Source organism: Exiguobacterium sp. s91, assembly GCF_018618915.1.
GTDB lineage: Bacteria > Bacillota > Bacilli > Exiguobacteriales > Exiguobacteriaceae > Exiguobacterium_A > Exiguobacterium_A abrahamii.
The window spans coordinates 56,090-113,430 of record NZ_JACSMZ010000003.1 but is presented as its reverse complement, the minus strand read 5'-3'; the positions used below and the strand labels follow the sequence as shown (position 1 = coordinate 113,430).

Genomic DNA, 57,341 nt, shown 5'->3' with positions numbered 1-57,341 from the left:
AATACTTGAATTCGTCCATCCTCGATATTGAGCAATCCTTTCATAACGGATCCGGACAGTTGTGCCGACAGCAGTAGCATGTAGACACCGATGACTTGCGGTGTAAAAAGAGGGACTAAGCGCCGTAATACACCCGTCATCGTCAAGACGATACAGATGATACCGCTGAGTAGGAGTAAGAATCCAAGCGACTGTAAAGTGTTTGAATAACTGCCGTACAATGTGACACCAATCGACGAATAGAGGGCAAATACACCCCACCAAATTCCAGCAGGACCTTCCATGATCGGTAGACGGTGTCCGAGCAGGACTTGAAAGAGACTTAAGATGGCAAATACGAATAGACAACGAGATAAGAAGGAAAGCGTCTCGGCACCCGAGAGTTCAAACGATGCTGCGATGGCAAGGGGCGGGGCAATGTTAGTACAGATGATGAATAAAAACCATTGAATCGTAGACACAAGGGTACGCGGCAAAACGTGAATCTCCTTTCGAAAAAACAATATTGGTTTCATCTTAAACCAATTCATGAAAAAGCGATAGGGATGCTTACAATGACTGAAAATTCTAATATTTGTTTTCATATGTGATTTAACACATAATGTGGGGTATAACGGTAACGGGAGGGAATGAAATGAAAAAATGGAGTATACGAATCATTGGAACGATTGCTGCGCTGTTGGCACTGCTCGTATTTGTATTCATGATCTGGGCGCAGTTCGATTATGATGCATCTCCCCAAGCGATATCTTACGTGGAGACAGCTACACCACGTGAAGTGACATTTGGAAAGAAGACGAGTGACGTCGGATTCATCTTTTATCAAGGGGCAAAAGTCGATGCAGCGGCCTACAGTTATTACGGCAAGCAACTAGCGAAAGACGGGCACTTCGTCGTCATCCCGAAGCTACCGTTTCGGATTGCGTTGCTTGACTCAAGCGAAGGACTCGATGTCATCGAGGAGTATCCACAGGTCAAAAAGTGGTATCTGATCGGGCATTCGCTCGGTGGAAGCGCAGCTTCGACGATCGTCGAACAACATCCGAAAATTAAAGGAATCGTTTTCCTCGCGTCCTATCCGATTGATTCGATTGATGTGCCCTCGTTGACGATTTATGGTGGACGAGATGGTGTCTTACCAGTCGCTGATATCGAAAAAAGTAAACAGGACGTTCGAAAAGATGCCGTATTCCATGAAATCAAGCAAGGGAACCATGCGAACTTTGGTATGTACGGTCGACAAAAAGGGGATAACAGCAGCCCATTAACGCCAAAAGAACAACAGGACGAGTCGTTAGATGAAATCAAACGATTTATCGATACACCTTAATCAATTCTCTAGTGAATAAACGACTCATCAATCAAATGAAAAGGATGGAGAGATTCTGGCACTGGGTCCGGAATCTCTCCATCCTTATTTCTACTGAGTCATCGATTCAATTCAAGCGATGAGCGACTTCGTCGAGCGTTGGCAAAGCAGCCATCGCTCCTTTGACGGAAGCAGCAAGTCCGCCTGAAATCGCTGCGAATCGACCGATGTCGCGAAGTTCATCTTCAGACCAATCAAACGAAAAATCGCGTAACGCGCACTGGTAGAGTAAACCGGACATGAAGGCATCTCCAGCTCCTGTCGTATCGATTGCGTCGACCGTAATCGCATCGATGACAGCCATCGCACGATCCGTATAGAGAATCGATCCTTCACTTCCTCGCGTGATGGCAAGAAGACGAATCGGATATTCAGCTAACAATTCAGCAGCCCCGTCATCAAGATTCGTTTGTCCAGTTAGAAACGTCAATTCTTCCTCAGCAAGTTTGACGATTTGTGCATCCGGTAGGACAGACCGGATCGTCGTCCGCGCTTCGTCAAGATTCGGCCATAGCGACTCTCGTAAGTTCGGATCGTAAGAGACTGGTACTTGGTGCGCTTTTGCACGTGCGATGGCTTTTCGTGTCGCGTTGACGGATTCTCCAGTGATCAAAGAGATCGAACCGATGTGTAATAAATCGACGGACGTGAAATCCTCCGGTACATGTGTTTCGTGGAATTGCATATCAGCGCGCTCCGCGTTGATGAACTCGAACGACCGCTCTCCATCCTGACCGTTCGTAACGAGCACAAGTCCTGTTTTTTGCGTCGAATCGTGGGCGAGATGATCGGTACGAACACCATAATGATGTAACGTATCTTTCAAGAAGTGTCCCATCGAATCATCACCGACAGCTCCAAGAAAATAACTATCAGCGCCTAATCGAGCGAGTCCGACAGAGACATTGGCAGGAGCACCTCCAGGATTTTTTTGAAACGTCATGTTTTCAGCATCAAGAGGAATCAAATCAATCAATGCTTCCCCTAAACTAAAGATTTTCATACGTAGAACTCCTTTCAAGATCCGGACGAATCCGTTCGATGTGTAAAGCCATATAGCCGATTTCTGATTCAGGTACACGTGTATCGAGTTCGACAGTCAACCAATTGCCCATTTGACTCGCACAGGCATAAGCCTCAGCATAACGTGTTTTGACGGCAGATAAAATCACATCATCCATGTCGTGTAAGGTTTCTCCTTGTTCAATCCGGGCGAGGACCAATTTCATGTGCGTAAAGAAACGATAATACGTCATCGATGAGGTCTCGATCGTTTGTCCAAAAAAGACTTCGATCTGTTCACGTAGTTCATTGAGTAACGTAACCGTCTGCAACGCAGTGGCCATATTCGGATGCGTTTGGCGTGCATTGTATAAGTGAAGCGCGATGTTCGCAGCTTCTTCTTTCGGTAGCGTGACCTGTAAGGCACGCTCGATCTCAAGAACTGCCCATTCTCCAATCGCATACTCCGGTCCATACAAAAGGCGAATCTCTTCTGCCAATCGATTATGCACGACGAGTTGTTCACGTGCTAATCGTACGGCATGAGCAAGGTGGTCCGTCAGACTGACGTGAATATAGTCATGAAACGGCGTTTGGAGCTCACCTTCTGCATGTGAGATGATGCGTTCCGATAAATCAATGATCTCAAGTGGTGTCGTTGTCAGAATCTCTTTGAACTGTTCTGCATTTTCAAATGAAGGGATGAACATTTTTTCGATCTTCGTCGCTTGAATCGGATCTTTTTTCTTTTTTCCAAAAGCAATGCCTGGTCCCATGACGATGCGTTCCTGTCCATTTTCTTTGACGACAACAGCGTTGTTATTGAGGATCTTATGAATAATCAGCCTGACGTCCTCCTTTCCGATCTTTTCTTTTATTATAAAGCGAACTTCAGCGCTTTGCGAACCGACAAATGCGACCACCGAGCCCGAGGACTCGGTTTGGTCGCATGAAGGATTAAGCAGCAACGTCCGTTTCTTTTTGTTTCCGTGCATCGAGACGCATCAAGACGACAGTCGAGATGAAAGCAGTGACGACTGCAATGGCGAACCCGACGAGATAGTTGATCAAGTTTGACGCACCGAGTGGCGCGACGATCGCAATCATCGGAATTCCAGTTAATCCATAAGCGTTCGCAGCGACTTGTGTCAAGACGACATAACCGCCACCGATCGCACCACCAATGGCACCACCGATGAATGGTTTTCCAAGACGTAAGTTGACACCGTAGATGACGGGTTCTGTGATTCCGAGAAATGCTGAGAACGCAGACGGTAGGGCGAGTGCTTTGAGTTTAACGTTCTTCGTCAAGAAGTAAACGGCAAGTCCGGCACCACCTTGAGCGACATTCGCCATCGACCAAATCGGTAAGAGGAAGTTCTTTCCGATACTCTTATCTGCAAGTAATCCTGCTTCAATCGCATGGAAACTATGGTGCATCCCTGTGATGACGATTGTCGAATAAAGTCCACCGAAGAGAAGACCGGCGACGACTGAGAACTGTTCATAGAAGAAGACGAGTACGAATGAAATGCCTTTTCCGAGTAACGTTCCGATCGGACCAATGACGATCAATGCCAGGAATCCAGTGACGAGAACCGTAACGAACGGTGTCACGAGTAAGTCAAGCGTTTCGGGTGTCCGTTTCCGGACTTGTTGTTCAATCTTTGCCATGACCCAAACGGTTAAGAGAACCGGGAAGACCGTTCCTTGATAACCGATCAACTCGATGTTCATTCCGAGGAACTTCATGACTTCCGGATCACTATTACCGAGCGTCCAAGGGTTTAAGAGGGACGGGTGTGTCATGATCCCCCCGATGACGGCACCGAGGTACGGGTTCGCACCGAATTCACGGGCTGCCGAGAAACCGATCAGGATCGGTAGGATGATGAAGGCAGAAGACGAGAACATATCCAGTAGTTGGACGATCGGTGAATCACCGTCAACCCAACCGAAGGCCTTGATCATACCGAGTAATCCCATCAAGAGACCGGCTGCGACGATTGCTGGAATGAGTGGAACGAAGACGTTCGAGAGCGAGCGGGCAAGACGGGCGAACGGATTTAATTTTTGCGATGCAGCCTTTTTAACGTCGAGTGGTTCTTCTCCATCGACCTTTACACCGGCAAGTGGTGCAAACGCAGCAAATACCTTGTTGACGGTACCGGTTCCAAAGATGATTTGGTATTGACCAGAACTTGAGAAGGCGCCGCTGACACCATCTAAGTCTTCAAGTGCTGCTTGATCGACCTTTGATTCATCATGCAAGACAAGACGTAAACGCGTCGCGCAATGAGCAGCAGTGATGATGTTCTCGCGTCCACCGACGAGTTCGAGCACACGTTTAGCAGTTTGTTGATAATCCATCGGAAAAGTCCTCCTTTTTCATGAAACGTGCTGAATGAGACAAAAAAAGGCAAGACCGAACAACACCTCTCCTAACGAGGTGTCATTTCGGTCTTGCCAGCCGTACTGTCACAATCCGCACTATTGATTTGATTTCATCTTAAAGGAGAAAAGAAAGCGTTGTCAATACTTAATGTTCATTTTTTTGAATCTGAATATCGACCTCAACACCGTAGTGATCGGAAACGACGGGACCGTGAATCCCATCGAATACGACCCCGACGCGTTCGACGTCAATTTTCCGATTCGATAAGACGAGATCGATCCGCAATCCTTGTTGATTGTCTTCCCATCCATCGATGTTGCCATTGATCGTCTCAATTCCGACCGTTTCCTTAGCTAGCAGGAAGACGTCGTGTAATCCTCGTTGCATCATATAGTCATAACCTGTATTTCGTTCTAAGGCATCGTTGTTGAAATCACCGAGGAAGAATGTCCATTCGAGTGGATCCATCCGGGCCATCAAATGATTGAATTGTTCCTGGAACGGTTCGACTTCATCTGCCCACCAGCCAAGATGGCATGTATTGAACGTAATCGGTGTACCGTCGACTTGGATCGTCGCACGGACGATTTTTCGCGATTTCCAATCGAATGTATCTTGACTGCGGCTGACATAATAACTGTCCGATTTTAAGATTGGGTGTTTCGTCAAAAGAGCGAGTCCTTCTTCATACTTATCATAGCCGATATGAGCAAAATCCCAGACGAGGGAGTAGGTTTGACCTTGTTCTTTTAACGCTTGCTGGATTAAATAGGCAAAGTTATCGTTGCGCACATCATCATAGACGATGGGTGTATCCATCAATTGACTCACTTCTTGCAGTGCGACGACATCATAATCTTGAGCGAGAATTTGTTGAACGATCTGGTTTAATTTTTCGAGTGGCTGTTCTTCCTGCCACGAATGACAGTTTAGTGTGAGTAGACGCATGAGTGGTCCTCCTGATTTTTCAAATAAGAAAGGTGAAACTCTTATAAAAGAGCTTCACCTTTAGGTAGTTCCCTAATCTCGCAGGTTTATGCGCCGATCCGGTCTTGGATATCTGATTTTAAGATATCGGCTTTTGGACCGTAGATGGCTTGCACGCCATTGTTCTTAAGGATCAGACCAAGTGCACCGTTTGCTTTCCAGTCTGCTTCTTTTGCAACAAGCGCTGGATCTTTGACAGTGACACGAAGACGCGTCATGCAGGCATCGACGTCCTCGATGTTTTGCTGTCCACCAAGCAAATCGATGATTTGTGAAGCTTGCGAACCGTCGGCAGGAGCTGATGTCGCAGCAGCCTCACCTGAAGCTTCAGTTGTAGATACGTTGATATCGTCAAGATAGTTCCCGTTACGACCTGGTGTCGCATAGTTGAACTTCTTGATGACGAAACGGAACGTGAAGAAGTTCAAGAAGAAGAAGAACACACAGACACCGATGAAACGAATTAAATCACCAATTAATCCAGCTTTTGCAATCAATGGAATCCGCGTCAAGAGTTCGATCGCACCGAATGCGTGAATCCGAAGATGCATGACATCTGCTAGTGCGAAAGCAACACCCGTGAGCACAGCATAGATGACGTAAAGAACAGGAGCGATGAACATGAACATGAATTCGATTGGCTCCGTGACACCTGTCAAGAAAACTGCAAGTCCAGCAGATAAGAAGACAGGTTTGTATGCTTTCTTCTTATCTTCATCAACTGACATGTACATTGCGACAGCGATACCGATCAATGAAGCAAGTGATGTGACGACTTGTCCTTCTTTAAAACGAGCAGGAACGACACTGTTGATCAAGTCATTGTATCCTTGTGTGTTACCGGCTTGTTTTAAATTAACGAGGTCAGTGATCCAAGCTAACCAAAGCGGATCTTGACCAGCAACCGTCGATCCTTGAGCAGCACCTGTCAGGATTTTGTACGTTCCACCGAGTTCCGTGTAGTTCATCGGGACAGTCAACATGTGATGAAGACCGAACGGAAGTAATAGACGCTCGAGTGTACCGTATACGAACGGTGCAATGATCGGTGCAGAATCACGTGAAGAGGCAATCCAGCGACCGAAGTCATTCAATAAGCCTTGAACGAACGGCCAAACGAGTGATAAGGCGAATGCTGCAACGACTGATCCACCAATGACGACGAATGGTACAAAACGTTTTCCGTTGAAGAATGCAAGCGCATCTGGCAATTTACTGAAGTTATAAAATTTATTAAAGAGAACGGCACCAAGGAAACCAGAGATGATTCCGACGAATACTCCCATGTTGAGAGCAGGTGCCCCTAAAACTGAAGTGAAATAATCTTTTACGATGAGCTCAGAACCAAGCAATGAATCGACCGTTGCTTTTGGGTCTGCGATCATGTCAGCGTTGACACCGAAGATAGCTCCTGTGACACGGTTGATCAAAATGAAGGCGAGTAACGCTGCGAACGCACCACCAGCACGTTCTTTTGCCCATGACCCACCAATCGCGACGGCGAATAAGACATGAAGGTTCGTAATGATAGCCCAACCTAAATCTTCAACGATTCGAGCAATCGTTTGCATTAACGCAATATCGCCTCCATACATGCCGATCAGTTTCCCGACCGAGATCATGATTCCTGCAGCAGGCATAACCGCGATGACGACCATCAAGGCTTTACCGAGTTTTTGCCAAAAATCGAACGAAATAGCATTTTTCAAGATCATTCACTCCTTTTGTATCTCTTTTTCTCTAATATGTGTGTAAGAACAGTGCAATAATGTAAGCGATTAATGCAACCGTTTGCATATAGAATTGTAAGCGATAACTTTTTAAAAAGCTAGTGTTTTACAAGAAAAATATTTGAAATTTTATTTTGATTAGAAATTGATAGTTCGGAAAGGTATTCAGATTTTAAAAAAGTGGGAATAAGACTACAGTGAACGTTGTTTAGTTTTAAAAGAAGAAAGGATGTTTGAAGCGGATGAAAGAAGGGATTCAACCGATCGGACAGTACGGACAGCGGATTCGTACATTACGAGAACGTCATCAGTTAGATCAAAATACATTAGCAGAGTTAACTGAGACGACACCTGAGATGATCCAGCGTATTGAAAGTAGCATTGCCCATCCCTCATTTTCAATGATTGAGCGACTGGCCCGTGTCTTACATGTCCCTTCGGATCACTTAATTCGGCATATCTGGCCACCTGAGGTCATCCGTCAGCATGATAGCCCGTCCTTGATCGACCTTCCATCTAGTTGATAAGCATCAAAAAAGAGGAACAAGGGGATTTCTTCTTGTAGATTGTAGACAAATGGGCTGACTCAAAAAATGACGCGTCTTTTCACGCCCTTTCCTCAGGCGAGACACAAGCCAGTTTTCCCGCTCTATTCGAGCAGAAAAACGGGTCTTGTTTGTCTCTGACAGCGCAAAATCGCGCTTTTTCCTGTAGGAGTGGCGTGTAACGCGTCATTTTTTTATATCGAAAGAACAATCAGAGAAGCGCTTTGTTCACTCGGCATCGATTCCTTGGGAAAAACAAGCAAGAGCGACCCTGCAGCGAAGTGAAGCGGCGCGATGCTTGTCCCAGGAAAACGATTCGAGACGAACAAAAAAGCGCAATCCTTCTCGTTAGAGAAAAATTGCACTTTGCCTTCAGTCTCAAAGGGATTTCCCCTTGTCCCTCTTTTAGTCGTCTTAACGATTATCGATCGTTTCAGGATAGAGATCGTGATTGAATAGACGATGCTCTGCCATTTGTTCGTATTTTGTACCAGGCTTCCCATAATTGTAGTACGGATCAATTGAAATTCCACCGCGTGGCGTGAATTTGCCCCATACTTCAAGATAGCGAGGTTCCATCAATTTCACGAGATCCTTTCCGATAACGTTGATGCAGTTCTCATGAAAATCACCGTGGTTACGGAAGCTGAACAAGTACAACTTCAGTGATTTTGATTCGACGAGTTTTTCGTCCGGGATGTACGAGATGTAAATCGTCGCGAAGTCCGGTTGATTCGTGATCGGGCAAAGACTCGTAAATTCTGGTGCATTGAATTTCACGAAGTAATCATTTTCTGGGTGACGGTTCGGGAATGCTTCGAGTACTTCGGGTTGGTATTCAAAAATGTATGGAACGGCTTTTTGGCCAAGTAACGATAAGTCGTTTAAATCTTCAGGGCGCATAAATCATTTCTCCTTAGACGCCACGATCGTTCGCGAAAACGAGGGCGTGTAGTTGTGGTAGGACGCGCGCATGATTGAAGCGTTCATCACGGGCGACGCGTTCCCAAAGTGTTTTTAAATCGTGTAGCATGCGTGGAGCGATCGTTCCTTCTTCATGCGGATCAGGATTACCGAGCGATAGATAAAGTGTCTTTAGCGCATATCGTTCTGAAATCATCGCTGCGAAGTCGAGGTCTTCCTCATTAAAGATGACGATTTTAACAGCACGCTGTTGTTCCGGTAAACGTTTAAAAAAGACATCCAAGCGATCGAAATCAATCTTCATCCCACTTGAAGGTGGTTTAGGGCTAAGTGTGACGTCATCGATATCAAGCAACCAATTTTGCCAGTAGGAGCCTTGTGTCTCGACGGACATCGTGATGTTTCGTTCTTTTAGTGCCGCAACCAGTGTGCCGATTGATGCATGAAGTAACGGGTTCCCACCAGAAATCGTGACATGTCCGTAAGAGCCGAGTGCATCAAGACGTTCTATAATCGTCTCTGCCGTCAAGAGTTCAGGTTTTTCAGAACCATCCCATGTGAAGGCGGAATCACACCACGAACAAGAGTAATCGCAACCACCGGTCCGGACGAACATCGTCTTTTGACCAATCGATCGTCCTTCTCCTTGAAATGTTGGTCCGAAAATCTCGAGAACCGGAATTTTTGGTGTTTTTGTTAAGGCACTCATGCTTCGTTCATCCACTCACGACGGACTTCAGCAAAAGCAGTCGGTGTCTCATAGAGCTTAACGAATTCGACACGAAGTCCACGCTCGTCCGGAAGGTGTTGTCCGAGCGTCTCGAAAATCCAGGCTGCCATGTTTTCAGCTGTCGTATTCATGTATGGTAACGATTCATTCAGGTAGCGGTGATCCAACAGTGGTTCGAGATGTGTTTTGAAGATTTTTTTGAGGTCACCAAAATCGAGTGTCATACCGCGGTGATCCAGAAAACCGCTGATTCCCATATCGACATGGTACGTGTGACCATGAAGGGCACGGCATTTTCCATCATAATCATATAGGTGGTGCGCTGCGTCGAACGTCAGTTTTTTAACGATCATGACGCGAGATTTCGTATAGATAAGCGAGTCGCCAGTCGGGCGCTCGACCGTTTCAGGTGCTTCGTAATTGAATGTCATGTGTGTTGAACCTCCTTGATGTATGCATCTAAGCCATTTTTCCGTAATTCACAGGCTGGGCATTCGCCACAACCATCTCCAATGACGCCGTTGTAACACGTCAACGTGCGATTTCGAACGAAATCAAACGCACCGAGCGAATCGGCAAGCGCCCACGTCTCTTTTTTGTCGAGCCACATGAGTGGCGTATGAAGTACGAATGGATAGTCCATCGCAAGGTTCAATGTCACGTTGAGTGACTTGATGAAGGCATCACGGCAGTCAGGATAACCGGAAAAGTCCGTTTCACATACGCCAGTGACGATATGACGGATTCCGCGTCCTTTCGCAAGGACGGCTGCGAACGAAAGAAACAGGTGATTTCGTCCATCTACAAAAGTAGAAGGAAGACCATCTTCATTCGTCGTGATGGTTTGGCTGTGGTCAGTCAAAGCGTTACTCGTCAGTTGACTGAGAAGAGAGAGATCAAGCTCATGGTGTTTGACACCAAGCTCAGAGGCGATGTCGCGTGCGACTTCGAGTTCTTGTGCATGACGTTGTCCGTAATTAAACGTCACGACTTCGACTTCTTCGTATTGTTTCAGTGCCTGAAACAAACAAGTCGTTGAGTCTTGGCCGCCACTAAAGACGACAAGAGCACGTTCGTTTTTCATAATGTACACTTCCATTCCTAGTTTTTGTAACGGAGGAGGTTACGAACTCCGGAGACATAGTCTCAACTATTCACACTAGCAGAAGCCATTGAAAAAGTCGACGTTTTCTGATGAAGACAAAAAAAGAGATGCGTATCGTCGATCGGACGGTACGCATCTCTTGTAAGAAGATTAAAGTGGATAGTGATAGTAGCGTTCTTTGACGAGTAGATCTCGAATGTTCGAATCTTCCGAGATGACTTTCATCAGACCACCTGTTTGTGAAGCGTGCGCTTCGAGTGCCTTGATCTTTTGATCCGTATAGGCACTGACATCATGAATGAACGTTCCTTCCCCGAGCTCTTCTTTCGTATTGTTCGCGAAAGCGACCGCAAGAAACTCTGGGCGATCAGCAGGATCCATCATCCGAAGGGCACGAACGACGGCACGAGCTGTCGCTTCATGATCGGGATGGACCGCGTAACCCGGATAGAACGAAATCAAACGAGTTGGTCGTGTCTGTTGAATCAAGGAAAGAATACGGTCAGCAAGTGCCGCTTCATCCTCGAATTCAACGGTCTTATCACGAAGTCCCCACATTTGGAGATCCGAAATCTTCATTTTTGCAGCAGCATCGATCAACTCACGTTTACGAATCGTTGCGAGCTGTTCCCGGTTCGTAAAGACAGGGCGTCCCATGTTACGTCCCATCTCACCAAGCGTCAAACAAGCGTATGTGACAGGACCACGGTTTTCAGCGTGCTCGATGATCGTACCGGCAGAACTGAAGGCTTCATCATCCGGGTGAGGGAAGACGACGAGTAAATGATCTTCGTGTGTCATGCGTCTACCTCCTCTGCGCCTTGAGCGAATGGTGTCGGGCTAAGTTCAAAAGCAATCGCAAGACGTCCTTCGATATCGTGACCGGCAATCAACAATTGATCCCCAGCAAATTCGAAGTCAGTCAATCCTTCACCGTATAACCAGCCGTGTGCAAGTTTCAAACCAATCCGGTAAGGTCCGTTTCCTGTGATCAGACCACGTTCGTAAGTGATTTCCGCATTACGGAAAAACATCCCTGCGCTATGGAAAGTTGGATCTTGGTGCGTCGCGTAGGCACCGTTCGTCGTCTCGACGTGTACATATAACGGTGTATTCGCATGTTCGTCGATATAACGCTGTATTTCTTGTAAATCAATGGCTTGCATAAACTTTTCTCCTCTCCTATACAGAAAGAAGTCCGCGGATATCGCGGACTTCTTAAGCGGATCAAGACTGGACTGTACGATGTGCAGCGTGGTCAGTTGGTCCGACGTATTCATTCAAACGGAATGAATGACGAATCGCGGAAGTGATGAAAGATTTTGCTGTACGGACAGCAGCTTCTACCGATGCACCTTTTGCGAGTTCGGCCGTGATTGCTGCAGAGTACGTGCAGCCAGCACCGTGCGTGTACGGTGTCTCGATTCGTTCGTCCTCAATCAGGATAAACTCTTTTCCGTCATAAAGCACGTCAACTGCTTGTGGATGGTCAATCTTGCTGCCACCTTTGACAAGAACGTATTGCGCACCTTTTTCATGAATCCGCGCTGCTGCAAGTTTCATCTCGTCGATCGTTGCTGGTGTTTTACCAAGACCCGACAGTTGTCCGGCTTCGAAGACGTTCGGTGTGACGACCGTCGCAAGTGGTGTCAAGACATCACGAAGTGCGTTTGCTGTATCAGGGTTCAGCACTTCGTCTTCGCCTTTACAGACCATGACAGGATCGATGACGACGTTTTGAACGCCGGATGATTTGATTTTCTCAGCTACGGCTTCAATGATTTCGACAGTCGGGAGCATACCCGTCTTCATCGCATCAACACCAATACCTCCAAGGACCGTGTGGATTTGTGTCCGGACGAGTTCTGTGTCGATTGGGTAAACCGCATGGTGCCAAGAGTGATCAGGGTCTTGGGCGACGATGACCGTCAAAGCATTCATTCCATAGACACCAAGTTCTTGGAATGTTTTCAAATCAGCTTGAATACCAGCTCCACCGCTCGTGTCGGAACCAGCAATCGTTAAGGCTTTACGTTTTGTCATGGGGCATTCCTCCTAAAGAAATAGACAATCCTTCTTGTTCTTCATCATAGCGAATTATGGGAAAAACAACAACTATCGACGCTTCTGACGTACACAAAACCCCACCTCTTTTGAGTAGGCGGGGCAAGTACTTATTTAATGAATAAGAAGTCGAGAATATAGTAGATCAAGGCAGCGAAAGCCATCGAAATTGGCAATGTGATGACCCATGTAATGAGCATACGTTGTGCTGTTCCCCACTTTACACCTTTCTTACGGTGTGATGTACCTACACCCAAGATGGCAGAAGAGATGACGTGTGTCGTCGAAACCGGAAGATGAATCGCTGTCGCTCCAAAGATGATTGCTGCTGATGTTAAGTCAGCTGCAACCCCGTTGACTGGACGGATTTTCATGATTTGACCACCGACGGTCTTGATGATCCGCCATCCACCGACAGATGTTCCGAGACCCATCGCGATCGCACACGAGAGTTTAACCCAAGTCGCAACTTCGTGATCTGTTTGATAACCAGATGAGATCAAAGCAAGCGTGATGATCCCCATCGCTTTTTGTGCGTCGTTCGTACCGTGTGTATACGACTGCAAAGCAGCGGTTGCAATTTGAACATGACGGAAGCGACGATTCGTCTTCGCCAAGTTCCCTTTTTTGAAGATGACTTTAAAGATTGCATAAACGATGAAACCGAGTGTGAATGCGAGCACTGGTGAAATGAGCAAGGCTTGAACGATTTTCAAGAAGCCTTTTGCTTCGATTCCTCCGAATCCGACAGAGGCAACAGCGGCACCAGCAATCGAACCGATCAGTGTATGCGAAGAACTTGACGGAATACCGAAGTACCAAGTCAAAAGGTTCCAGGCAATGGCTGAAATCAAGGCAGCGATGACGACGTAGCTACCATGTTCAAGTGTTGACGGGTCAACGATGTCACCAGAAATCGTTTTTGCGACTCCAGTGAACGTGATTGCACCTAGGAAGTTCATCGATGCAGCCAAGATGATGGCATGACGTGGTTTCAAAGCACGAGTCGACACCGAAGTCGCGATCGAGTTCGCTGTATCGTGGAAACCGTTGATGAAGTCGAAGCTAAGTGCGAGAATCACGATTATGGCGGTGATGATAAACAGGCTATCCATCTCGTTAGCTCCTCACTTAAGCGTTTTTCATGATGATCGTTTCAATGACGTTAGCTGCATCTTGGCAGTAGTCCGCGATTGATTCGAGCGATTCATAGATTTCTTTATATTGGATGATTTTGATTGGATCTGTTTCTGTTGCGAACAATGCTTTGATCGATTTACGGCGTAGGTTGTCACAAATCGTCTCTTGTTCTTTGATTTTGATGACGTGTTCACGCATCGGTTGCAATTTACGTGCAACAAGAAGATCCATTGACATCGCGAGTTCTGTGACAGCGATGTTGATTTCATCGACGAACTTGATCATGTGCTCGTCTGCTTGAACGATATTGTAGATTTCGAAGATCGCTGAACATTCTTCAAAGCCGTCTAAGACGTCATCAAGTGCGTTAGCAAGTGCGAGTAAGTCTTCACGGTCGATCGGCGTGATGAACGCATTGTTCAAGTCGATGATCAACTGGTGCATCAAATCGTCCCCAGCTGTTTCGAAGTCTTTTACTTTATGTGCAAATTCTTTTACATCCGCGATGCCGTTGATTTTAAAGTCAACGAAGAATTGCGAAGTCGTTTTTAAGTGTCCTGCGATTTCGGATAATTTCACTGCGAATGGATCTTGTTTTTTACTAAACATTTCTTCTGCCTCCATATTAAGAACAAGAATAGAATAGTGAAGTAACTTCACGAGTTCGATTGTAGCAGACGGTATTGTAAAAGAATACATTTATGAAGCGTCTTTACGAAATCTTAATAAATCTTAATATGAAGGCGATTGTAGATTTAATAAATTGTCTGACAATGTAAAAAGTGAAGTGTACTTGATTGAAATGAGTTGGATTACGTTGTGGTTGCAAGAGATTGTCTTGTGATTGTAAGAATAAAAGCGCATCAGAAGTGGGAAAAGAGGATATGGTGCATGAAAATCGAATGATATGATTAAGTCTGCGTAATCAGGTAAAAGAGGAGGATTTTATTATGCTCGTACAAAGTTTATGTATTCCGAAGCATCAATGTGTCACGATTTCCGAGACAGCGACGATTCGTGAAGCACTCGACACACTTGAAAAAACCGGATACCGCTGTGTCCCGGTCCTTGATCAATCAGGACAGGACTTCAAGGGCAACATCTATAAGATGCACATCTATCGGCATGGGATGAATGGTGGCAGCTTAGACGACAACGTCATGTCGCTGATTAAGAATACATCCAAATACATCTATACAGGAAGTAATTTCTTTGAAGTCTTCTTCTCAATCAAGGAATTACCGTATATCGCTGTCTTAAATGACGATGGTCATTTCTTCGGTATCCTACCTCACGGAAAAATGCTTGGAATGCTTGAAGAAGCGTGGAACCGTGATTCTGGAAGTTACGTCCTGACTGTAGCCCTAAGTGAACAAAAAGGGGCACTTGAGAAAATCTCGAAGATCGTCAACAAATATTCAACGGTCGCGAGTCTGATGACACTCGATGCGAAGAGTAGCGTCATGCGTCGTGTATTGATTACATTACCGACGGATTGTGACGAGAAGACGAAGAAAAAAATCGTCAAGAAACTTGACGACAAGGGACTTCGTGTCGTTGCTGTCGAAGATTTAGCCGTTCGTGTATAATGGACCCGCACAAGACCAGTTCATGACTGGTCTTTTTTTGAGGGAAAGGAAGGATAGATGATGAAACTATTAATAGTAGGAGCCGGTGCGATGAGTGAGGCACTCGTTCAAGGATGGGTCGCTTCTGGATTTGCACGAGAAGATATCACGATGACGAATCGGAGTGGTGGGGCACGCTTGACAGAAGTCGCAGCACGACACGGTATTCAAACGGTCGAGCAGGAGGACGTCTCCTTATACGATATCGTCATGCTGGGCATGCAACCCGATGGTGTACTCGACTATGTAGCGAATCAACAATGGACGAATCAGACGATCGTTTCGATTGCTGCACATATTACACCATATGAAATCGAACAGTTGGCAAAACGTCCGACAGTTGCTGCCATGCCAAATACCCCAGTCGCACACCGTTTAGGAATGACTGGACTATGGTTCGGCTCACGCGTGAATGAAGAGATCCGAAGTGTAGTCGAGGCATTATTTGGACGTGTCGGAGAAATTGCGGAAGCAAATGAATCGACGATGCCTGCATTCATGGCGGCAGCTGGATGTAGTCCTGCTTTCTTCTATGAAATCGTAGCTGGCATGGTGCCGGTTTTGACGGATGCTGGTTTTGAAGAAGAAAATGCACGCCGAATCGTTGCTCAAGCGATGAAAGGTTCGGCTGAAATTCTCATGCGCTCCGACGCAAGTACGGATCGTCTGATTGCTGATGTTGCGGCACCTGGTGGACCGACAGATCGTGGCGTCCAAGTGCTACGGGAGCATCACTTATTCGATACGATGCAAGCGGCACTACGAGAGAGTGCACGCGAAGCAGACGAATAATGGATTCAAAAGAGGCTGACTCAAAAAGAATGACGCGTCTTTTCACGTCCTTATCTGTAGAGACTGACATTTGAGTCAGTCTTTTTTTCGTTCACGAAAGTTTCACGTGAAACATAAACAAAGCGATTGCATCTTGAAATAAGAATTCGTACACTGTAAAAAGAAACCGTCCAGACGGTACAGTAAATATGAGGGAAGGGGGAGACTATTGGCCAGTGCAAAAGCGCAAGAGACACGGCGTCGGATTCTTGAAGCAACGACGACGATCATTTTGCAACAAGGATTCACCCAATTGACGCTTGAAGAAGTAGCGAAACAAGCGAATGTCTCAAAAGGTGGACTATTGTATCATTTCGCTTCGAAAGAAGCTTTATTAATGGGGGTCATCGAGGCGCAAGAAGCACGACAATTTGAACTATATGAACAGCATCAGTTGACGATGGGACCGATGGAAGCGTTCGTGACGTTGCAAATCCAGCAACAAGAGGAGTTCCATCTCGACATGGATGCGCTTCTTTACTTGTTGTCCTTGTTAAAGGATCATGCGACGTTCGTCGAGGAACGAAAGCGACAAGCGGAGCAGTTCTTCCGCCAACTGACAGAACAGATGGATCCGGTTGAAGTATTGTCGATTCGCTTTACATTAGACGGTTTGAAATTGTCGGAGCATTTTCAGTTCGGCGCACCGTCTCCAGATGTGCGACAACGATTAATTCAGCAATTAATAGAACGTGCACGACGACTAGATAAACAAATTGAAGAGTGAGGGAGAACCATACGATGAAAAAGATCATCCAGTTTTCGGTGAACAATAAGTTTGCCCTCTGGCTCATGACGATCATCATCACGGTTGCCGGTATTTATGCGGGAACATCGATGAAGCTCGAGACATTGCCAGACATCACGACACCGACCGTGTCGGTGACGACGATTTATCCAGGTGCTACACCAGAACAAGTTCTAGATGAAGTCAGTCGAGAACTTGAAAGTAAGGTCGAAAATTTATCAGGAGTCGATACTGTACGTTCGACGTCCTTCCAAAATGCATCGAACCTACAAATCGACTATAACTTCAGTACGGATATGGAAGAAGCCGAGCAAAAAGTAAAAGAAGCTCTTTCAAACGTCGAATTACCGGAAGGTGTTCAGGAACCACAAGTATCACGGATTTCCTTTGATGCATTCCCGGTCATCGGTTTTGCCGTTTCGGATAAGGAACGTTCCCTGTCTGAGTTGACGAAACTCGTTGAAAACGAACTTCAACCGAAGCTTGAAGGAATTGAAGGAGCGCAGACGGTTCAAGTCGCGGGTCAAGAGATTCGCCGGATCGAAATTCGTTTCGATGAGAAAAAACTCGAACGTTACGGTCTAACCGAAGAGAATGCGAAACAATTGATTCAAGCTAATGATTCACGTTTAGCGCTTGGCTTGTACGAGTTAGGAGATAAAGAACAAGCGGTCGTATTAGATGGAAAAGCAACGACGGTCAAGGAATTAAAAGATCTTCGTCTTCCCTATACACCACCAGCATTGAATACTCCTGAAGCAGGACAAGCAGGACAAGCAGGACAAGCAGGACAAGCAGGACAAGCAGGACAAGCTCCATCGTCAGCTCCTGCGGCATCTCAAACGACACCAGCGACAGGTGCGGCGTCAAGTCAGGCAACACAGACGGCGCCAACGCAAGTACCAACTGTCACGTTGTCGCAAGTCGCGACGATTGAAGATAAAGGGATCGAGGAATCGATCTCGCGTTCGAATGGTGAACGATCGATCAGTGTTCAAGTGACGAAGTCGCAAGATGCGAATACGGTCGATGTCGTCAATGCAGTGAAGCAGACGATCAAAGACTTTGAAAAAGAAAACGGTTCGGTCAAGGCATCTGTGACACTTGATCAAGGAAAACCAATTGAGGAATCCGTTTCGACGATGATCAGTAAAGCATTGATTGGTGCGTTATTTGCAATCGTCATCATCTTGCTGTTCTTGCGAAACATCAAATCAACGATCATCGCTGTTATTTCGATTCCGTTATCGCTTCTAATGGCAATTCTTGTCTTGAAGCAGATGGATATTTCCTTGAATATCATGACACTCGGAGCGATGACGGTCGCGATTGGTCGAGTCGTTGATGATTCCATCGTCGTCATCGAAAATATTTATCGCCGTTTAACGGATCCGACGGAAAAATTAAAAGGAAAAGAACTGATCATCAGTGCAACACGAGAGGTCTTCATTCCAATCGCTTCGTCGACAGTCGTTACGATCGCTGTCTTCTTGCCACTCGGATTCGTTACGGGATTCGTTGGTGAGCTGTTCTTACCATTCGCTTTGACAGTCGTCTTTGCACTGTTCGCGTCCTTGATCGTTGCGGTTACGGTCGTTCCGATGTTCGCGGATTCGCTCTTTAAGCGTGGTAAAGCACCAAAACCGGAAAAAGAAGAGGGCGGAAAGTTGGCGAATGGGTATCGCCGTATGCTGAATTGGTCTCTCAACCATAAACTCATCGTCTTTGGTCTTTCAGTCTTGCTTTTGATCGGTAGTTTTGCTCTCGTACCAACGATTGGTGTCAACTTCTTGAATCAAGAAGGAGAAAAGACACTCTACGTCACGTACAATCCAAAACCAGGTCAAACGTTGGATGATTCGTTAAAAGCAGCTGATCAAGCAGAAGATTATTTCAACAAACAAAAAAATATCGATAATCTTCAGTTTACCGTCGGTGGAGAAAATCCATTGAATCCAGGGAATACGAAACAAGGGGTCTTCATCGTCCAATACGATCCAGACACGGAAGATTTCGCAGATGTTAAACAGACAGCCATCAAACAGCTGAATGCTGACATTCCGACAGGAGAATGGAAAGAGCAAGACTTTAGTGGTGGCGCAGCTTCGTCAGGCGTCTCGTACTCGATCTTTGCGAATAATATTGAAGATTTAGAAGCAGTAACACCGAAATTCGTTGATGCGATCGAAGGTGAATCGAAGTATGTTCGAAAAGTAACGACAGATTTAAAAGAAGCGTATACGCAATATACGTTCGAAGTCGATCAGCAAAAAGCGGCTGAATTCGGCGTTTCAACAGCACAACTTGCGCAAGGCATTGCTAATGTCCAAGGAGAAGAAAAACCACTTTCTACTATTAAGGTAGATGGGAAGGAACTCGATGTCATCGTTCCAAACGAACAAACGACATACGATTCCGTTCAAGATTTGGAAGAGACGGATGTCGTGACACCGCTTGGCGTTCGCAAATTGTCCGATTTCGTTGAAGTGAAGAAAGGAACGACTCCTGATTCGCTCAACGAACGTGATGGAAAACTCGTCGCTACCGTTACAGCAGAACTAAAAACGGATAAAGCAACAGAGGCTTCTCAAGCGATTGAAAAGTCCGTTAAAAACATTGATCGTCCGACAGGCGTCTCGTATGAGCAAGGTGGAGTCACAGAGCAGATCCAAGAGTCGTTCACACAACTTGGTCTAGCAATGGCAGCAGCTGTAGCGATCGTCTATCTTGTCCTCGTCATTACGTTTGGAGGAGCATTGACACCACTCGTCATCTTGTTCTCACTTCCATTCGCCATCATCGGTGGACTGGTTGCCCTGTTGATTACAGGAGAGACGATTTCTGTATCATCCTTGATTGGTGCTTTGATGTTGATCGGAATCGTCGTGACGAATGCGATCGTCTTGATCGACCGTGTCATTCATAAAGAAGCGGAAGGGTTACCGACGCGTGAAGCACTACTCGATGCAGCAGGTACACGTTTACGTCCAATCTTGATGACGGCGCTTGCGACGATTGGCGCACTTGCACCACTTGCGCTTGGACTCGAAGGTGGCGCATTGATTTCAAAAGGGTTAGGTGTGACGGTCATCGGTGGACTGACAAGTTCGACGTTGTTGACACTCCTTATCGTGCCGATCGTCTATGAATTCTTAGCACGTTTCCGTAAAAAGAAGTCAATTGATTCTTGAAAAAATGATTAAGTGACTCAAACTGACAGGTATGTAGAAATGGCTATCCTAAGCCGTTCTACAACCTGTTTTTTTATTTTGTTACAAAAGTATTACGAAAAAGAATGCGCGTTAAAGAACTGTAATATGATGAAAATCTGGAACATGATAGGATAAATACAGAAATTATCTGACAATTCAGACGTACAATACATTCATACATAAGAGGAGAATGAATCGATGAAAGCTGTCACTCGTGTTTTGTTAACCTTAACGTTACTCATCAGTAGTTGGACACTCGTCCCAGCATCAACGCAAGCTGCAACAAGTAAAAAAGTAGTGGTGTCAGTGGATGTGCTGAATATTCGTGCAAAAGCTGCTGTATCAAGTAAACGAGTCGGGCAATTGAAACTTGGACAAGCTGTAACCGTCGTAGGTCAGGTCAAAGAATGGTATCAAATTCGTCATCAAGGGAAATCAGCATACATCGCCTCTACATACACGAAAGCATATAACGCTAAAGCGACGAAAGGTCTTAGTAAAACAGGATCAACGATCGTTTCGGTAGCAGAAGGTCTCAAAGGACGTCCTTATGTTTTTGGTGCGACAGGTCCTGTTAGCTTTGATTGCTCTGGATTTACACGTTACGTCTATCAAGCACTAGGAAAATCACTCCCACGTACGGCAGCGGCTCAATACTCAGCAACAAAACGTACGGCACCTGGCGCTGGGGATCTCGTCTTCTTTACACATGGAAGTGGGATTCAACACGTTGGAATCGCTGTCGATGGCGGTACGATGATCAATGCGAACTCGTATTATGGAAGAGTCGTCAAAGAATCGTTCCGTGGCGGTTACTGGGGATCACGGTATGTAGCGGCAGGAACTCTTTAAACGAAATGAAGCGACGAATTCAAATCTATGAACTCGTCGCTTTTTTATATGGATTCAGGTATGAGGAAGAACGGTCGTTCCAGCAATGAACGCCGAAGGTACTTCGATTTGTGGACGAGCAACGAGATCTTCGCGGACGGTTAATTGAAAAGCATGTCGCCCGATCGTGGCATAAGGGATCGCGATCGTCGTCATCGCTAGGACTTCAGCGAGTTCACTTCCATCAAAACCAATGACAGACAGGTCTCCAGGAACCTGATAGCCTTGTTTTCGGAGTTCCAAGATCAGACCCGCTGCCACGTGATCACTTGCGGTCAAGATAGCGGTCGGTCGTTGTTTTTGTTGCATCCAGCGTCTTGCGACGGTCGCACCGTCTTCAATCGTCAAGGTCTGTTCATAGACGAATTCGTCACGTACGACCTCTTGATACGCATGTTTACGCGCCAAGCTATTCGTACTGTCCGGTCGTCCGAGACAGATGCCGATGCTCGTATGTCCCTGTTGTCGTAGATGTGCAAGTCCTTGTTGAAAGGCCGTATAGTGATCGATATAGACGGCAGCGACATCTTCATGATGTTCACAAAAGACGATCGGGCCATATTGTTCATACGATAAAATCGCTGATAAGGGAAGACTGTGCGACACGACGATGAGTGCGTCGATTTCCTGTTGCGCCAGCGCATCCAGTGCCAGTTGCTCATGCGTTTCCACATAATTCGTTTGCCACGTCAAGAACCGATAGCTCGCGTCAAAGGCGGCTTGCGCGATGCCTTGAAGAATGGCAGCGTGATATGGATGATCAACGAACGGGAGCATGACTCCGACCGTTTTTGTCATACCCGTCGATAGATGAACGGCAGTCTGATTACGGATATATCCGAGTTTTTCGATGGCTTCTCGGACAGCTTGTCGCTTCTCGTTCGCAACGTAAGGATGATCATTTAGTACACGTGAGACTGTCGTAACGGACACGTTGGCTTCACGTGCCAAGTCTCGGATGTTCGTCATCGCGCATCCCTCCTGGATTACATCTTACGAGATAATCGTCGTTCAAGTCGGCGCCAATCCTGTCGGGAGACGGGAGCCGAGAATGGAGCTGTCTGCTCAGCCAATTCATTGATCTTTGAGAGCAGTCTTATTTTTTCTTGAGGAGACAAATCAGGGTATTGATCAACCAACGTGTGCTGACACAAATAATAACCTGCTGGTGTATGCAATTGTTCGATGGCCCACTCAAAAGCAACATTTCGTTTAAACAGCTGGATTAATCGTGTATGGATCGACATGATGATTACCTCCTTTTTAGTGTATATCAAGACGATAGGCTATGAAACGCGTTTCACGGCAAGAACTATTTTTGAGCAGTGGATCGATTGCAAAAATTCAGCAAGAATTGACCAGTTAGACAAAGAAGTCTATGATTGTGACGATACAACACAAAGAGGGGCGAACGTAAAATGGAATCGACAGACTCGAAGCTGGCATTAAAAATGCTCGTTGTTCTATCTCGGACGATGCATGCGGTGACGGAGCAAGTGAAGGCAGACATCAAAACACATCAGTTGAATTTATCGGAATTCGGAGTTCTGGAATTGCTGTACCACAAAGGGGACACGCCTCTACAACAAATTGGCGATAAGATTCTATTAACGAGCGGAAGTGTGACGTATGTCGTGGATAAACTTGAAAAGCGTGGGTTGATCGCGCGAAAATCATGTGCGACGGATCGTCGTGTCACGTTTGGAACCCTAACGGAAGCGGGACGTGAACTAATGGAAGAAACATTCCCGAAACATGAAGCCTTTTTAGCAGACTTATTTAAGGATTTGTCGGTTTCTGAAAAGGAACAGTTGATTGATCAGTTGAAACGAATCGGTTTACGAGCCGAACATTATACGCCGCTCGAAAATGTGTAAGAATTAGCACTCATAAGATCAAGAAAGCTCAGGTCACGGACTTGAGTTTTTTTTATTCGTTTGGAAGTCAAACTAATTGACAAACGAAAAGGTGGTTGGTATGTTTAGTTACAGAATTTACTTTAAATAAAAGGGAGAAATAATAATGACTAAATTACTTTATGTAACTGTTAACCCGAAAGCTACAGAACACTCTTTCAGCCTTCAAGTCGGTGAAGCATTCCTCGAAAGCTACAAAGCAGCGAATCCTTCAGCTGAAGTAGAAGTTCTTGATCTATATAACGAAACAGTCCAAGAAATCGATACAGATGTTCTTAGCGCATGGGGCAAATTCGCAACAGGCGAAGAGTTAACAGAAGTAGAGATCGCAAAAGTCGGTACGATGACAAAACATCTCGAGCAATACATGGAAGCAGATGAGTATGTCTTCGTCACACCAATGTGGAACTTCTCTTTCCCAGCACGTCTCAAAATGTACATCGACAGCGTTCTTCTTGCAGGTAAAACATTCGCTTACACTGCAGAAGGTCCAAAAGGCTTGATGGAAGGCAAAAAAGCACTCCACATCCAAGCAACAGGTGGCGTCTACACAGGATCTGGTCTCAACTTCGGTGATGACTACCTCCGTCAAGCACTTGCTTTCACTGGTGTAACAGACTACGATGCACTCTTCATCGAAGGTATGGCAATGAACCCAGAAAAAGCAGAAGAGATCAAAGAAGCAGCAATCGCTAAAGCAAAAGAACTCGGTCGTTCATTCTCGACTGTCAACGCATAAGATAAGTGTAAAAAAAGGCTCCCGCCGTGTCGGGAGCCTTGAGACTGAAGACAAAGCGTAATTTTTCTCTTAACGAGAAAGATTGCGCTTTTTTGTTCATCTCGCATCGTTTTCCTGGGACAAGTATCGCGCCGCTTCACTTCGTTGCAGGGTCGCTCTTGCTTGTGTCTCGCCTGAGGAAAGGGCGTGAAAGGACGCATCATTTTTTAAGTCAGCCCTTTTTGTGTGCGCTCAAGAGAGCGTTGATTTTTTACGAAGCACAAGCGTCAGGAAAAGTAACAAATCCTTGAGTTTCTCGAATCCACGAGGATGCGTCGAGATACGATAGAGCCACTCTAGCTTGAAGCGACGGAATAATTTAGGCGCGCGCTTACTGTGTCCGGACCAGACGTCGAACGCACCACCGACACCGATAAAGATGCCGTGATCGACTTGATCATAGATGGAAGCGATCCATTCTTCCTGTTTTGGCGCACCGAGTGCGACGAGAACAAGATCAGCGTCTGCTTCTGTAATGGCTTGCGTTGCTTCTTCTGTCTTTCCAAAACCATGAAACGTTCCAACGAAGTGGATGTTCGGAAAACGAATCGATAACTGACGGATCAACGATTTCATGACTTCCGGACGTCCACCGAGTAAAAAGACACGCTTCTCGAGTGCGTCTGCCGTCCGCAATAGTTCACGTGCCGTCTCGATTCCCGGCAATGTCGCAGTGAGCGGTGCTCCCATCCGTTTACTGGCAGCCGTCACACCGATCCCGTCTGGTGTGATGAACGTCGCCCGTCGTAAGATGGCATCGTAAGAAGGTTCGCGTAATGCACGCAACACGAGCTCGGGATTCGCCGTGACAAGAAAGGCTTTTCCACGGTCGTGTAAGATTGTTTTAATATGGGTATACCATTGCGAAGGTGTCGCATCGACGAATGGTAGTCCGAATAATTGTTTTGTCTGAATCATAGTTTTCCACCTCATCATCCATCATAGCAGAATCAAGACGGACGAACAGCGACTTGAGACTGAAAAAGGAGCGGATTCACGTGCATCCATCTTGGCAAACCGTGTTAAAAGAAGAAAAGGAAAAACCCTATTTTCAAGAACTGTGGGCTTTTTTGAAGGAAGCCTATCAAACGACGACCGTCTACCCTCCGAAAGAGCGGATTTTTCATGCGTTCGATGCAGTCGCGCCAGAAGATGTCCGGTGCGTCATCCTAGGGCAAGATCCCTATCATGGTCCACGTCAGGCGAATGGACTCAGCTTTTCCGTGCATGACGGAGTGCCAATTCCTCCGTCCCTTCGAAACATGTATAAGGAACTCGTCACGGATATCGGTTGTCCGGCTCCGACCTCCGGAAATCTCGAAGCATGGTCACGACAAGGAGTATTCTTACTCAATACGTCGCTTACGGTTGAGGAGGGGAAAGCGGGATCCCATGCTAAAAAAGGCTGGGCGCCGTTCACGGATCGGGTCATCGAAGTATTAGGAACGCAGACACAACCGATCGTATTCATCCTCTGGGGAAATCATGCGAAGAGTAAAAAAGCGCTGATCGATACGGATCGTCATCTTGTTCTTGAAGCCGTCCATCCGAGTCCTTTATCCGCAAGTCGTGGATTTTTCGGTAGTAAGCCATATTCGCAAACGAATGCTTGGCTGAAAGAGCAGGGAAGAGAGCCGATCGACTGGTGTTTGTCGTAAATCAAAAAAGGCTGACTCAAAAGTCAGCCTGAGACTGAAGACAAAGCGCAGTTTTTCTCTTAACGAGAAGGATTGCGCCTTTTTGTTCGTCTCGAATCGTTTTCCAGGGACAAGCATCGCGCCGCTTCGCTGCAGGGTCGCTCTTGCTTGTTTTTCCCCAGGAAGCGATGTCGAGTGAACAAAATGCTTCTCTGATCCTTCTTCCAGGTATAAAAAAAGACGCGTCACACGCAACTCCTACAGGAAAAAGCGCAATTTTGCGCTGTCAGAGACAAACAAGACCCGTTTTCCTGCTTGAATGAAGCAGGAAAATTGGCTTGTGTCTCGCCTGAGGAAAGGGCGTGAAAAGACGCGTCATTCTTTTTGGAGTTACTTAGCGGCTTGAGATAGCCGGCTCCTCATCCATCATGAACTTTTCGACGACGAGAGCAACACCATCTTCATCGTTCGAAGCGGTCATATACTGTGCCTTTTCTTTGACGGTATCGGCTGCATTCGCCATCGCGACGCCAAGACCTGCCCATTCGATCATCGATAGATCGTTGTTGCCGTCTCCACAAGCAATGACTTCTTCTTGAGCGATTCCCAGTTTTTCAGACAGTAAGGCAAGGCTTGTTCCTTTTGTGACACCATCTTCTGTGAATTCAAGGAAAAATGGCTTCGAGCGAGCTACCGCGAGTTCACCCGCAAGTTCCTGTTGAAGCGTCTGTTCGACGCGCGCGAGGTGCGTCTCTTCTGCCATCATTAAACACTTGACGACAGGTGTTTGAATCGCTGCCTTAAAATCAGCGACAGGGATGACCTCCATGCCTGTCAGTTGTCCTTCGAGCGTCGTATATTCATTCGGTTCCTCTGTCAGGATCTCATGTCCGACATACGTGTGGATGTAGACACCCTCCCGTTTACTCAAATCGTCGAGGCGGTGGACCGTCTCCGGGGAAAGCGTGCTGAGGAAGAGCGATTCGTTCGTTTTACAATCAATGATGGAAGCGCCATTGAAGCTTAGGATGTAACTTCCGTAGCGTGCGAGTTCCAGCTCTTTTGCGAGGTCGAGCATGGCAAATGTCGGACGACCGCTAGCGAGGACGACTTTCTTCCCGCGACGCTGCGCAGCGAGTAAAGCTTCTTTCGTACGTGGTGAAATCGTATGGTCACTTGTCAACAAAGTATCATCTAAATCGAGAACAATCATTTTATACGTCATACATTCAAACCCCTTTCAATTATCTGTATATCGTAACAACTTGTCCCCCGTTCGACAATATACTCTCCTCGAAGAGAGTATGATAAAGTGGAAACAGAGCCCGTACGGAAAGGATTCCAACTTTATGAAATATCTCTTCATGATCATATCAAGTCTATTATTAGCAGGATGCAGTACGATGTTTCCGCATCCCGCCTCTTTACTCGAACATCCGTCCCTTCCGGCATGGGAGCAGTCGTTGAAAGAACGGATTGACCGCGATTTGCCGAAACAGGCAGAGATCGTGGCGCCACGAAATCAAGCGGTATCCCGCCTATACGAACTCGTCGACTTAGATCGAAACGGTAAAGATGAAGCAATCACCTTCTACCGTAGTGAGCAGGACGGGCGCTTCACGATTCATCTTCTCGTCCATGAACGACAAGGCGAAAAATGGCGACTCGTGGCGCGACAGACGGTAGCTGACGGTCGAGCCATCGATCGACTCGAAGTCATAACTGACGCACGACATAAACAAAACCACCTGGTCATCGGTATTACCAGTTATGGTGAAAATACGTTATACATCATTGAACAGTTACTATCGAAGCAACGAGACGTCACGAAAGTCGATCGATACGATCGTCTGTCGGTAGCTGATTTGAATCAAGATCGAGAGCGGGATATGGTGCTTCTGCAAAAGGGCAGTCCGTCTCGTTTGATCTATTATAAAGACATCCTGTCGAAAGAGCACCAAGAGACGACGCTTTCGACGCAGGATGGCGATTTATTCGCAGAACATGATTTATTTGAAGTCGATACGATCAATGCCGCTCGGAATAAAGGCTTGATCGTCTCGTATACACGAGATGCAAAAATGCACATCGCATTATTCCGTTTAGCGAACGATACGTTGGAACAGGTCCGTTTCGGTCAGGTCGATGAGATCGTCGAACCGATGTATACTTTCCCGAAAGATGTCGATCAAGACGGAATCGTCGAGTTTGGTCATCAATACACGCCAGAAGGCAGTAAAGGGCGTGAGGGTGAACCAAAACCACGCATCACGGCATACTACACATGGAATGGATCAGATAATCCACCATTTCTCGAGAGTGGGTTCGAACTGCGAGAAGAGCAGTACATCGATCAAGAATACAATTTCGTCATGCGGTTCCCTGCCAACTGGGCGACGCGTGAAACGATCGAAAAACGCGAAAATCGTGTTCGGTTCATCAATCGAGAAACGAAGCAGATTGATTTCGAATTAGAGGTCATTCCGAAGAATCAATACATTGCGAGTGATCAAAAGCGAAAAATCAAAGAAGGTATCGATTATGTCTATGTGATTGATGCGACGAAGGACTATGAAGTGTTCGTCAATCGTGTCACACTCGTGGAATAAAGAATCAGGGGGAGAAAAGAATGACCAAAATACTAGTAGCCGAAGATGAACATGCGATTCGTAGTTTCATCGTCATTAACTTGAAACGGGCAGGCTATGATGTCATCGAGGCGGAAAATGGGAAAGAAGCGCTTGCGCAATTTGATCAACAAACCTTCGATATTCTGTTACTCGATATCATGATGCCGGAAGTCGACGGTTTTGCCGTCTGTGAACAGGCGCGGGCAAAGGATGAAGTCGTCGGGATCATCATGCTGACGGCACGGACACGAGAAGAGGATAAAGTCATGGGACTAAGCGTAGGCGCGGACGATTACATCGCGAAGCCGTTCAGTCCAGCAGAGCTTCTTGCGCGCATCCAGTCACTGTTACGACGGGTAGAGACGTTACGCCGCAGAAAACAGCCACGTGAACTCGTCTCTGGACCGTTCCGGATTGATTTAGGGGCGAAGCGCGTCCAAAAAGAAGGTGTTGACGTCGAAGTGACACCAACTGAATACGATTTACTTTGCCACTTCATCAAAAACGAAGATCAAGTCATGTCGCGAGATGAGTTACTCGATGCGGTATGGGGTGAGAATTACTTTGGTGATCGGAAGACGGTCGATGTCAACATTCGCCGTCTTCGTCAAAAAATCGAAGAGAATCCAGCGGAACCGAAGTTCATCGAGACATTGTGGGGACATGGATACAAGTGGCGTAACGAAGAATGAAGCGCCAGATATTGATGCGGTTCATGACGATCATCACGGTGACAGTCTTACTCGTCATCGGGATCCTTTCGTTCGTGACCTATAACTATTACTACGTGACGGCGACAGATGTCTTGAAACGTCATGCGAATGCGAGTGCTGTCTTATTTGCGAATAGCGGCCTTGCTTATGATTACGCCGATTCAGAAGCGACGATTCATGATGTACTCGATTCTTACGCTTATCCAGACGCCGAGATCGAAGTGTTGGATGCGACAGGGATTCCGCGTTACTCTTCGACCGGATTCATCTCGGAACGTAAGTTGACGCGAGCAGCGGTCAATCAAGTAAGGGCGGGACAGACCGTCACGAAACGATATGACGATGAAGCGACGGGAGAACATTTACTGGAAGTAACAGAACCTGTCGTATCGTTTGGTCAGACGACAGGAGCGCTTCGTTATACGACGTCGCTTGAGCGAATCGATCGACGTGTGATCGAAATTTGTTTAGCGATCGTCCTCCTGGGTACAGTTATTTGGGGACTTGCCTTCATCTATTCCTCACGTCTCGTCTCGTCGATCGTCCGACCGATTCAAGAAGTCATCGGTGCATCGGACCAAATCGCGAAACAGCATTACGACGTCAAGGTGAACGAGGAATACTCGTTCGAGCTTGGAGAACTAGCGCGGACGATCAATTATATGGGGCAACAGATCAAACAGCAGGAAACATTGAAAGATGAATTCATTTCTGGTATTTCCCATGAATTACGGACACCGCTGACATCGATCAAAGGCTGGAGTGAAACGTTACTCGTCGAACAGGATCAGTTGCCGGAAGAGGCGTCGCTTGGGATGGGCATCATTCATTCGGAGACGGAGCGTTTGATTTCGCTCGTTGAGCAGTTACTCGATTTCTCGAAACTCGAGACGAGTCGCCTCGTCTTATACCGTCAAGAAGTCAACTTGACGGAAATCATCGAGACCGTAACAGCGCAACTTCGTCAAAAGCTGGAAGAAAAAAATGTCCAGATCGTACAGAAGTTACCGGCGCAAGTCGTCGGTCTATACGACGAAAATCGATTGAAACAAGTCTTCTTGAACCTGCTTGATAATGCGATCCGCTTTTCTCCAGTCGGTGGCACGATCACCATTCGCCTCGTTCGTTCAGAGCGTGTGTTGTTCCTATCCTTCAGTGATGAAGGTCCCGGGATTCCGAAAGAGCACTTACGTCACGTCACAGAAAAGTTCTACCAAGTGCAAAAAGGAAAGGGTGGAACAGGGCTCGGACTATCGATTTGCCGAGAACTCGTCGAAGCACATGAAGGCAAGCTATTTATTGATAATCAGCCGGAAGGCGGCGTCATCGCAACGATTCTGCTACCTGTCACGAAAGCGTAAACACTGAGACGGGCAGAGTGAAACAGAAACTGGTAAAGTTAAGTGGATTATAGTACGAAATGGATCAGATGATAGGAAACGGAGGAATCAGTCATGGCACTTGGTGTTTCAAATGGTACGCTTCAACCGCTCTCCGGAAAACCGAACGCGGTATCTACTCAAACCGATCTACAGGATATGAAAATGCGTCCGCTCCCGTTCAAAGGAACGCTTGCAGATTCAAAGTTTCAATTACTACGTATCCTACAAAGCCTCGACCGCGTCAAAGTCGTCAAGGAGGAAGGGACATACATCCACGCCATCTTCACAAGTAAAGTCTTTCGCTTCAAGGATGACGTCGAATTTTACTTCGATGAAGCTGCACAGGTGATTCATTTCCGTTCGGCATCACGTGTCGGGTACTCCGACTGGGGCGTCAACCGTAAACGAATGGAAGACATCACACGTCGTTACGAGGAGGGATCACGATGAAGAACTATCAATTAGTCGTCATCGGTGGTGGTGCAGCCGGAATGACGATTGCTGCCGGTGCAGCAAGTCTTGGCGCGCACGTCGCCCTGATCGAACGCCATACGCATCTAGGTGGAGATTGTCTTCACTACGGTTGCGTTCCTTCAAAGGCTTTGATCGAAGCGGCGCACGATGTCCATGTCATGAAGCGAACGGCTGAAAAATACAACGTGACGCTGAACGGGGACGCGGTCTATTCGAAAACGAAAGCAAGCGTCGATCGGGCACGTAACATCATTCAATCACACGATGGAACGAAACGGTTCGAAGATCTTGGTGTCGATGTCTATATCGGAGAAGCGACATTCCTCAGTGCTCATGAAGTGGAAGTGGCGGGACAGCTTGTCGTAGGTGAGAAGTTTGCGATCTCGACGGGATCTCAACCCATCATTCCACCGATTGATGGACTCGATACGATTGATTATTTAACGAACGAGACGATTTTCGAATTGACGGAGCGTCCGGAGCGACTGCTCGTCATCGGTGGTGGTGCGATTGGTCTTGAGTTATCGCAAGCGTATGCGCATCTTGGAACAGAAGTCACGGTCATCGAGGGTATGAAGACGTTACTCGGAAAAGAAGATCGCGACATGGTCGAAGTCATTCAACGTCAGCTCGAACAAGAATTGACATTACATCTCGATACGAAGGTCACGCACGTCCGCAAGTCAGCCGGGGGCATCGAAGTGACGGTCGAAGCAAACGGCGAATCACGTGTCATCGAAACGGATGCCGTGCTTGTCGCGGTCGGTCGTAAGCCACGCATCGAAGCACTACGTCTCGATCGAGCCGGTGTACACGTCGAAAAAGGATTCGTCCAGGTCGATGGTTCACTTCGCACAAGTCAACGACACATCTTTGCGGTCGGAGATACGATCAACTCGCTTCCGTTTACGCACGTCGCAGGGCTTGAAGGAAAAACGGTCGTCACGAATGCTTTATTCGGTCTACGGACGAAGCCGGATTATCGAGCGGTTCCGTGGGTCACATTCACGACGCCTGAATTGTTCCATCTCGGATTGACGGAAGACGAGGCACGCAAGAAACATGGGGAGATCAAGGTCTATCAGACCGGTCTCGATGAAGTCGATCGTTTCGTCATCAATGGTCAGACAGAAGGGCGCGTCAAGCTCATCGCCGATAAGCGTGGAAAACTGATTGGAGCACATGCAATCGGAGAACAAGCGGGTGAGTGGATGCAAGAAGTCGTCTATGCGATGGCACGTAAAGATAAGGTCGGTCAATTGTCGCGTGTCGTCCACCCATATCCGATCCGTGGTGCTGCTGTTCAGCGTGCTGCTGATGTCTACTGGCGTGAACGTCTATTCGCTGGTCCGATCCCAAAATGGTTGAAACGTTATTTCGACTGGAAACAAGGAGAATGATTCATGCAACAACCTGCTACTAAACGGAATTTCGTTCCGCTCGTCATCCTGCTGACGCTTGTCATCAATTTGCTCGTGGCCCTTTTATTCTTTGCACCACCAGTACAAGTTGATTCAGGATTCGATTGGACGTTGCTTCCTTTTTTGAATGCTATCTTCAATAGTTTTACCTTCATGCTGTTGCTCGGCGCTTGGATTTCCATTCGTCGTGGCAATCGGGTGAATCATCGTCGCTTCATTGGTGGTGCGATGATGACGACGACTTTATTCTTAATTTCGTACGTCACGTATCACGCCGTCAGTGAATCGACGAAATTCGGGGGCGAAGGTTTCGTTCGCCCTGTCTATTTCTTTATCCTGATTACGCACATCATCCTAGCTGCAGTCATCGTTCCACTTGTCTTGATGTCACTCGCGCACGCTGTGAATCAAAACTTCGAGAAGCATAAAAAGTGGACACGCTTTACGATGCCGCTTTGGTTATACGTCAGTTTGACCGGTGTCATCGTCTATATCATGATTCGTCCGTATTATTAAAAAAAGCTCCTTCGTGGCAACCACGAAGGAGTTTTTTACGTTCAGGACTCGACTTTTGTTTCGTCGAGTACATTCGCTTTTAAGTCGATCAATGGTCGAATCAACACTTCGACGCGTCGATTCTGACTGCGACCTGCTTCCGTTTGATTGGACGCGATTGGTTGGAATTCACCGTAACCGCTGACGGTGAAGCGTTTTGGTTCAAGCTTTGGATTCCGTTGTAAGGCACGCATGAAACTGATCGCCCGGTCCGCACTCAGTTCCCAGTTCGACGGATACTGTGCTGTGTTGATTGGAATATTATCTGTATGTCCAGACACTTGAATCTGACGTTGCCCTGCTTTGACGAGTAGTGCACTCATCCCCTCTGCGATTTGAAGCGAGCGTCCTCTTACTTCTGCTTGAGCTGGTGAGAACAACGCGCGGTCGCGAATCGTAAAGACAAGTCCTTCATTCGTGATTTCGACCTTGATGTCTTTTTCAAGTTTTTCATTCTTAATGTATTGATTGGCTTCTTCTTTGATTTTTTCGAGTTCTGCGATTTCATAGCTTTGTGCCTTCGTCCGGGCATCGAGTTTTTTTGAATCCTCTTCTTCTTGAGTAGAGAGTGAGCTATTTGTAATCATCCCTGAACCACCATTGAAGACGGAGCTAAACGACTGGGACATTGCTTTTAGTTTCACAGCATCGACATTACTCGAAGCAAACAGAACGATGAAGAGCGCGAGAAGCAAGGTCAATAAGTCGGCGTAGGGAATTAACCAGCCTTCGGAGATATGTTCGTCATGCGGCTTCTTTTTCCGCTTCATAGTTCGCACGCTCCTTCGGTGTCAGGTACACGAGTAGCTTATCTTCTAAGTTCTTCGGGGATTCACCGTTTTGAATCGAGAGAATCCCTTCAATCATCATTTCATATAACTGAATCTCGCTTGCTGATTTTTGCTTCAGCTTTGTTGCGAACGGGAACCACAGGACATATCCGGTGAAAATCCCGAATAACGTCGCGATGAAGGCACCTGAAATCGCGTGACCTAATTTTTCGATATCCGATAAATCGGATAGGGCGGCAACAAGACCGACAACGGCACCGAGAACCCCAAGGGTCGGAGCATAGGTTCCAGCTTGCGTGAAAATGTTCGCATTGGCATGATGGCGTTCCGTCATGTTTTCGAGGTCACGTGTCATGACGTCCTCGACATATTCGGAGGGCTGCCCATCGATGACCATCATGACGCCACGCTTCATGAAGGCATTATCGACTTCTTCAAGTGCTGACTCGAGAGATAACAGACCTTCTTTACGTGCTTGCGTCGAGAGTGTCAAAAATTGTCCGAGCAACACCTGCTTCGTCATCAGCTTTTGTTCGAATAAGATGACTTTAAACAAGGCAGGTAAGACTTTCAATCGTTCCTTTGGGAAGGAGATCATGATGGCAGCTGCCGTTCCGACGAAGATGATGACAAGGGCTGCAGGGTTGAGTAGAGCGACTGGAGGCGCACCTTTTAAGATCATACCTCCGACTAGTGTGATGAGACCAAGAATGATCCCGATGATCGACACGATATCCATGATTGATGTGTGCCACCTTTCTGTATGTAATCCGTATAGGAACGAAAAATAAAAGAGCAGAAGACACTTCTTCTGCTCGGAAATCCAAAAACCGAGAATCAAGCGCCGTTTTCGTCGATTAGCATTTGAATGCTTTCGTTTCGTTCGTCACGCTCTATATCGGTCAGTACGTCGTATTTTTTTAACACTTGATACAATTCATTTAGAATCGGTTGCTCCAAATGTAATGATAAGAGTTCCTCGAATTGATAATACAATTGCGCAGGCATCCATTGTGATTGTCGTTCCAGCCTTCGCCAGACATCCTCAATCGAATGATCAGCCGTCTTAGGGTCCACTGTTTCCCTCAACCTCCTTTAATGATTACACGTCCACTTTTATCTAGTTTACCAAAAAAATACGAAAACGTTTAGTCGATTGCATATTTCGATAGAACTTCTTAATTCGAGGGAGTATGATAAAGACAATTCTGTCTGAAAACAATCTAGGGGGAGTAAGATGTTCTCGCATAAAAGACGTTCACGACTCGCACGCTTCGGGCGTTTAGGTGAATTGATGTACCATCAGCTATTCGATAAACCGGCACGCTTCATTGCGACTGGCTTTACATTGACGATTTTACTAGGTGGTTTTTTATTGTGGCTTCCGATTTCACAACAAGAGGGGCAAGATGTATCATTCATCGATTGCCTATTCGTTGCGACATCGGCAGGAACCGTCACAGGACTGTCACCGATTAATATTGCCGAATCCTATAATTTACTCGGTCAAATCATCATGATGCTCTTAATTCAGGTCGGTGGACTTGGATTCATGACGATCGCGCTCGTCTTGCTCAGCGTCACGGGACGAAAAATCGGGATTCGTCAGCGGATCATTATCCAAGAGATGTTTAATCTCGATAGTCCGGGCGGAACGATTCGTCTCGTTCGTAATATCATCGTCACGACGGTCCTCGTTGAAATCGTCGGCATGTTTTTGATTGCGCTTGATTTGTTCATTCAATACAAATACAGCTTCGGAAAAGCACTCTATTACGGTTTGTTCCACGCCGTATCTGCCTTCAACAATGCAGGATTCGCACTATGGGGTGATAATCTAATCGGTTTCCAACAAGATACGACATTCATTCTGACGATTGCAGCGCTCTTGATGATTGGTGGTCTTGGTTTTACGGTCATCGCGGATATCGCTGGTAAACGAAACTTCAAGAAAATTTCGCTCCATTCTAAATTGATGGTGCTATCACTACTCGTCATCAATGGACTAGGTGTTTTAGCAATGATGCTCTACGAGTGGGTTTCGAACTTGGGTTCATTAAAAGATGAATCGTTCTTCAGTGCGCTCCATATCGTGTTCTTTCAAGTCGTCACGACACGAACGGCTGGTTTCCAGACGATCGATTTAACGACGATGGTGCCGCTCTCGATCGGTTTGATGATGGTTTTGATGTACATCGGGGCAGGTTCCGCATCAACAGGTTCCGGGATCAAGGTCACGACGGCAGCGGTCATCTTGAAGAATGTCTGGACGTATATACGCGGACAGCGTGAAACGGTTCTGATGCGTCGGACTGTTCAGACGCAAGCGATTCAAAAGGCATATGCGATTGCTGTCTTCAGTTTATTGTTCATCGCTTTGATCACGACGTTCCTGGCGTTGACCCAGCCGAATATTTCCTTTATCGGTCTATTCTTTGAGACGGTCTCGGCATTTGGAACAGTTGGTCTTTCTTTGAACGTAACAGCTGAGCTCAATAGCTTTGGTAAGTTTTTAATCATGTTCATGATGTTACTCGGACGTGTCGGCTCCTTAACGATTCTGTTCACGTTCGCGACGCAACGTGATCGAACGATTCGTTATCCAAAAGAGAATATGTTGATCGGGTAACCGATGAAAAAGTCCAATCGACTTCCCTTGAGGAAGAACGATTGGACTTTTTTAGTGTGTCGCATGTATTTGGTAATACTGGACGAGCCGAGGCATCGTTTCTGCAAGGTCTGGACAAATAATACCAGTGTCCCGTAAGTCACGTAAGGCATGTGTCGTGTCGTATTGAACGGGATGAATGAAATAATCGAGTGTCTGACGTTGCACCTGAAGTCGTTTCGCGACAGCTGGAGTCAATGCCGTGCTAACGAGTCGAAACGGAACGATTCCGCGCGGATAACGTCCATAATAGGCGACGTGTAACATCTCAAAAATCGCGCGTGCGCCATGTGGGAATGGATCCGTCAGATGATAGGTCTTATTTCTTCCGACCGGTGCATGACTGAGATAAGCGGTCGCTTCAATGACGTAATCATAGGGCACGAGATTGACGAGTGCGTTTGCTCGACCGGGATACGGAAGAGGAGCAAAGGATTGCAGGAGACGCATCGCGTTCAAAACGAAATAAACACCATCCCATTTCGGTGTTTCGCCCGTTTCGGAATGGCCGACGACGATCCCAGGACGGATGATCGTATAGGGGATCGTTCCAATTTCTTTACGGAAACGTACTTCAGCGAGGTATTTCGTTTCTTCATAAGCATTTTTAAAGGCACTAGCTTGTAACTCATCTTCTAGAACCATTCCGGAACGAAGACCCGAGACATACGCTGTACTGAAGTAGATGTAACGCTCTAAGGTCCGACACGTATGAGCAAACTGTGTCACGTTCGCGGTACCGATCACATTGATCCGAAAGGCGGGTTCATATGCTGTTGCTAAATCATATAGCGCTGCGAGATGAAAGATGTGTGTGACATCTTGTTGCAAAATCATCCGCGTCTCTGATGATAAAGCAAGCTGTTCGACCGTGATATCCCCCTCATGTAACACGAGTTGATCTGGTCGTAAGGATGTACGTTCTAGAAGGTCCTGGCGTCGCTCAGCGGCCGTATTCCGCTCTGATGATAAATGAAGCAAATGAAAACAAGCGATTTGATCCGGTACACGTGCCAGTTGTTCGATCAGTTTGGTCGCTAAAAAACCGGGGAAACCCGTCATGAAGTAGGTCCGCATCAATTCCATTCCTTTCTTGGATCACGTTCGAGTACAACGGTGAACGTCGAACCATCATTGATTTCTGATTCAACGGAAATCGCACCTCCGTGTGATTCGATGATTTCCTTACAGATGGCAAGTCCGAGTCCGGTTCCGCCGATTTTCCGGATGTCTGAGTTATCGACCCGGTAAAATTTCGTAAAGAGCTTTTCAAAAGCATTTTGTGGAATGCCGAGTCCATGATCAGTCACAGAGAACGTTGCTTGTTCCGGGTTTGCTGAAAGAAGGACTCGAATATGATCCGCCTGTGGAGAGTACTTAATGGCGTTCGAAAGCAAGTTCAAGATCACCTGCTTGATTTTGTGCTCGTCCGCAAAAATCAGAACAGGATCCTCTGGTAGTTCTAGATCAATTCGATGCGTCTCGACGGTCTCGCCATAGGCATCGACGGTTGATGCGAGAAGATCGCGCAACGAGAACGACGTGAAGGTATACTCCTGTTTTCCACCTTCTAGACGCTGAATGTCTAAAAACTCATTTAATAGCGTCGTCAATCGTTTCGTCTCTTCGTGGACGATCTCAACATACCGTTCGATTCGATCAGCCGATTGTTTTTTATATCGTAGTAATTCCATATAGCCAAGAATGGAGGACAGTGGCGTGCGCAACTCATGCGATACTGTACTGACGAGTTCGTCCTTTACTTGATCCATCTTCGCTTCCTCTGTCCGATCACGGAAAACAAATAGGAAGCCATGACGAGAAATGCGGCTCTTCTCCTTTTTGATCGCAGTCGCATAAAATTCGAAATAAAGTGGGCTGGACTCATTTGGTCGCTGTAACGTGAAACGAAACGATAGTTCAGAATGTTTTCCGGCGAGTAATTCTTCTACTTGTCGGAGCATCTCGAATCGAGTGTTCAAATCGAGATTCGGAATCAGACTGATTCGTTCTTGAATCTTACTTGGTGCAATGCCTGGGACATCGAGTAATTTGCGTGCTTTGACGTTCATGAAGATGAAACTTCCATCCTCTTCTGTCAGTAGGAACCCTTCATTGGATGCCTGAAGAATCGATTGTGTGATATCACGCTGACGCATGATGGCATTTTTTTCGCGTTCAAGCATTTTCTCAATCTTTTTTCGTTCTGTAATATCACGAACGACGGCGACACGCATCCGGATGTTGTTGTAGATGATTTCACGCGGAAACACTTCGATTTCGACAGAAGTTCCATCGGCACGTTGACCGAGGACTTCGTATGGTTCTTCTCGATGCTCCTCGATGCGTTGTAAGACACGCGCGTGATGATCCGGATGAATCAATTCAAGCGTCGTCTTGCCTTTCATTTTCTCGAGTTTCGTCCGGAAAATGACTTCTGCTGCGCGATTGGCATCGATGATGATGCCGTGGTCATGAAAGATAACGGCTTCAACGACGGATTCCGAGAAGAGTCGGAAGCGGCGTTCGCTTTTCGTCAGATGCCATTCGATTTGTTTTTGCGGTGTGATGTCCTGAATGAGAAGGAAGTACGTATCGTTTGGCAACCGTGTCATATAAAGGCGTCCATGGAACGTTGAGCCATCCAAACGATGATAGGTCCATTCATTTTCGGCTTCCCGTCCATGCAGTAAAAACAGTTGCGCGTCCGATAAGTCTTTTAAGTTCAATTGTTCGAGATGTTGACGGCGGGTAGCGATTTCCTTCGCATCATGTAGAATCGTCGCTTGGAGACCAATGATGTCTTCGGCATGCTCGAAACGGAATAAGGTGCTTGCCACTTCGTTACAAGTTTGAATCCGAAACTCCGAGTCGGTGATGAATAGAGCAGTATCTAGTGTTGAATTGAATAAGTCCTCGATTTTCAGGGGAGCGACATGGACAAGAAAATAGTCCGTCGCTTCAATCGCTGTGACTGTTAATTGATGTGTCGTTGAAATGACGGCTTCCTTCTGTAATGGAAAGAAATCATCCGTGATGGGAAACAGCTCCTGAACGGTTTCGATATTCGGAGTGTTCATGAACTGGTGTTGAAACGCGTCATTATGAAATTGAATCCTTCCATTTGCATCGACAAGAAGAACGGGGTCTTTCATAGCACGTAACGTCGCGTGAATGATTCGTAGCGATGAAGGGGATGAATGTTCTGCCATGAGCTACCTCCTGACTGGTCTTCGACCATGGATTTTAAGACAGTCTTTCCTCGTTAGTTTACTTCTGCAAGACGAGTCGTGTTTCCTGTTGAAGGAAGCAACCGACGAAGAATTTTAGTATAGTGAAAAAAAGGTCACGACGAAGTAGAGGGGAAAAGCACGATGAAACGATTAAAACGAAAACGATTGTTACTAGCAGCTTTGTTTGCAATGATAGGAATTTTCGGAACTTATTTTTTTTCGAGTTCTTGGGAACCTTTAATCTTAATCATCAGTATAGTAGGGTGTATCCTTTTTCTTCTTTTGTCCATTTTAACGCCGTCGCTTGAAAAACGACTCGATCGAATGGAAGGACGAGAATTTGAAGAATGGCTTGCCGATTTATTTGAAACAGCAGGATATCGGGTCGAGTTGACACCTGCTTCACGCGACTTCGGAGCAGATTTGTTGATAGAGGATGAACGAGGGTATAAGATTGCCATCCAGGCAAAGCGATATAGTGCGGCTGTAGGGCTCGAAGCGGTTCAACAGGTCGCTGCCTCGGTTCCATTCTACGGGATGGACGAGGGATGGGTCGTTACGAATTCGACCTTTACGGAAGCTGCGTATCAGCTAGCGGAACCAAATCAGGTTCGCCTCATTGATCGGGAAGAATTGCTCGCATTTGCAAAGGAGATGAACCTGCATTGAACATGTCGAATGATTGTCGACAAAAGGGGGTTGTCAATTTGGAGAAACGGTGCAATAATCATTTTCGTTAACGAAATATCATACAGATAAAGAAAGTTAAACTATACAGGATGTCTAAATAAACTGGGGACGAAAAACCAGCACGTTTTAGCAGTGAGAGGAGAATTTCTGTTGCGCAAAGTTGTCTATGTGCAGGGTTGCGTTTTTTCGCAAGGTCATGCCGCGATTTATGATGAAGCGCACCAAATGATCGGTGCGGTTCAACACGACGAGAATGGTCGTGTTCAAGTAATGAATGGTGAAGGTAGAGGGGTAGCGTTTGGTAAGTTCATTCCGACGTGTAAGAAGTGGGTCGTGATGAACCATGATGGACAAGAGGTAGGTCAAATGCGTGAGAAGTTTTCGCTCTTCTCGAAGAAATGTGAGTACAACGTGTATGAGCGTGGTACATTCACGATTTCCTTCGACCTGACAAAAGGAAAATTCTCCGTACGGAGTGCAGCTGGAGAAGTCGTTGCTGAATTGTTGCAAGACGGTGATGAGTACCGTCTCGTCAAGGATGCGGACAAACTCTCGATGTACGAACTACTCTCTGTCTTGAAAAGTCTGACGAACAACGTCCACTATAAATCACTGACAGCCGTCTAAATAAAAAAAGATGCCTTCCATGACATGGATGGCATCTTTTTTTCATCATGTCGTTTGCAGAACATGATGGAGGCGTTGTTTCGCTTCGTGTGTTAAATGCGATACACGACGGGCATAGAGACACAGTTGGAGAACGTGGACAGTTTCAGGGCGGTAAGCGTTAATGCGCTCGAGCGAGCGTCTGAGACGCTTCTCCGTCAATTCGATCGGACCACTTGTCTCCGCGTGTTGCGTATAGACGAGATAAAAATTAAGCGGACTGATTAAATCATCCTCATCAATATTCGGATTCTTGAAGACGATCGTCAGCAGTTCTCGTGTTTCTTCTAACGAGAAGAGGTGTTTTAAATCATCCAGTAAATAGATGATCGAAGCCTGATTGATCGAGTACTTCTTTCCGCGATGCGGTACGCCGATGATGTCCCGGACTTCACGTTTTGTCCAGTTCTGGATCGTCGTCGCTGACATATGTTCGCCGATCAGGGCATTTGCCAAATGAACGATTTCATTGATGGATAGACCATTTTTTAATGGATCGAATTGCTTCAAGCGATTGATGACCTTCGGCAATTCTATGCCTTCCGTTGCGACGAGGGGTTCGATTCCTTTTCCTTCGTTCAAGCGTTGCAGACAACTTGATAATGTTTGGACTGCTTGAGCATCATACATTTCCAAAACTTCCTCTCTAGGACGTCATTTGACCTTATGTTATCAAATGAAGGTTCAATAGGGCAAATGGCAACTGAAACAACGTACAATAATAGGAAAGAAAGGGGGAATGACGATGGAATGGATAGCTGCTCTTGGCACGATTGGAATCGTCGGGCTAGTTCTCGTCATCCTGGAAGTCATTGGACGCCGTTTCGGCTTTTCTCCCGAGACGGTTCGAAAATGGATTCATATTGCTGTCGGTCACTGGGTATTTCTTGCGCTGCTCTGGCTGGATCACTGGTACGTTGCGATCGTACCGTTGTTATTCTTTGCTGTCGTGAATCTAGTGACACTACGAAAAGGAATCGGTCAGATGCACGACGTCGATCGTCCTTCTTACGGAACGGTCTATTATCCACTCGCTCTAGCGGGACTCGTCCTGTTCTTCTTCGAGCGACAGCCGATGGCGCTCATTGCGGGAAGCATGGTGCTTGCTTGGGGTGACGGTCTCGCGGCTCTCGTCGGAAAACGCTACGGAAAGACGTTTTACGTCCGTGGTGAGACGAAACGATCCTTTGAAGGAAGTATCGCCCTATTTTTGGCGTCATTCCTCGTGTTGACCGTGACGTTCTTGTTTTATGGACAACCGGTTTGGCTCGCTGTCAGTTATGGCTTCTTGCTTGCGAATATCGCAGCCTTGATCGAAGCGATTTCATATCGCGATCTCGACAACTTGATCTTGCCATGGACGATCGCGGCACTCGTCGCGTTTGCTTTTTAACGTTCAGTCGCGTAACAACAATTGTTTGAAATAGAGAAAGCGTAATCGAATATAGTCCGGATACGCACGCCAACCTGCATGACGGATGGTCATATCCCGACACATATCCTGAAAGACATGGCGATAGATCTTTTCTTCGGAATCGTCATAAACAGCTGCGAACAAGCCATGCTCGAGCATGTTGGAAAGGCATTCGTCGAGCTTAGCGTAGAGGGTCTCGTCGCTGTCTTCGCGCAATGTAGCATGCAGCTTCTCATATTGAATACTTTGATTGACAGAAGCTGTCGCATGAAAGACGGTGGTTTTGTCGAGATGAGATACGCCAAGGATTAAGGCATAGAGTGCTTCCAACATGTCGATCGAATGACCGTCTAATTGTTGGATGGAATCAATGGCCATCAGCGTATCGATTCCAGATGCGCCAACCTTCTTTAAATATGTAAACGCATGAACAGCTGACTCCCCATAAAATTGACGATGATTGTAATGGACGGCAAGGAAACGATGTCCTGCTGGCTCTTCAGGGAACCGTGTGATGGCTGAAAGGAAAAACTGTTCTGCTTCGTGCATATATCCTTCATCTTCACTGATGATACCGAGGAGTATGTATCCGTGCACATGCTCACCGAGTTGCTGATGTGTCTCTTCGATCAGCCGGCGCGCTTGAGTGTGTTCGTTCTTGAAGTAAAGGGAATGAGCTGTAGCGATGTTGAGCAATGGATGAGATGGGACGAGAACACGTAAGCGCTCGGTTGCGGCAATACGTACGCTCTCTTCTGTATCGGATGTCAGTGCTTCGAGTAACGCGACTTCAGCGACGTGGCTCTGAAGTTCAAGAGAATGGGCGGTTATGGTTTGTGTCATGTAATGAGATCCCCTCTACTAGTTCAAAATCATAAGTCTTCGTTTCTCATCATATGACAAGCCGAGTGCTGCCTCAAGAAGCAATAAAAAATAGTCGATGGTTCCTCAAAAAGGAATCATCGACTATTTCTACTTTCAAGATCATGCGTGTAGGTGAAGCACATCTTCAACGGATTTGTACGTGTATCCGAGATCGCGTGCGACTGCTTCGTACGTGACGAATCCTTGCGCGACGTTCAATCCTTTTTCAAGAGCATCGTTTTCAGCAAGCGCACGGTGTGTGCCTTTGTTCGCGAGCTCAAGGACATACGGAAGCGTTGCGTTCGTCAATGCTAGTGTAGACGTACGTGGAACGGCACCTGGCATGTTCGCGACAGCGTAATGAACGACACCGAATTTTTCATATGTTGGGTCATCATGCGTCGAGATACGGTCGACCGTCTCGAAGATACCACCTTGGTCGATGGCAACGTCAACGATGATAGCGCCCGGCTTCATGCGTTTGACCATGTCGGCAGTGACGAGTTTCGGTGCTTTTGCACCTGGAATCAAGACAGCACCGATGACGAGATCACTCTCAGCGACCGCTTCAGCAATCGTGTACGGGTTGGAGATCAACGTGTTGATCGAGTTACCGAAGATATCATCGAGCTGACGAAGGCGCTCTGGGCTGACATCGATGATTGTGACATCCGCACCAAGACCAACCGCGAGTTTCGCAGCATTCGTTCCGACGACACCGCCGCCGATGACTGTGACTTTTCCACGACGAACCCCAGGAACACCTGCAAGTAGGATGCCCATACCACCGTGTGGTTTTTCCAAGAACTGTGCACCGATTTGCGATGCCATACGTCCTGCGACTTCACTCATTGGTGTTAACAATGGAAGGGTGCGGTTCTTTTCAACCGTCTCATAAGCGATTGCTGTGATGTTCGAATCAACGAGTGCACGTGTCAGTTCTGGCTCAGCCGCTAAGTGAAGATACGTGAACAATGTCAGATCCGGACGGAAGTATTGGTACTCTGAAGCGATCGGCTCTTTAACTTTTAAAGCGAGTTCGGCTGTTGCCCAGACTTCAGCAGCAGTCGCGATGATTTCAGCACCTGCTTTGACGTACTCTTCGTTCGTGAAGCCACTCCCCATACCTGCCATTGATTCAATGATGACGCGATGTCCTTGTGCATGTAACGCTGCTACCCCGGCAGGTGTTAATGCAACACGGTTTTCGTTGTTTTTGATTTCCTTTAATACTCCAATGATCATGTGAACGCGATCCCCTTTCGCAAATAAACAAATCAATTTCTCTTCATCTTCAGTATACGAGAAATGAAAGCGTTCTACTTTATCGGTGTTTTCAAAAATAACCGATATCCTTTGTGAAAAATCACAAAGGATATCGGTCTGCTTTTAGATACAAATAAAGTAAGGAGCGTTCAGGTAAAGATTCCATTCGAATGCCCGCTTCCTCCTCGATCCGTCGCATCCGATAGAGGATCGTATTCGGATGGACATGGAGATGGGAAGCGACTTGTTTGACGTTTCCATCATAATGAAGGAACCATTCTAGCGTCTCACATAAGGAGGAGGCATGTTTCACATCGTAAGCACGCAGCCGTTCGATTTCTTCCAAGCGAACCGTCCGCCGTCGCAGACGCTCCGAGAAAATCGGTAAGAGCTGGAATAAGCCGAGGCGTTCGTAACGGGTCACGTTCTTCAGCTCAAATGGGAAGGCGTCTTTTAGACGCAAGACAATGCCCGCTTCTTCATAGCGCTCGGGAATCGCTTGGACGCCGGTGAATACTTCACTACTTGCTGCGACGAAGTCCGTATAATCGAACCGCTCCGCGAGTAATTGTCGAAACGACTGGATGAAGGCGTCAAACTGCAGACGTTCTTGTTCTGCGTCGCGGTCGTTTGTGCTGATCCACAAGATGAAATCCGTCTCATCATACGCATAAAGTAACGGACGAACCGTCTGCTGAATCGTCAATAAATAGCGCAGGCGATCGGCGAGACGCGGTGTGATTGCCTCTGAAAACCGAATGACCGTCAAACGACTGATGCCAGGTGGTGCGACATGGAGTTTAGAGAACATCTTCAGGATTTCCGACTCGGATAATTCTTCATGTAATAACTCGAAGAAAAACTGTTCCGTCTGCTCTTCCTTCCGTTTTTTCTGCATGTCGATCGCCAGTAACTGACGTTGAGCAAGTAGAGCTCCTTTCTTTAAGTCCGCTAGTTCCGAAGGAGTAAACGGCGTGCTTCGGGCAATCGACCAGATATAGCCGAGAATTTCTGAATCTTGCTTGATCGCAATGGCGACACGGTCATTCAGTCCGACATCCGTGCGTGCAGAAATAATGAGTGGATCATCTTGTGTAGCAAGGCTCTGGATGACTTCATCTTTCCAGAGTTGGTCGATGACCGATTCCGGTACCCGGCGACCAATGATCGTTGCGACACGGGCAGGGTCTGTATCGGCCGTATGCGTACTATACGCAAGAAGGCGGTGATTGCGATCTTCAATCGTAATCGGGGCATTCAAGGCAATACCGATCGCTTCCGCTAAGTCGTCTAAGGAATGATATGAAGCTTCTAACATGGGATTTCCCTTCTTTCTCTTTCACTCGATAGTTTTAGTATATCTTCTATTGTGTAAAATCACAAAAAGTATTCTTTTGTATTGTAAGAAAACACAACTACATGCTACGGTAAGCCTCGGAAAAGAGAGAGAGGATGAAATGGCATGGAAGTGTTACGTCTGATATCGGCTTGGGTCTGGGGGATTCCGAGTATGATGTTGTTGGTAGGAACAGGAGTGTACTTTACGATCCGCTTACGTGGTCTTCAGTTTCGGCGTTTAAAACAAGCGTTTCAATTATCTGTTCAAAAATCAGGGCAAGGTGAAGGTGAAATCAGTAGCTTTCAGATGTTGATGACGTCCCTCGCGGCGACGATCGGAAACGGAAACATCGCAGGGATCGCAGTCGCCTTGACGATGGGCGGACCGGGCGCAGTCTTTTGGATGTGGGTCATCGGTTTAATTGGAATGGCGACGAAATATGCAGAAAGCCTCCTTGCCATTCTCTTTAGAAGTCGAAACGAACGCGGCGAAGCCGTCAGTGGACCGATGTATTATATCGAGAAGGGACTAGGACCTAAATTTAAACTACTCGCCATCCTGTTTGCGGTATTTGGTTTGATCGCATCATTTGGTGTTGGGAATACGGTGCAAGCGAATGCGATGGCAACGGTGCTTGAGCAATCGTTCCGTGTGCCGCTGCTAGTGTTCGGCATTCTGCTCGCGATTGCGGTCTACGTATCAATTCGTGGTGGGCTCGAACGCGTCAGTGCGATCTCGACGATCTTCGTTCCGATCATGAGCTTACTCTATATCGGTGCCGCTTGTGTCCTTTTAGTATTGAAGGCAGATCAGATTCTACCAGCCTTTGGTTTAATCTTTGAGTACGCCTTCCAGCCGCTTGCGCCAGCGGGAGCCTTCACCGGTGTATCAATCATGATGGCGATGCAAGTCGGTGTAGCACGTGGTATTTTCACGAACGAAGCAGGACTTGGGACAGCAGCCTTGATTGCCGGATCTGCGAAAAGTGAGCGTCCGGTCGAACAAGGATTGATTTCGATGACGAGTACCTTCATCGTGACCTTGATCGTTTGTACGATGACGGCACTCGTCCTTCTGACGACAGGTTTTTGGGATCCGTCAGGTGGGCTGCATTCAGGTATGATGCATGATGCGAATCTTTCCGGGGCAGCACTGACAGCAACCGCCTTTGCGAGTGTTCTTGGATCATTTGGAGAATGGACGGTCGCTTTCTCCGTCTTCTTCTTCGGTTATTCAACGATCATTGGTTGGTATGTCTATGGAGAGAAGTGCTTGGAGTACTTGAGCGGTACGACACGCTTCAACGAAGGATACCGCGTGTTCTTTGCGCTCGCAGCCTGTTATGGTGCGGTCGCGCAATTAGAACCGTTGTGGCTGGTCGCGGATATTGCAAATGGATTAATGATGATTCCGAACTTGATTGGAATGTTGTTCTTGTCGCACTTAGTCATTGAACAAACGAGAGACTATGAACGAGCCGGTCACAAACGAGTGGCTTAACGGAAAAAAGCGGTGATGCCTGATAGGGGCATCACCGCTTTTCTGATGAGACGATTCATCCATTCGTTCGATGACGGCTGTAGATGAGGAGTGTCAGTAAGAAAATCAAACTAAGCGCAACGAGAACGGAGAGTGAAGCGACGTTCCAGCCGATGACCTCGAGTAACACACTGACCGCAACCGTCAAATAGAAGATACCGAGGTACTTTTTGACGAACGGACTTTCGAAATGCGTCAACTGCTTCGCGCCAATCGGTGCTCCGAGCAAGGCGCCGACGATTAGCATGATCCCGACGAGGATATCGATATTCGTGCTCGCGACCGTATAGTTGACGAGTCCCGATAGGACGATCAGTAACGCGGAAGCAATACTCGTTCCGACTGCACGTTTCAACTCATAGCCAACGATCCCGACGAGTAACGGTGTGATGATGAATCCACCGCTGACACCGAGAAGCGAAGAGATGAATCCAGCGAACAGACCAGTGAAGGCAAGAGCGAGATATCGATTTTTCCAACCCGTCTGTTCACCGATCGTTGTTTTCGGACGTAAGAACTTATTCGCGAAGTAGAGTAAGAGTCCGATATAAACGATCGAGATGACGAGATGAGCACCGTTGACTTCTTCTAAACGAAGAACAAGTGGTGTCGCGATCGTCGAACCGATGATTCCAACACCCCCGACGACAAGGCTATCGCGCCAGACGACATTTTTAAGACGTAAGTGAGAGATCGTACCTGAAACCGTTGATCCGAGAGTCAACATGAGACTAGTCGCGATCGCAACGCTTGGAGCATATCCTAAAATGAGTAGTAGGGGCGTCAAGATGATACCGCCACCGATTCCGAAAAAGCCGGAGATGATTCCAATGAAAAATCCGAGGATTAAGAAATAATAAAAAGCGAGATCCATGTACAGTCTTCCTTTCCTTTTCTTCTCTATTATCCACTTAGTATGGCAATGAATGAGAAGAATGTAAAAGGGGACGGCTCCTTCAAGGGGATTGAAGGAGCCGTTAAGGGGAACTTATTCTTTTGATGCGGCGACTTCCGTGGCTGCATCGATACCGGTATTGGCCTTGACTAAGATACGCTCGAAGTTACCGGCAACTTCGTTCGATTTCGTCAACAATGTCCCGACGATGGCTCCGAGGAAGCCAAGTGGGATGGAGACGATTCCTGGATTCGTCAGCGGGAAGAGGGCTTCCCCGACGAACAAGGCTGAACCGTCGACTGCCCAAATATTTGGACTGAGTGCGACGAGAATCAGTGAAGAGAATAACCCGACGACCATACCTGTGACAGCTCCGCCAGTATTGAAACGGCGCCAGAAGATCGTCAAGAGAATGACTGGCAAGTTGGCACTTGCCGCGACAGCAAAGGCAAGCGAAACGAGGAACGCGACGTTCATCGTTTGTGCGAACAATGCCAGTACCATCGAAATCAAGGCGACGGCGATGGAAGCGAGTCGTGCTGCCGTCATCTGTTCTTTTTCCGTTGCTTGTCCTTTGCGAAGAATATGACTGTAGAAGTCATGGGCAAAGGCGGATGCTGCGGATAAGACGAGTCCCGCAACAACGGCGAGGATCGTCGCAAAGGCGACCGCGGCAACGAACGCAAAGAGTAAATCGCCACCGAGTGCTTGAGCGAGAAGTGGTGCCGCCATGTTACCGGCAGCATTGGCAGCAATGATATCTTCAGAACCGACGAAAGCAGCGGCACCAAAGCCGAGGAAGATCGTCAAGATATAAAAGGCACCGATGATCCACGTCGCATATACGACGGATTTACGAGCAGTCGGAGCATCCTTAACAGTAAAGAAACGAATCAAGATATGTGGTAATCCAGCCGTTCCGAGAACGAGTGCGAGATTCAATGAAATCGTATCGAGCGGTAATTTGAACTTGTTTCCGGGATTCAAGAATGAATCACCGAGCGGTGTCGCTTGTTTGACTTCTGAAAACATCTTGAAGATCGAAAAATCGAACTTGGCGAATACCATGAACGAAATGACAGCTGTTCCTGCCATCAAGAGAATCGCTTTGATGATTTGGACCCATGAGGTCGCTGTCATACCACCGAAGACAACGTAGACTGTCATCAAGATACCGACGATGATGACACTTGTCGTGTAAGGAATTCCTAATAACAGTTCAATCAAGGCACCCGCACCAACGAGTTGCGCAATCATATAGAAAATCGAGATCGCGATGGAGTTCATGGCGGCGACTCCTCGAACTTTTGAAGCATTGAAACGAGCGGCAATCATATCCGCCATCGTGTACTTCCCAAGGTTCCGAAGTGGTTCGGCAACGAGGTACAAGACAACCAGATAGGCAACGAGGAAGCCAATCGAGTAGAAGAATCCGTCAAATCCGGCTAAAGCGATCATCCCAGCAATTCCGAGGAACGAGGCAGCGGACATATAGTCGCCGGCAATCGCCATCCCGTTTTGTGCACCAGTGAGTCCGCCATCCGCTGTATAAAAGTCGTTAGCAGTTTTTGTTTTACGAGCAGCAAAGTATGTAATGACGAGCGTCAAACCGACGATCGCCGCAAATAAGGCAACGGCAGTATAATTCATTTCGACTCCTCCTTGATCTGTTCGACGAGTCGATCAAAGGCACGTGCTTTTTTGCTGTACATCATGCAGAACGTCCACGTCATGATGAACTGAGCAAAAGCGAAGATCCAAGCACCTGTAATATCACCGAACACCGGCTGATTTAAAATCGTGAAGTAGCTTGTTAAAATCGGAAGCGTAAAATAAAAAATAAGACAGAAACTGATGGCTGGAAGAATGAAGCCATTCTTTTGACGCATCAATTGTTGAAAAGTAGCGCTCTCGACGATTGCTGGAGCGGATTGAGTCGCTTCATTTTTTTGAACTTCGGACACTTGATGCATGAGGACGCCTCCTTTAAGGAATGAATGTAAATTCATTATAAGGATGTCGTTTCTGGAAAAGCTATCCTAATTTTTAAGAAGAAAAGCTCATTATTATATTAATATTGGTCATACCAATTTAATGTAAGCGTTTTCAATATTGAACATTGTTTGAACGTTATTTTTATATATTAATTATGTCGGAAAATGATTCAAAAGACCTATTACCCGGAAAATGAGAACAACTTAAAAAGCCTGCCTATGGAATCATAGACAGGCTTGAGTCATTTTTCAGATGGACGTTCGATCTTATCTTCGATTTCCCGTAAATGATCCGCACGTTTTGAGAGCGCACGACGCTTCAGCCATTCTTCCGTACCGCGACTGACTCCCCAGATGGCGAGTAAAATTAAAAATAGAAGGACAAGACGCATCGGACGTTCAAGGAACGTGGACCATTCCTTTCCGATTAGCGAGAAGATGATGACGACGATCAGACGACCGGCACCAGCAGCGATCAAATACGTCCGCAGCGATAGTTGAATCATGGCGGAAATGGACGTGATGATGAACGCAGGCATGAACGGAAGCGAGAAAAAGAATCCGAGTGAGATGGGACTCATGTGACGAACACGTTCGATCCACTGTTGTGCGGCATGGTGTTTTTCAAGCCAACGCGTAACCGGACGACGAAATAGATATCGAATACAAGCGAAGACGACGAGTGATCCAAGCATGCTCCCGACCCATGATACGAGAACACCCATACCAAAACCATAGGTTGCCGCATTCGCGGAAATGATCAGGACGAGTGGCAGGAAAGGAAATAGAGACTCAAGAAACGGGGCAATCAAACCGGTGGCAGCTCCTCCAGGTAAGTCTTGGAGAAAGAAAATCATCTGCTCGATCCAGTCACGAAGTGTATGGAGCATTCGGAATCCTCCTTGCGAGATGTACTACTGTGTTTTATTTTACCTCTTTCTGATTCAGAAAGGGAATGAAATTCCTTGAAAGGGATTCAGGAATTGTAGATTGTACATTCGAAAGGGAGTTGGTATTATACTTAAATGGGTGCGTTTTGCAGGCGTTCCCAGCTAGTCAATAGCTAGACGCTTCGTTTGCCAACGTTCGTTTTACTGCAAAAAACTGACATGGGGGCTAATGAGGAATATGAAACCTTATCGCGTACTATTATTTTATAAGTATGTTCCGATCGAAAATGCGGAACAGCTAACGAAAGAGCATCTTGCTTACTGTAAAGAGCTCGGTATTAAAGGTCGGATTTTGATCGCACCAGAAGGAATCAACGGCACACTCTCTGGAACGGTCGAACAAACGGAACAATACATGAAGGACTTGACGGCGGATCCACGATTCGCTGACATCGAATTCAAAATCGATGAAGTCGAAGGGCACGCCTTCAAAAAGACGTTCGTCCGTTACAAAAAAGAACTCGTCACATGGCGTTTTGAGGATGAATTCAACGTACCAGAAGAACACGCTGCGTATCTTGAACCAGCAGAGTGGAAAGAAATGATGAAACAAGATGATGTCGTCATTCTCGATGTACGCAACAACTATGAATACGACCTCGGACACTTCAAGAATGCTGTAAAAGTGGATGTCGATGCTTCACGGGAATTCCCGGAGTGGCTTGACGAGAACGAGCATTTGTTTGAAGGGAAAAAGGTTCTCACATACTGTACGGGTGGCGTTCGTTGTGAAAAATTCACGGCGTACTTCCGTAAACGGCAACAGAGTGATGATATCTTCCATCTTAAAGGTGGAGTCGTCATGTACGGAAAAGATGAACAGACGCAAGGAGAAGACTGGGAAGGCGAACTGTACGTCTTTGATGAGCGTGTACAAGTTCCTGTTAATGCCGTTAATCCTTCTGTCGTCTCAGAATGTTACTACTGTGGAAAACCGGAGACGCGCTACGTTAATTGTGCAAACCCGGAATGTAATCGACAGCACTTCTGCTGTGAAGAATGCGAACCAAAAGTCATGCGTTCGTGTTCCGATGAATGCCGGGAGCATCCGCGCAACCGTTATGAAAAAGAGCAACAAGAAGAATTAGTATAAGGCACGCGTAAAAAGCCGGAAGATTTCTTTATTAGTAGAAATCGCCCGGCTTTTTGTGTATTCACGAGGAAGGAAACAAGTAACGTAAAATATCCGGTAAACGCTCGGCCCAGGCCGTTTCATGATGAATCGCTTCCGGAATGATCGTATAGCGACTTTGAGTAAGTTTCTGTTCGACCGCTCGCGCTAAGACATCATTTGTGTGTAAATAATCCGTTTCGGTCATCGGACCACTCACTTCTTTTGTCCCAACATCCATATAACAGCGATGGGTAGCAGACAGCGACGGACTGCGCTCGATGAATTCAAGGAGTGAGGAGAAGTTTGCCCATCCGGCCGTCGACAGGGCAGCGACGCGCGTGATGACTTCCGGATATGCGAACAATCCATAGAGCGAAATGACGCCACCCATCGAGCTGCCGATCATCGTCGTATCGTCAGGGCGTGTCGCGTAGTTGGCATCAATGTACGGTTTTAACTCGCGGATGATCCAGTCCATGTAGACCTTACCGTTTCCCCCGATCGACTTCCGGTGCGAAGGATAAGCAGTCCGCATCAATAAAGCTTCATCACTCCAAGGAGCGTAGTCATCGTAACGATCCATTCCGTCTTCTGGACTGTCGATCGCGACGACCATTGCCGGAATCTGTGTCTGTTGTAGCGCAAGATGAATCTCCCAGCCTTTTCCGAACGAGGCGGTCTCTCCACTGAAGACGTTTTGTCCATCGTGCATATAAATCACAGGTAACGCTTCAGAAGGATCTAAATGGGGTGGCCGATGAATCCGAATCGTCCGATGAGTTTGTGATGTCGGTAGCGTCATTTCAATTTCAGTAATCGACAATAGAGTCACGACCTTTCAAAGGTTTGCATAATGCGCGGTACAATTGCGCCCATTGTGTTTTCCGCCGACATAGAGTGCATGATCGGCTTGACGTAACGATTCTTCGAACGTCCGTTGATATCTTTCCTCCACTGTATCAATTCCGAGGCTGACCGTTAAGGACAGTCGGTGACCATCGACGAGGAAGGGACGATCCATGACCGCATGGCGGACCGTCTCGGCAATCTGGATAGCAGCCTCTTGACTACCATTTCGCAACAGAAGTACGAATTCCTCCCCACCATAACGAGCAGCAAAGACATCATCATATTGTAATTGGATCGCCTGGATACGTCGACCGAGTTCACGAAGGACGAGATCGCCTACTTTATGACCGTACGTATCATTGACACGTTTGAAATGATCGATATCGAACAGGATCACGGAGAGCGGATAGCAGTCAGCGGCAAATTCCTGCCGACCGTGTTCATAAAAAGCCCGACTATTCGGTAATTCGGTCAAGGCATCGGTCCGACTTTCCGTATAGAGTTGGACCGTTTCACGTGAGCGTTCTAAGACGCGACAAAAGATACGGAGCAAACGAGATAATTCGTCGGCATTTGTCACATCATAGGCGTCTGCGACTTGATGGAATAGGATGATCGAAACATCGACCTCTCCGCTCGTAATCGAAGGAATCGCTAGCATCGAGTGACGATCGACAGGCAATCCGATTTGAATATCGTTTCCCCAGTCGCAACGCAGCCCATAGATGATCGGGGTATGCAAATCGTCGGCTGACAAGGAATGAAACAGTGGTAACACGTCGATTGGTTGTTTCGTCCGGATGTTATAGATGACTTGTTTCCGCTGTTGTTGAATCGAGATCCAACCTTCAGAAAACGGCAATAGATGCGGTAAATCGAGGAGCAACGAATCGATCGTCTCGCGCTCGAAGCGGGAAATCAACAAGTGTTCCTTCGCATCATCAAATCGCTTGGCATTATCGTTTGCTTCAAGGGAGTCACCACGCTCTTGCAACAGACGTTTGAACAAAAAGAGAATCAATGCGGAAACTGTAGCCGCGACGAGCGGACTTTCATCGTAGAACCAGATTCCAAGTAGAGCACTTAACATGCTAATCCCGTAGACGAGGGACTGAAGTTTTACGAGACGTTGCCAATCGTATTTCAAGTAGAGGAAGCGATTGACGAACAGACATTGGAAATAAGAGACAAGGAAGACGGTGATCAAAAAGCCGATGAAAGGGAGTAAGGCTTTCGTATACGTAAAGTTTGAGCCGATTGGTCCGCCGAGCGCATAATACGCAAAGGCTGGAAGCGAGATGTAGACTAAATCGAACAAGGCGTTGATCGGGTAGAGATAAACGAAACGTTTCCAACGAATCGCTTTTCGGTGAGACATGAATTGAAAGACGAGAATACCGACTTGGCTTAAAATCAAGGCGTACGTTAAACCGTAATTGAGGAATAAAAATAAGATGATGCCTTCTTGGAATGTATAGTAAATGCCACCACGACGGACATTATCGAACTGAAACAGGAGAACGAGTCCGAATAAATAAAGAGTGTTGATGATGGAGACAGAAGGATGGAAGGTTGGTGGATGAACGATGCCGATCACTAATAATGTCAAGGCGACGAGACCGAAGACGATCCAGCTCGTCCGGGCTACATGTTGGTAGTAGCGCATGAAACATCCCTCCCCCTGAGAAGTATCTTTTATTCCTATACCCGAATTGTGGAAATTTTGATGAGCCATTTACCAAAAAAATAAGGTTGAGAGAAAAGAAAGAATTGCGTATAATGTGAAAGATATCGAATACAGTCAATGATGAAGAGAGTAACGGTTGATATTCGTCAACTAGCGAATCAGGGAATGGTGGAAGCCTGAGGACGAACCGGTCGTGAAGCGCACTTCTGAGACGCTGCCCGATTCCAGAAGGAAAAGGCGTAGCCGGGGGAACCCCGTTATCCCCAAACAAGGTGGGTGTCGAAATGACACCAAGAAGAGTGGTACCGCGGTCATTCCGTCTCTTTGCGCGTGGCGCAAGGGGCGTTTTTTATTGCCAAAAAATCAGTGAAGCAGGAGGAAATAAAGATGAGTTATAAAGCGCAGTATGCAGAAGTATTACATCAAGTCATGGAAGGTGCCTTATCAGTTGAACAAATCGAACAACTGATTGAGCAACCGAAACATGAAGATCATGGAGATCTAGCATTCCCATGTTTCATGCTCGCTAAAGCATTCCGTAAAGCACCGAACATGATTGCTTCGGAGCTCGCAGAAAAAATTGACGCGCCGTTGTTCTCGAACGTTCAAGCTGTTGGTCCTTACATCAACGTCTTCTTGAACCGGGATGTCGTCTCGCAAGAAATCGTCAACCAAGTTTTGACGGAAAAAGAGGCGTTCGGATCAAGTGAAGCCAACGGGAAAACGATCGTCACTGATTTTTCATCACCAAACATCGCGAAACCCTTCTCGATGGGTCACTTGCGTTCGACAGTCATCGGGAACGCGCTCAACCAGATTTCGCGTAAAAAAGGGTACGACGTCGTCGGTGTCAACCACTTAGGGGACTGGGGAACTCAGTTCGGGAAATTGATGGTCGCTTACACGATGTGGGGTGAGGAAGAAGCGGTCCGTGCAGAACCAATCAAGGAATTGTTGAAATTATACGTCCGGTTCCACGAAGAAGCGGAAACAAATCCGGCACTTGAGGACGAAGGACGTCTCTGGTTCAAAAAACTCGAACAAGGTGATGAGCAGGCGACAACTCTTTGGACGTGGTTCCGTGAAGTCTCACTCGTTGAGTTCAACCGTGTCTATGAGATGCTTGGTGTTAAATTCGATAGTTTGAACGGAGAAGCCTTCTACAACGATAAGATGCAACACGTCATCGATTTGCTCGAAGAAAAAGATCTCCTCGTCGAATCAGAAGGGGCAATGGTCGTCGACCTCGAAGCAGAAGGTATGCCACCTGCCTTGATTAAAAAGAAAGATGGCGCAACGCTTTATGCGACACGTGACTTAGCAGCTGCCGTCTATCGTCTTGAAACGTACCGCTTTGAGCAAGCGTTCTACGTCGTCGGTGGGGAACAAGCGCTTCACTTCAAGCAATTGTTCGCAGTCTTGAAGAAACTTGGATTCGAAAACGTCGACGGAATGCACCATGTCCCATTCGGTTTGATCATGAAGGACGGAAAGAAAATGTCGACGCGTAAAGGTCGGATCGTCTTGCTTGAAGAAGTACTACAAGAAGCAATCGATGTTGCGAAGCAAAACATCGCGGAAAAAAATCCGAACTTAGCGAATGCCGAAGCCACGGCTCGCCAAGTTGGTGTTGGCGCGGTCATCTTCCATGACTTGAAGAACGAACGGATGAACAACATCGAGTTCGATCTTGAGCAGATGTTGAAATTCGAAGGCGAAACAGGACCGTATGTCCAGTACACGAATGCCCGTGCGCACTCATTGCTCCGTAAAGGTGGCTATGATGGAACACCATTCGCTGGTAGTGCAGATGATCATGCATGGGGTGTCGTCTCGATGCTAAACCAATTCTCGACGGTCATCGATCGCGCGTTCACACGTCGTGAGCCATCAATCATCAGCCGTTACGTCTTAGATCTTGCACAAAGCTTCAATAAATACTACGGACACGTCCGTGTTCTCGAAGATGACGCAGCAAAACAATCGCGTCTTGCACTCGTCAAGTCTGTCACGATCGTCTTGACAGAGGGTCTTCGTTTGCTTGGTGTCGGCGCTCCAGAAGAAATGTAAGACCAATCCACGAATAAGAAGAGGTAGATTATGAAGACTGAGACGAAAGAACGATTACAGCAAGCTGCTTCACAGATGAAGCAGGAGCCTTTGGCAGAAACGGTCGCCTTCATGGCTGAGTTTCACGGGAAAGTCGCTGCTTGGTTACCGGGAGAGTCTGTCGATTTCGTTCACGATTTCGTGACGGCGCCGGAAGCCGATTTGATTGCTCCGATTGAAGGAGACGCATTACGGACGAAAGACAATTTTGAATTCTTCATGCGTAAGAAACAGACACGGAAAAAACTGGGTGAACTGTTGACGCTTTGGAAGTCAGCACGTACGACAGAGACGTTGAGTCAAATCGATGCGATCGGATTGAAAAAATGGCTCGCTCGTAATGAATTCCGTTCGGAAGACAAACCATGGGATTATTTGAACCGTCTGCATGTTCTCCTGTTCCTTGATTTGATGACGACGATCATCGATGATCATCGATTGACGAGTCTGCATGAGCAACTTGTCG

The 57,341-nt window shown here is 46.9% G+C and carries 58 protein-coding genes and 1 other annotated feature (2 of these 59 running past the window's edge); of the genes, 24 read left to right on the top strand and 34 right to left on the bottom strand.

Annotated features, from left to right (window positions below):
• Positions 1-476, bottom strand: partial view of a purine/pyrimidine permease gene (locus tag KNQ06_RS13740; protein WP_023469734.1) — the start only. Its footprint begins 796 nt before the window's first position; the window shows 476 of its 1,272 coding nt (coding positions 1-476); the start codon lies at positions 474-476; its stop codon lies beyond the left edge, outside the window.
• A 158-nt stretch (positions 477-634) separates the two neighbouring features.
• Here KNQ06_RS13740 and KNQ06_RS13735 point away from each other — a divergent pair, with 158 nt between their 5' ends.
• Positions 635-1,330 carry an alpha/beta hydrolase gene (locus KNQ06_RS13735; RefSeq protein ID WP_215148578.1) on the top strand — a complete coding sequence of 232 codons (696 nt, stop codon included), beginning with the start codon at positions 635-637 and terminating at the stop codon, positions 1,328-1,330.
• Between the two features lie 106 nt (positions 1,331-1,436).
• Here the strand turns inward: KNQ06_RS13735 and KNQ06_RS13730 are convergent, their stop codons facing one another.
• From KNQ06_RS13730 to KNQ06_RS13710, 5 genes are all read right to left on the bottom strand, one after another.
• Positions 1,437-2,372, bottom strand: a complete 936-nt coding sequence (locus KNQ06_RS13730) for a carbohydrate kinase family protein (RefSeq protein WP_215148576.1) — start codon at positions 2,370-2,372, stop codon at positions 1,437-1,439.
• Entirely contained in the window at positions 2,359-3,201 is an 843-nt protein-coding gene (locus KNQ06_RS13725) for a PRD domain-containing protein (RefSeq protein ID WP_231681717.1), read from the bottom strand. The genes KNQ06_RS13730 and KNQ06_RS13725 overlap by 14 nt, the downstream gene beginning before the upstream one ends.
• A 127-nt stretch (positions 3,202-3,328) precedes the next feature.
• A complete protein-coding gene (locus tag KNQ06_RS13720; RefSeq protein ID WP_023469730.1) occupies positions 3,329-4,741 on the bottom strand; it encodes a sucrose-specific PTS transporter subunit IIBC in 1,413 nt (470 codons plus the stop codon).
• Positions 4,742-4,910: 169 nt separating this feature from the next.
• Positions 4,911-5,714: an endonuclease/exonuclease/phosphatase family protein gene (locus KNQ06_RS13715; protein WP_023469729.1), complete on the bottom strand. Its 804-nt coding sequence runs from the start codon at positions 5,712-5,714 to the stop codon at positions 4,911-4,913.
• Positions 5,715-5,800: 86 nt separating this feature from the next.
• Complete coding sequence (locus KNQ06_RS13710) at positions 5,801-7,468, bottom strand: PTS transporter subunit IIBC (protein WP_023469728.1); 1,668 nt, start codon at positions 7,466-7,468, stop codon at positions 5,801-5,803.
• Between the two features lie 257 nt (positions 7,469-7,725).
• On the opposite strand from KNQ06_RS13710, the gene KNQ06_RS13705 reads away from it, so the two are divergent.
• Positions 7,726-8,007 (top strand): helix-turn-helix domain-containing protein, encoded by a 282-nt coding sequence (locus tag KNQ06_RS13705; protein WP_023469727.1) that lies wholly within the window; start codon positions 7,726-7,728, stop codon positions 8,005-8,007.
• A gap of 435 nt (positions 8,008-8,442) precedes the next feature.
• Here KNQ06_RS13705 and queF read toward each other — a convergent pair whose 3' ends face one another.
• From queF to KNQ06_RS13660, 9 genes are all read right to left on the bottom strand, one after another.
• Positions 8,443-8,931 (bottom strand): preQ(1) synthase, encoded by a 489-nt coding sequence (gene queF, locus KNQ06_RS13700; protein WP_023469726.1) that lies wholly within the window; start codon positions 8,929-8,931, stop codon positions 8,443-8,445.
• 13 nt (positions 8,932-8,944) lie between these two features.
• Positions 8,945-9,661: a 7-carboxy-7-deazaguanine synthase QueE gene (gene queE / locus KNQ06_RS13695; RefSeq protein ID WP_023469725.1), complete on the bottom strand. Its 717-nt coding sequence runs from the start codon at positions 9,659-9,661 to the stop codon at positions 8,945-8,947.
• The gene (queD, locus tag KNQ06_RS13690) at positions 9,658-10,113 is read right to left on the bottom strand and encodes a 6-carboxytetrahydropterin synthase QueD (protein ID WP_023469724.1); all 456 of its coding nucleotides are present in this window, start codon (positions 10,111-10,113) and stop codon (positions 9,658-9,660) included. Before queD ends, queE begins: the two co-directional genes overlap by 4 nt.
• Positions 10,110-10,766: a 7-cyano-7-deazaguanine synthase QueC gene (gene queC, locus KNQ06_RS13685; RefSeq protein ID WP_023469723.1), complete on the bottom strand. Its 657-nt coding sequence runs from the start codon at positions 10,764-10,766 to the stop codon at positions 10,110-10,112. Before queC ends, queD begins: the two co-directional genes overlap by 4 nt.
• A gap of 171 nt (positions 10,767-10,937) precedes the next feature.
• On the bottom strand, positions 10,938-11,588 hold the full coding sequence (gene bshB2 / locus KNQ06_RS13680; protein WP_215085204.1) for a bacillithiol biosynthesis deacetylase BshB2: 651 nt from the start codon (positions 11,586-11,588) through the stop codon (positions 10,938-10,940).
• Entirely contained in the window at positions 11,585-11,953 is a 369-nt protein-coding gene (locus KNQ06_RS13675) for a YojF family protein (protein ID WP_029342921.1), read from the bottom strand. The genes bshB2 and KNQ06_RS13675 overlap by 4 nt, the downstream gene beginning before the upstream one ends.
• Before the next feature lie 61 nt (positions 11,954-12,014).
• Positions 12,015-12,830 (bottom strand): pyridoxine/pyridoxal/pyridoxamine kinase, encoded by an 816-nt coding sequence (gene pdxK, locus KNQ06_RS13670; protein ID WP_023469720.1) that lies wholly within the window; start codon positions 12,828-12,830, stop codon positions 12,015-12,017.
• A gap of 131 nt (positions 12,831-12,961) precedes the next feature.
• Positions 12,962-13,966 carry an inorganic phosphate transporter gene (locus KNQ06_RS13665; RefSeq protein ID WP_023469719.1) on the bottom strand — a complete coding sequence of 335 codons (1,005 nt, stop codon included), beginning with the start codon at positions 13,964-13,966 and terminating at the stop codon, positions 12,962-12,964.
• 16 nt (positions 13,967-13,982) lie between these two features.
• Positions 13,983-14,600, bottom strand: coding sequence for a DUF47 domain-containing protein (locus KNQ06_RS13660; protein WP_023469718.1), 618 nt, complete (start codon positions 14,598-14,600; stop codon positions 13,983-13,985).
• Between the two features lie 341 nt (positions 14,601-14,941).
• Between KNQ06_RS13660 and cbpA the strand changes: the two genes are divergently transcribed.
• The 5 genes from cbpA (at position 14,942) to KNQ06_RS13635 (ending at position 21,262) form a co-directional block, all read left to right on the top strand.
• Positions 14,942-15,580: a cyclic di-AMP binding protein CbpA gene (gene cbpA, locus KNQ06_RS13655; protein ID WP_023469717.1), complete on the top strand. Its 639-nt coding sequence runs from the start codon at positions 14,942-14,944 to the stop codon at positions 15,578-15,580.
• Between the two features lie 60 nt (positions 15,581-15,640).
• The gene (locus tag KNQ06_RS13650) at positions 15,641-16,411 is read left to right on the top strand and encodes a pyrroline-5-carboxylate reductase family protein (protein ID WP_215148574.1); all 771 of its coding nucleotides are present in this window, start codon (positions 15,641-15,643) and stop codon (positions 16,409-16,411) included.
• A gap of 208 nt (positions 16,412-16,619) precedes the next feature.
• Positions 16,620-17,177, top strand: a complete 558-nt coding sequence (locus KNQ06_RS13645; RefSeq protein ID WP_087681646.1) for a TetR/AcrR family transcriptional regulator — start codon at positions 16,620-16,622, stop codon at positions 17,175-17,177.
• Between the two features lie 14 nt (positions 17,178-17,191).
• Entirely contained in the window at positions 17,192-20,389 is a 3,198-nt protein-coding gene (locus KNQ06_RS13640; RefSeq protein ID WP_215148572.1) for an efflux RND transporter permease subunit, read from the top strand.
• A gap of 219 nt (positions 20,390-20,608) precedes the next feature.
• Entirely contained in the window at positions 20,609-21,262 is a 654-nt protein-coding gene (locus KNQ06_RS13635; protein ID WP_050678422.1) for a C40 family peptidase, read from the top strand.
• A 54-nt stretch (positions 21,263-21,316) separates the two neighbouring features.
• Here KNQ06_RS13635 and KNQ06_RS13630 read toward each other — a convergent pair whose 3' ends face one another.
• Entirely contained in the window at positions 21,317-22,270 is a 954-nt protein-coding gene (locus KNQ06_RS13630; RefSeq protein WP_214806171.1) for a LacI family DNA-binding transcriptional regulator, read from the bottom strand.
• Between the two features lie 17 nt (positions 22,271-22,287).
• A complete protein-coding gene (locus tag KNQ06_RS13625; RefSeq protein ID WP_215148570.1) occupies positions 22,288-22,548 on the bottom strand; it encodes a hypothetical protein in 261 nt (86 codons plus the stop codon).
• A 171-nt stretch (positions 22,549-22,719) separates the two neighbouring features.
• Between KNQ06_RS13625 and KNQ06_RS13620 the strand changes: the two genes are divergently transcribed.
• Positions 22,720-23,178 carry a MarR family winged helix-turn-helix transcriptional regulator gene (locus KNQ06_RS13620; protein ID WP_029342913.1) on the top strand — a complete coding sequence of 153 codons (459 nt, stop codon included), beginning with the start codon at positions 22,720-22,722 and terminating at the stop codon, positions 23,176-23,178.
• A gap of 145 nt (positions 23,179-23,323) precedes the next feature.
• Positions 23,324-23,956, top strand: a complete 633-nt coding sequence (locus KNQ06_RS13615; RefSeq protein ID WP_023469709.1) for an NAD(P)H-dependent oxidoreductase — start codon at positions 23,324-23,326, stop codon at positions 23,954-23,956.
• A gap of 231 nt (positions 23,957-24,187) precedes the next feature.
• Here the strand turns inward: KNQ06_RS13615 and KNQ06_RS13610 are convergent, their stop codons facing one another.
• The gene (locus KNQ06_RS13610) at positions 24,188-24,913 is read right to left on the bottom strand and encodes a WecB/TagA/CpsF family glycosyltransferase (RefSeq protein ID WP_149428012.1); all 726 of its coding nucleotides are present in this window, start codon (positions 24,911-24,913) and stop codon (positions 24,188-24,190) included.
• A gap of 80 nt (positions 24,914-24,993) precedes the next feature.
• On the opposite strand from KNQ06_RS13610, the gene ung reads away from it, so the two are divergent.
• Positions 24,994-25,653, top strand: coding sequence for a uracil-DNA glycosylase (ung, locus tag KNQ06_RS13605; protein WP_214729098.1), 660 nt, complete (start codon positions 24,994-24,996; stop codon positions 25,651-25,653).
• A 373-nt stretch (positions 25,654-26,026) separates the two neighbouring features.
• Here the strand turns inward: ung and KNQ06_RS13600 are convergent, their stop codons facing one another.
• Positions 26,027-26,857, bottom strand: a complete 831-nt coding sequence (locus tag KNQ06_RS13600; protein ID WP_214725120.1) for a Cof-type HAD-IIB family hydrolase — start codon at positions 26,855-26,857, stop codon at positions 26,027-26,029.
• Between the two features lie 178 nt (positions 26,858-27,035).
• On the opposite strand from KNQ06_RS13600, the gene KNQ06_RS13595 reads away from it, so the two are divergent.
• The 6 genes from KNQ06_RS13595 (at position 27,036) to KNQ06_RS13570 (ending at position 32,768) form a co-directional block, all read left to right on the top strand.
• Positions 27,036-28,241 carry a hypothetical protein gene (locus KNQ06_RS13595; protein ID WP_251133428.1) on the top strand — a complete coding sequence of 402 codons (1,206 nt, stop codon included), beginning with the start codon at positions 27,036-27,038 and terminating at the stop codon, positions 28,239-28,241.
• A gap of 20 nt (positions 28,242-28,261) precedes the next feature.
• Positions 28,262-28,954, top strand: a complete 693-nt coding sequence (locus tag KNQ06_RS13590; protein WP_023469704.1) for a response regulator transcription factor — start codon at positions 28,262-28,264, stop codon at positions 28,952-28,954.
• The gene (locus KNQ06_RS13585) at positions 28,951-30,336 is read left to right on the top strand and encodes a sensor histidine kinase (RefSeq protein WP_035395592.1); all 1,386 of its coding nucleotides are present in this window, start codon (positions 28,951-28,953) and stop codon (positions 30,334-30,336) included. Before KNQ06_RS13590 ends, KNQ06_RS13585 begins: the two co-directional genes overlap by 4 nt.
• Positions 30,337-30,429: 93 nt before the next feature.
• Positions 30,430-30,807, top strand: a complete 378-nt coding sequence (locus tag KNQ06_RS13580) for a DUF1499 domain-containing protein (protein WP_050678428.1) — start codon at positions 30,430-30,432, stop codon at positions 30,805-30,807.
• On the top strand, positions 30,804-32,231 hold the full coding sequence (locus KNQ06_RS13575; protein WP_064300689.1) for a dihydrolipoyl dehydrogenase family protein: 1,428 nt from the start codon (positions 30,804-30,806) through the stop codon (positions 32,229-32,231). The genes KNQ06_RS13580 and KNQ06_RS13575 overlap by 4 nt, the downstream gene beginning before the upstream one ends.
• A 3-nt stretch (positions 32,232-32,234) precedes the next feature.
• A complete protein-coding gene (locus tag KNQ06_RS13570) occupies positions 32,235-32,768 on the top strand; it encodes a DUF420 domain-containing protein (RefSeq protein WP_029342905.1) in 534 nt (177 codons plus the stop codon).
• Positions 32,769-32,809: 41 nt separating this feature from the next.
• Here KNQ06_RS13570 and motB read toward each other — a convergent pair whose 3' ends face one another.
• The 3 genes from motB to KNQ06_RS13555 all read right to left on the bottom strand — a co-directional run bounded on the left by motB (position 32,810) and on the right by KNQ06_RS13555 (position 34,675).
• The gene (gene motB / locus KNQ06_RS13565; RefSeq protein WP_029342904.1) at positions 32,810-33,577 is read right to left on the bottom strand and encodes a flagellar motor protein MotB; all 768 of its coding nucleotides are present in this window, start codon (positions 33,575-33,577) and stop codon (positions 32,810-32,812) included.
• Positions 33,552-34,337 carry a flagellar motor stator protein MotA gene (gene motA / locus KNQ06_RS13560; protein ID WP_023469698.1) on the bottom strand — a complete coding sequence of 262 codons (786 nt, stop codon included), beginning with the start codon at positions 34,335-34,337 and terminating at the stop codon, positions 33,552-33,554. The genes motB and motA overlap by 26 nt, the downstream gene beginning before the upstream one ends.
• Before the next feature lie 98 nt (positions 34,338-34,435).
• Positions 34,436-34,675, bottom strand: coding sequence for a hypothetical protein (locus KNQ06_RS13555; protein ID WP_023469697.1), 240 nt, complete (start codon positions 34,673-34,675; stop codon positions 34,436-34,438).
• A gap of 160 nt (positions 34,676-34,835) precedes the next feature.
• Between KNQ06_RS13555 and KNQ06_RS13550 the strand changes: the two genes are divergently transcribed.
• The gene (locus KNQ06_RS13550) at positions 34,836-36,227 is read left to right on the top strand and encodes a TrkH family potassium uptake protein (RefSeq protein ID WP_035395598.1); all 1,392 of its coding nucleotides are present in this window, start codon (positions 34,836-34,838) and stop codon (positions 36,225-36,227) included.
• Positions 36,228-36,278: 51 nt separating this feature from the next.
• Here KNQ06_RS13550 and KNQ06_RS13545 read toward each other — a convergent pair whose 3' ends face one another.
• Entirely contained in the window at positions 36,279-37,343 is a 1,065-nt protein-coding gene (locus KNQ06_RS13545; RefSeq protein WP_251133574.1) for an SDR family oxidoreductase, read from the bottom strand.
• Entirely contained in the window at positions 37,343-39,478 is a 2,136-nt protein-coding gene (locus tag KNQ06_RS13540; RefSeq protein ID WP_214725114.1) for an ATP-binding protein, read from the bottom strand. Before KNQ06_RS13540 ends, KNQ06_RS13545 begins: the two co-directional genes overlap by 1 nt.
• 162 nt (positions 39,479-39,640) lie before the next feature.
• On the opposite strand from KNQ06_RS13540, the gene KNQ06_RS13535 reads away from it, so the two are divergent.
• Both KNQ06_RS13535 and KNQ06_RS13530 read left to right on the top strand, forming a co-directional pair.
• Positions 39,641-40,168: a restriction endonuclease gene (locus tag KNQ06_RS13535; protein ID WP_023469692.1), complete on the top strand. Its 528-nt coding sequence runs from the start codon at positions 39,641-39,643 to the stop codon at positions 40,166-40,168.
• Positions 40,169-40,339: 171 nt separating this feature from the next.
• Positions 40,340-40,816 carry an LURP-one-related family protein gene (locus tag KNQ06_RS13530; RefSeq protein WP_023469691.1) on the top strand — a complete coding sequence of 159 codons (477 nt, stop codon included), beginning with the start codon at positions 40,340-40,342 and terminating at the stop codon, positions 40,814-40,816.
• A gap of 45 nt (positions 40,817-40,861) precedes the next feature.
• Here KNQ06_RS13530 and KNQ06_RS13525 read toward each other — a convergent pair whose 3' ends face one another.
• Positions 40,862-41,485 carry a DUF1836 domain-containing protein gene (locus KNQ06_RS13525; protein WP_149428005.1) on the bottom strand — a complete coding sequence of 208 codons (624 nt, stop codon included), beginning with the start codon at positions 41,483-41,485 and terminating at the stop codon, positions 40,862-40,864.
• Positions 41,486-41,600: 115 nt separating this feature from the next.
• Here KNQ06_RS13525 and KNQ06_RS13520 point away from each other — a divergent pair, with 115 nt between their 5' ends.
• Positions 41,601-42,248 carry a diacylglycerol/polyprenol kinase family protein gene (locus tag KNQ06_RS13520; RefSeq protein ID WP_064300682.1) on the top strand — a complete coding sequence of 216 codons (648 nt, stop codon included), beginning with the start codon at positions 41,601-41,603 and terminating at the stop codon, positions 42,246-42,248.
• A 3-nt stretch (positions 42,249-42,251) separates the two neighbouring features.
• Here the strand turns inward: KNQ06_RS13520 and KNQ06_RS13515 are convergent, their stop codons facing one another.
• The 3 genes from KNQ06_RS13515 to KNQ06_RS13505 all read right to left on the bottom strand — a co-directional run bounded on the left by KNQ06_RS13515 (position 42,252) and on the right by KNQ06_RS13505 (position 45,717).
• A complete protein-coding gene (locus KNQ06_RS13515) occupies positions 42,252-43,112 on the bottom strand; it encodes a tetratricopeptide repeat protein (RefSeq protein ID WP_149428003.1) in 861 nt (286 codons plus the stop codon).
• A 141-nt stretch (positions 43,113-43,253) separates the two neighbouring features.
• Positions 43,254-44,378, bottom strand: a complete 1,125-nt coding sequence (gene ald, locus KNQ06_RS13510; protein ID WP_215148568.1) for an alanine dehydrogenase — start codon at positions 44,376-44,378, stop codon at positions 43,254-43,256.
• Between the two features lie 121 nt (positions 44,379-44,499).
• On the bottom strand, positions 44,500-45,717 hold the full coding sequence (locus tag KNQ06_RS13505; RefSeq protein ID WP_035395605.1) for a PucR family transcriptional regulator: 1,218 nt from the start codon (positions 45,715-45,717) through the stop codon (positions 44,500-44,502).
• 144 nt (positions 45,718-45,861) lie between these two features.
• Here KNQ06_RS13505 and KNQ06_RS13500 point away from each other — a divergent pair, with 144 nt between their 5' ends.
• Positions 45,862-47,238, top strand: a complete 1,377-nt coding sequence (locus KNQ06_RS13500) for an alanine/glycine:cation symporter family protein (protein ID WP_214729074.1) — start codon at positions 45,862-45,864, stop codon at positions 47,236-47,238.
• 55 nt (positions 47,239-47,293) lie between these two features.
• On the opposite strand, the gene KNQ06_RS13495 is transcribed toward KNQ06_RS13500, so the two are convergent.
• From KNQ06_RS13495 to KNQ06_RS13480, 4 genes are all read right to left on the bottom strand, one after another.
• Positions 47,294-48,151 carry a sulfite exporter TauE/SafE family protein gene (locus tag KNQ06_RS13495; RefSeq protein WP_214772254.1) on the bottom strand — a complete coding sequence of 286 codons (858 nt, stop codon included), beginning with the start codon at positions 48,149-48,151 and terminating at the stop codon, positions 47,294-47,296.
• 114 nt (positions 48,152-48,265) lie between these two features.
• On the bottom strand, positions 48,266-49,822 hold the full coding sequence (locus KNQ06_RS13490; protein ID WP_149428001.1) for a solute symporter family protein: 1,557 nt from the start codon (positions 49,820-49,822) through the stop codon (positions 48,266-48,268).
• Entirely contained in the window at positions 49,819-50,145 is a 327-nt protein-coding gene (locus KNQ06_RS13485; RefSeq protein ID WP_023469682.1) for a DUF485 domain-containing protein, read from the bottom strand. The genes KNQ06_RS13490 and KNQ06_RS13485 overlap by 4 nt, the downstream gene beginning before the upstream one ends.
• Positions 50,146-50,408: 263 nt before the next feature.
• On the bottom strand, positions 50,409-51,056 hold the full coding sequence (locus KNQ06_RS13480; protein ID WP_023469681.1) for a TVP38/TMEM64 family protein: 648 nt from the start codon (positions 51,054-51,056) through the stop codon (positions 50,409-50,411).
• A gap of 238 nt (positions 51,057-51,294) precedes the next feature.
• On the opposite strand from KNQ06_RS13480, the gene trhO reads away from it, so the two are divergent.
• A complete protein-coding gene (gene trhO / locus KNQ06_RS13475; RefSeq protein ID WP_082627445.1) occupies positions 51,295-52,209 on the top strand; it encodes an oxygen-dependent tRNA uridine(34) hydroxylase TrhO in 915 nt (304 codons plus the stop codon).
• 61 nt (positions 52,210-52,270) lie between these two features.
• Here trhO and KNQ06_RS13470 read toward each other — a convergent pair whose 3' ends face one another.
• Positions 52,271-53,053, bottom strand: a complete 783-nt coding sequence (locus tag KNQ06_RS13470) for an alpha/beta hydrolase (protein WP_058265678.1) — start codon at positions 53,051-53,053, stop codon at positions 52,271-52,273.
• A 15-nt stretch (positions 53,054-53,068) separates the two neighbouring features.
• The gene (locus KNQ06_RS13465) at positions 53,069-54,745 is read right to left on the bottom strand and encodes a GGDEF domain-containing protein (RefSeq protein ID WP_214725105.1); all 1,677 of its coding nucleotides are present in this window, start codon (positions 54,743-54,745) and stop codon (positions 53,069-53,071) included.
• Between the two features lie 129 nt (positions 54,746-54,874).
• Positions 54,875-55,093, top strand: a binding site (T-box leader).
• A gap of 60 nt (positions 55,094-55,153) precedes the next feature.
• Here KNQ06_RS13465 and argS point away from each other — a divergent pair.
• Together argS and KNQ06_RS13455 are read left to right on the top strand one after the other, a co-directional pair.
• Complete coding sequence (gene argS / locus KNQ06_RS13460) at positions 55,154-56,836, top strand: arginine--tRNA ligase (protein WP_214725102.1); 1,683 nt, start codon at positions 55,154-55,156, stop codon at positions 56,834-56,836.
• Between the two features lie 30 nt (positions 56,837-56,866).
• Positions 56,867-57,341, top strand: partial view of a hypothetical protein gene (locus KNQ06_RS13455; RefSeq protein WP_214725101.1) — the 5' portion only. Its footprint extends 131 nt past the window's final position; the window shows 475 of its 606 coding nt (coding positions 1-475); the start codon lies at positions 56,867-56,869; the stop codon falls past the right edge of the window.

Coding starts and splice junctions, on each gene's coding strand:
- KNQ06_RS13735 (WP_215148578.1), top strand. CDS start 635: ATGAAAAAATGGAGTATACGAATCATTGGAACGATTGCTGCGCTGTTG.
- KNQ06_RS13730 (WP_215148576.1), bottom strand. CDS start 2,372: ATGAAAATCTTTAGTTTAGGGGAAGCATTGATTGATTTGATTCCTCTT.
- KNQ06_RS13720 (WP_023469730.1), bottom strand. CDS start 4,741: ATGGATTATCAACAAACTGCTAAACGTGTGCTCGAACTCGTCGGTGGA.
- KNQ06_RS13715 (WP_023469729.1), bottom strand. CDS start 5,714: ATGCGTCTACTCACACTAAACTGTCATTCGTGGCAGGAAGAACAGCCA.
- KNQ06_RS13710 (WP_023469728.1), bottom strand. CDS start 7,468: ATGATCTTGAAAAATGCTATTTCGTTCGATTTTTGGCAAAAACTCGGT.
- KNQ06_RS13705 (WP_023469727.1), top strand. CDS start 7,726: ATGAAAGAAGGGATTCAACCGATCGGACAGTACGGACAGCGGATTCGT.
- queF (WP_023469726.1), bottom strand. CDS start 8,931: ATGCGCCCTGAAGATTTAAACGACTTATCGTTACTTGGCCAAAAAGCC.
- queE (WP_023469725.1), bottom strand. CDS start 9,661: ATGAGTGCCTTAACAAAAACACCAAAAATTCCGGTTCTCGAGATTTTC.
- queD (WP_023469724.1), bottom strand. CDS start 10,113: ATGACATTCAATTACGAAGCACCTGAAACGGTCGAGCGCCCGACTGGC.
- queC (WP_023469723.1), bottom strand. CDS start 10,766: ATGAAAAACGAACGTGCTCTTGTCGTCTTTAGTGGCGGCCAAGACTCA.
- bshB2 (WP_215085204.1), bottom strand. CDS start 11,588: ATGACACACGAAGATCATTTACTCGTCGTCTTCCCTCACCCGGATGAT.
- KNQ06_RS13675 (WP_029342921.1), bottom strand. CDS start 11,953: ATGCAAGCCATTGATTTACAAGAAATACAGCGTTATATCGACGAACAT.
- pdxK (WP_023469720.1), bottom strand. CDS start 12,830: ATGACAAAACGTAAAGCCTTAACGATTGCTGGTTCCGACACGAGCGGT.
- KNQ06_RS13665 (WP_023469719.1), bottom strand. CDS start 13,966: ATGGATAGCCTGTTTATCATCACCGCCATAATCGTGATTCTCGCACTT.
- KNQ06_RS13660 (WP_023469718.1), bottom strand. CDS start 14,600: ATGTTTAGTAAAAAACAAGATCCATTCGCAGTGAAATTATCCGAAATC.
- cbpA (WP_023469717.1), top strand. CDS start 14,942: ATGCTCGTACAAAGTTTATGTATTCCGAAGCATCAATGTGTCACGATT.
- KNQ06_RS13650 (WP_215148574.1), top strand. CDS start 15,641: ATGAAACTATTAATAGTAGGAGCCGGTGCGATGAGTGAGGCACTCGTT.
- KNQ06_RS13640 (WP_215148572.1), top strand. CDS start 17,192: ATGAAAAAGATCATCCAGTTTTCGGTGAACAATAAGTTTGCCCTCTGG.
- KNQ06_RS13635 (WP_050678422.1), top strand. CDS start 20,609: ATGAAAGCTGTCACTCGTGTTTTGTTAACCTTAACGTTACTCATCAGT.
- KNQ06_RS13630 (WP_214806171.1), bottom strand. CDS start 22,270: ATGACGAACATCCGAGACTTGGCACGTGAAGCCAACGTGTCCGTTACG.
- KNQ06_RS13625 (WP_215148570.1), bottom strand. CDS start 22,548: ATGTCGATCCATACACGATTAATCCAGCTGTTTAAACGAAATGTTGCT.
- KNQ06_RS13620 (WP_029342913.1), top strand. CDS start 22,720: ATGGAATCGACAGACTCGAAGCTGGCATTAAAAATGCTCGTTGTTCTA.
- KNQ06_RS13615 (WP_023469709.1), top strand. CDS start 23,324: ATGACTAAATTACTTTATGTAACTGTTAACCCGAAAGCTACAGAACAC.
- KNQ06_RS13610 (WP_149428012.1), bottom strand. CDS start 24,913: ATGATTCAGACAAAACAATTATTCGGACTACCATTCGTCGATGCGACA.
- KNQ06_RS13600 (WP_214725120.1), bottom strand. CDS start 26,857: ATGACGTATAAAATGATTGTTCTCGATTTAGATGATACTTTGTTGACA.
- KNQ06_RS13595 (WP_251133428.1), top strand. CDS start 27,036: ATGTTTCCGCATCCCGCCTCTTTACTCGAACATCCGTCCCTTCCGGCA.
- KNQ06_RS13590 (WP_023469704.1), top strand. CDS start 28,262: ATGACCAAAATACTAGTAGCCGAAGATGAACATGCGATTCGTAGTTTC.
- KNQ06_RS13585 (WP_035395592.1), top strand. CDS start 28,951: ATGAAGCGCCAGATATTGATGCGGTTCATGACGATCATCACGGTGACA.
- KNQ06_RS13580 (WP_050678428.1), top strand. CDS start 30,430: ATGGCACTTGGTGTTTCAAATGGTACGCTTCAACCGCTCTCCGGAAAA.
- KNQ06_RS13575 (WP_064300689.1), top strand. CDS start 30,804: ATGAAGAACTATCAATTAGTCGTCATCGGTGGTGGTGCAGCCGGAATG.
- KNQ06_RS13570 (WP_029342905.1), top strand. CDS start 32,235: ATGCAACAACCTGCTACTAAACGGAATTTCGTTCCGCTCGTCATCCTG.
- motB (WP_029342904.1), bottom strand. CDS start 33,577: ATGAAGCGGAAAAAGAAGCCGCATGACGAACATATCTCCGAAGGCTGG.
- motA (WP_023469698.1), bottom strand. CDS start 34,337: ATGGATATCGTGTCGATCATCGGGATCATTCTTGGTCTCATCACACTA.
- KNQ06_RS13550 (WP_035395598.1), top strand. CDS start 34,836: ATGTTCTCGCATAAAAGACGTTCACGACTCGCACGCTTCGGGCGTTTA.
- KNQ06_RS13545 (WP_251133574.1), bottom strand. CDS start 37,343: ATGCGGACCTACTTCATGACGGGTTTCCCCGGTTTTTTAGCGACCAAA.
- KNQ06_RS13540 (WP_214725114.1), bottom strand. CDS start 39,478: ATGGCAGAACATTCATCCCCTTCATCGCTACGAATCATTCACGCGACG.
- KNQ06_RS13535 (WP_023469692.1), top strand. CDS start 39,641: ATGAAACGATTAAAACGAAAACGATTGTTACTAGCAGCTTTGTTTGCA.
- KNQ06_RS13525 (WP_149428005.1), bottom strand. CDS start 41,485: ATGTATGATGCTCAAGCAGTCCAAACATTATCAAGTTGTCTGCAACGC.
- KNQ06_RS13520 (WP_064300682.1), top strand. CDS start 41,601: ATGGAATGGATAGCTGCTCTTGGCACGATTGGAATCGTCGGGCTAGTT.
- KNQ06_RS13515 (WP_149428003.1), bottom strand. CDS start 43,112: ATGACACAAACCATAACCGCCCATTCTCTTGAACTTCAGAGCCACGTC.
- ald (WP_215148568.1), bottom strand. CDS start 44,378: ATGATCATTGGAGTATTAAAGGAAATCAAAAACAACGAAAACCGTGTT.
- KNQ06_RS13505 (WP_035395605.1), bottom strand. CDS start 45,717: ATGTTAGAAGCTTCATATCATTCCTTAGACGACTTAGCGGAAGCGATC.
- KNQ06_RS13500 (WP_214729074.1), top strand. CDS start 45,862: ATGGAAGTGTTACGTCTGATATCGGCTTGGGTCTGGGGGATTCCGAGT.
- KNQ06_RS13495 (WP_214772254.1), bottom strand. CDS start 48,151: ATGGATCTCGCTTTTTATTATTTCTTAATCCTCGGATTTTTCATTGGA.
- KNQ06_RS13490 (WP_149428001.1), bottom strand. CDS start 49,822: ATGAATTATACTGCCGTTGCCTTATTTGCGGCGATCGTCGGTTTGACG.
- KNQ06_RS13485 (WP_023469682.1), bottom strand. CDS start 50,145: ATGCATCAAGTGTCCGAAGTTCAAAAAAATGAAGCGACTCAATCCGCT.
- KNQ06_RS13480 (WP_023469681.1), bottom strand. CDS start 51,056: ATGCTCCATACACTTCGTGACTGGATCGAGCAGATGATTTTCTTTCTC.
- trhO (WP_082627445.1), top strand. CDS start 51,295: ATGAAACCTTATCGCGTACTATTATTTTATAAGTATGTTCCGATCGAA.
- KNQ06_RS13465 (WP_214725105.1), bottom strand. CDS start 54,745: ATGCGCTACTACCAACATGTAGCCCGGACGAGCTGGATCGTCTTCGGT.
- argS (WP_214725102.1), top strand. CDS start 55,154: ATGAGTTATAAAGCGCAGTATGCAGAAGTATTACATCAAGTCATGGAA.